General features: G+C 61.2%; 53 protein-coding genes, 4 tRNA genes and 2 pseudogenes (1 of these 59 only partly in view). 19 read left to right on the top strand and 40 right to left on the bottom strand.

Annotation, left to right across the window (positions count from 1 at the left end; translation table 11 throughout):
• From QWI20_RS18800 to QWI20_RS18740, 13 genes are all read right to left on the bottom strand, one after another.
• Positions 1 to 506, bottom strand: partial view of a TatD family hydrolase gene (locus QWI20_RS18800; protein WP_369306707.1) — the 5' portion only. It extends 280 nt beyond the left edge of the window; 506 of the gene's 786 nt are visible here — the first part of the coding sequence; the start codon lies at positions 504 to 506; its stop codon lies beyond the left edge, outside the window.
• 14 nt (positions 507 to 520) lie between these two features.
• Positions 521 to 877 carry a PilZ domain-containing protein gene (locus QWI20_RS18795; protein ID WP_037011754.1) on the bottom strand — a complete coding sequence of 119 codons (357 nt, stop codon included), beginning with the start codon at positions 875 to 877 and terminating at the stop codon, positions 521 to 523.
• Between the two features lie 43 nt (positions 878 to 920).
• Entirely contained in the window at positions 921 to 1,907 is a 987-nt protein-coding gene (locus tag QWI20_RS18790; protein WP_369306706.1) for a DNA polymerase III subunit delta', read from the bottom strand.
• Positions 1,900 to 2,544, bottom strand: coding sequence for a dTMP kinase (gene tmk / locus QWI20_RS18785; RefSeq protein WP_192172727.1), 645 nt, complete (start codon positions 2,542 to 2,544; stop codon positions 1,900 to 1,902). Before tmk ends, QWI20_RS18790 begins: the two co-directional genes overlap by 8 nt.
• A gap of 43 nt (positions 2,545 to 2,587) precedes the next feature.
• The gene (gene mltG, locus QWI20_RS18780) at positions 2,588 to 3,826 is read right to left on the bottom strand and encodes an endolytic transglycosylase MltG (protein ID WP_369306705.1); all 1,239 of its coding nucleotides are present in this window, start codon (positions 3,824 to 3,826) and stop codon (positions 2,588 to 2,590) included.
• Between the two features lie 3 nt (positions 3,827 to 3,829).
• Positions 3,830 to 4,645: an aminodeoxychorismate lyase gene (gene pabC / locus QWI20_RS18775; RefSeq protein WP_369306777.1), complete on the bottom strand. Its 816-nt coding sequence runs from the start codon at positions 4,643 to 4,645 to the stop codon at positions 3,830 to 3,832.
• Positions 4,645 to 5,889, bottom strand: a complete 1,245-nt coding sequence (fabF, locus tag QWI20_RS18770) for a beta-ketoacyl-ACP synthase II (RefSeq protein ID WP_369306704.1) — start codon at positions 5,887 to 5,889, stop codon at positions 4,645 to 4,647. The genes pabC and fabF overlap by 1 nt, the downstream gene beginning before the upstream one ends.
• A 107-nt stretch (positions 5,890 to 5,996) precedes the next feature.
• Positions 5,997 to 6,233, bottom strand: coding sequence for an acyl carrier protein (gene acpP, locus QWI20_RS18765; protein ID WP_016973676.1), 237 nt, complete (start codon positions 6,231 to 6,233; stop codon positions 5,997 to 5,999).
• Between the two features lie 186 nt (positions 6,234 to 6,419).
• Positions 6,420 to 7,157 (bottom strand): 3-oxoacyl-ACP reductase FabG, encoded by a 738-nt coding sequence (gene fabG / locus QWI20_RS18760; RefSeq protein WP_369306703.1) that lies wholly within the window; start codon positions 7,155 to 7,157, stop codon positions 6,420 to 6,422.
• Positions 7,158 to 7,172: 15 nt separating this feature from the next.
• On the bottom strand, positions 7,173 to 8,111 hold the full coding sequence (fabD, locus tag QWI20_RS18755) for an ACP S-malonyltransferase (protein ID WP_369306702.1): 939 nt from the start codon (positions 8,109 to 8,111) through the stop codon (positions 7,173 to 7,175).
• 138 nt (positions 8,112 to 8,249) lie between these two features.
• Positions 8,250 to 9,257 carry a phosphate acyltransferase PlsX gene (gene plsX / locus QWI20_RS18750; RefSeq protein WP_369306701.1) on the bottom strand — a complete coding sequence of 336 codons (1,008 nt, stop codon included), beginning with the start codon at positions 9,255 to 9,257 and terminating at the stop codon, positions 8,250 to 8,252.
• 4 nt (positions 9,258 to 9,261) lie between these two features.
• Entirely contained in the window at positions 9,262 to 9,444 is a 183-nt protein-coding gene (gene rpmF, locus QWI20_RS18745) for a 50S ribosomal protein L32 (RefSeq protein ID WP_003179396.1), read from the bottom strand.
• A 13-nt stretch (positions 9,445 to 9,457) separates the two neighbouring features.
• Positions 9,458 to 9,985, bottom strand: coding sequence for a YceD family protein (locus QWI20_RS18740; protein WP_192172733.1), 528 nt, complete (start codon positions 9,983 to 9,985; stop codon positions 9,458 to 9,460).
• 106 nt (positions 9,986 to 10,091) lie between these two features.
• On the opposite strand from QWI20_RS18740, the gene QWI20_RS18735 reads away from it, so the two are divergent.
• Positions 10,092 to 10,670 (top strand): nucleoside triphosphate pyrophosphatase, encoded by a 579-nt coding sequence (locus tag QWI20_RS18735; RefSeq protein WP_369306700.1) that lies wholly within the window; start codon positions 10,092 to 10,094, stop codon positions 10,668 to 10,670.
• An 80-nt stretch (positions 10,671 to 10,750) separates the two neighbouring features.
• On the opposite strand, the gene sppA is transcribed toward QWI20_RS18735, so the two are convergent.
• From sppA to rluC, 3 genes are read right to left on the bottom strand one after another with little or no spacing between them, the layout of a single operon-like run.
• The gene (gene sppA / locus QWI20_RS18730; protein WP_369306699.1) at positions 10,751 to 11,743 is read right to left on the bottom strand and encodes a signal peptide peptidase SppA; all 993 of its coding nucleotides are present in this window, start codon (positions 11,741 to 11,743) and stop codon (positions 10,751 to 10,753) included.
• A 7-nt stretch (positions 11,744 to 11,750) separates the two neighbouring features.
• On the bottom strand, positions 11,751 to 12,431 hold the full coding sequence (locus QWI20_RS18725; protein WP_369306698.1) for an HAD-IA family hydrolase: 681 nt from the start codon (positions 12,429 to 12,431) through the stop codon (positions 11,751 to 11,753).
• On the bottom strand, positions 12,421 to 13,380 hold the full coding sequence (gene rluC, locus QWI20_RS18720; protein WP_192172737.1) for a 23S rRNA pseudouridine(955/2504/2580) synthase RluC: 960 nt from the start codon (positions 13,378 to 13,380) through the stop codon (positions 12,421 to 12,423). The genes QWI20_RS18725 and rluC overlap by 11 nt, the downstream gene beginning before the upstream one ends.
• Before the next feature lie 722 nt (positions 13,381 to 14,102).
• Here rluC and rne point away from each other — a divergent pair.
• Positions 14,103 to 17,450, top strand: a complete 3,348-nt coding sequence (rne, locus tag QWI20_RS18715) for a ribonuclease E (RefSeq protein WP_369306697.1) — start codon at positions 14,103 to 14,105, stop codon at positions 17,448 to 17,450.
• 66 nt (positions 17,451 to 17,516) lie between these two features.
• On the opposite strand, the gene QWI20_RS18710 is transcribed toward rne, so the two are convergent.
• The 8 genes and pseudogenes from QWI20_RS18710 to QWI20_RS18675 all read right to left on the bottom strand — a co-directional run bounded on the left by QWI20_RS18710 (position 17,517) and on the right by QWI20_RS18675 (position 24,604).
• Positions 17,517 to 18,113: a nucleotidyltransferase family protein gene (locus tag QWI20_RS18710; protein WP_369306696.1), complete on the bottom strand. Its 597-nt coding sequence runs from the start codon at positions 18,111 to 18,113 to the stop codon at positions 17,517 to 17,519.
• Positions 18,114 to 18,175: 62 nt separating this feature from the next.
• Positions 18,176 to 19,195 carry a UDP-N-acetylmuramate dehydrogenase gene (murB, locus tag QWI20_RS18705; RefSeq protein WP_369306695.1) on the bottom strand — a complete coding sequence of 340 codons (1,020 nt, stop codon included), beginning with the start codon at positions 19,193 to 19,195 and terminating at the stop codon, positions 18,176 to 18,178.
• A gap of 46 nt (positions 19,196 to 19,241) precedes the next feature.
• Entirely contained in the window at positions 19,242 to 20,006 is a 765-nt protein-coding gene (kdsB, locus tag QWI20_RS18700; protein ID WP_369306694.1) for a 3-deoxy-manno-octulosonate cytidylyltransferase, read from the bottom strand.
• Positions 20,003 to 20,188, bottom strand: coding sequence for a Trm112 family protein (locus QWI20_RS18695; RefSeq protein ID WP_071551147.1), 186 nt, complete (start codon positions 20,186 to 20,188; stop codon positions 20,003 to 20,005). The genes kdsB and QWI20_RS18695 overlap by 4 nt, the downstream gene beginning before the upstream one ends.
• Positions 20,189 to 20,205: 17 nt before the next feature.
• Entirely contained in the window at positions 20,206 to 21,201 is a 996-nt protein-coding gene (gene lpxK / locus QWI20_RS18690) for a tetraacyldisaccharide 4'-kinase (RefSeq protein WP_369306693.1), read from the bottom strand.
• Positions 21,201 to 21,632: a biopolymer transporter ExbD gene (locus QWI20_RS18685; protein WP_065993112.1), complete on the bottom strand. Its 432-nt coding sequence runs from the start codon at positions 21,630 to 21,632 to the stop codon at positions 21,201 to 21,203. Before QWI20_RS18685 ends, lpxK begins: the two co-directional genes overlap by 1 nt.
• The gene (locus QWI20_RS18680) at positions 21,629 to 22,303 is read right to left on the bottom strand and encodes a MotA/TolQ/ExbB proton channel family protein (protein ID WP_192172743.1); all 675 of its coding nucleotides are present in this window, start codon (positions 22,301 to 22,303) and stop codon (positions 21,629 to 21,631) included. Before QWI20_RS18680 ends, QWI20_RS18685 begins: the two co-directional genes overlap by 4 nt.
• Before the next feature lie 84 nt (positions 22,304 to 22,387).
• Positions 22,388 to 24,604: pseudogene (locus QWI20_RS18675) on the bottom strand (DNA internalization-related competence protein ComEC/Rec2).
• 153 nt (positions 24,605 to 24,757) lie between these two features.
• Here QWI20_RS18675 and QWI20_RS18670 point away from each other — a divergent pair.
• Positions 24,758 to 25,273, top strand: a complete 516-nt coding sequence (locus QWI20_RS18670; RefSeq protein ID WP_369306692.1) for a DUF2062 domain-containing protein — start codon at positions 24,758 to 24,760, stop codon at positions 25,271 to 25,273.
• Between the two features lie 122 nt (positions 25,274 to 25,395).
• On the opposite strand, the gene QWI20_RS18665 is transcribed toward QWI20_RS18670, so the two are convergent.
• The 3 genes from QWI20_RS18665 to QWI20_RS18655 form a co-directional block, all read right to left on the bottom strand.
• On the bottom strand, positions 25,396 to 26,175 hold the full coding sequence (locus QWI20_RS18665; protein ID WP_369306691.1) for an ABC transporter permease: 780 nt from the start codon (positions 26,173 to 26,175) through the stop codon (positions 25,396 to 25,398).
• A complete protein-coding gene (locus QWI20_RS18660) occupies positions 26,172 to 27,104 on the bottom strand; it encodes an ABC transporter ATP-binding protein (protein ID WP_369306690.1) in 933 nt (310 codons plus the stop codon). Before QWI20_RS18660 ends, QWI20_RS18665 begins: the two co-directional genes overlap by 4 nt.
• Before the next feature lie 218 nt (positions 27,105 to 27,322).
• Positions 27,323 to 27,946, bottom strand: coding sequence for a glutathione S-transferase family protein (locus QWI20_RS18655; RefSeq protein WP_369306689.1), 624 nt, complete (start codon positions 27,944 to 27,946; stop codon positions 27,323 to 27,325).
• A 213-nt stretch (positions 27,947 to 28,159) separates the two neighbouring features.
• Between QWI20_RS18655 and QWI20_RS18650 the strand changes: the two genes are divergently transcribed.
• The 4 genes from QWI20_RS18650 to QWI20_RS18635 all read left to right on the top strand — a co-directional run bounded on the left by QWI20_RS18650 (position 28,160) and on the right by QWI20_RS18635 (position 33,398).
• Complete coding sequence (locus QWI20_RS18650) at positions 28,160 to 30,604, top strand: acyl-CoA dehydrogenase (RefSeq protein WP_369306688.1); 2,445 nt, start codon at positions 28,160 to 28,162, stop codon at positions 30,602 to 30,604.
• A gap of 202 nt (positions 30,605 to 30,806) precedes the next feature.
• Positions 30,807 to 31,010 (top strand): hypothetical protein, encoded by a 204-nt coding sequence (locus QWI20_RS18645; RefSeq protein WP_369306687.1) that lies wholly within the window; start codon positions 30,807 to 30,809, stop codon positions 31,008 to 31,010.
• Positions 31,011 to 31,074: 64 nt separating this feature from the next.
• Positions 31,075 to 31,485 (top strand): PA2817 family protein, encoded by a 411-nt coding sequence (locus QWI20_RS18640; protein WP_133776461.1) that lies wholly within the window; start codon positions 31,075 to 31,077, stop codon positions 31,483 to 31,485.
• An 824-nt stretch (positions 31,486 to 32,309) separates the two neighbouring features.
• Positions 32,310 to 33,398, top strand: coding sequence for an LLM class flavin-dependent oxidoreductase (locus QWI20_RS18635; RefSeq protein ID WP_369306686.1), 1,089 nt, complete (start codon positions 32,310 to 32,312; stop codon positions 33,396 to 33,398).
• A gap of 74 nt (positions 33,399 to 33,472) precedes the next feature.
• On the opposite strand, the gene QWI20_RS18630 is transcribed toward QWI20_RS18635, so the two are convergent.
• Both QWI20_RS18630 and QWI20_RS18625 read right to left on the bottom strand, forming a co-directional pair.
• A complete protein-coding gene (locus QWI20_RS18630; protein ID WP_369306685.1) occupies positions 33,473 to 34,291 on the bottom strand; it encodes a class II aldolase/adducin family protein in 819 nt (272 codons plus the stop codon).
• 127 nt (positions 34,292 to 34,418) lie between these two features.
• Positions 34,419 to 35,324, bottom strand: coding sequence for a LysR family transcriptional regulator (locus QWI20_RS18625; RefSeq protein ID WP_369306684.1), 906 nt, complete (start codon positions 35,322 to 35,324; stop codon positions 34,419 to 34,421).
• A gap of 200 nt (positions 35,325 to 35,524) precedes the next feature.
• Here QWI20_RS18625 and QWI20_RS18620 point away from each other — a divergent pair, with 200 nt between their 5' ends.
• The 5 genes and pseudogenes from QWI20_RS18620 (at position 35,525) to QWI20_RS18600 (ending at position 41,560) form a co-directional block, all read left to right on the top strand.
• Positions 35,525 to 36,133, top strand: a complete 609-nt coding sequence (locus QWI20_RS18620) for a cysteine dioxygenase (protein ID WP_369306683.1) — start codon at positions 35,525 to 35,527, stop codon at positions 36,131 to 36,133.
• On the top strand, positions 36,130 to 37,710 hold the full coding sequence (locus QWI20_RS18615; RefSeq protein WP_369306682.1) for a rhodanese-related sulfurtransferase: 1,581 nt from the start codon (positions 36,130 to 36,132) through the stop codon (positions 37,708 to 37,710). The genes QWI20_RS18620 and QWI20_RS18615 overlap by 4 nt, the downstream gene beginning before the upstream one ends.
• 248 nt (positions 37,711 to 37,958) lie before the next feature.
• Positions 37,959 to 38,981, top strand: coding sequence for an ABC transporter substrate-binding protein (locus tag QWI20_RS18610; protein WP_369306681.1), 1,023 nt, complete (start codon positions 37,959 to 37,961; stop codon positions 38,979 to 38,981).
• 24 nt (positions 38,982 to 39,005) lie between these two features.
• Positions 39,006 to 40,376, top strand: a complete 1,371-nt coding sequence (locus tag QWI20_RS18605; protein ID WP_369306680.1) for an LLM class flavin-dependent oxidoreductase — start codon at positions 39,006 to 39,008, stop codon at positions 40,374 to 40,376.
• Positions 40,373 to 41,560 (top strand): annotated as a pseudogene (locus QWI20_RS18600) (acyl-CoA dehydrogenase family protein). The gene QWI20_RS18605 and the pseudogene QWI20_RS18600 overlap by 4 nt, the downstream one beginning before the upstream one ends.
• A gap of 137 nt (positions 41,561 to 41,697) precedes the next feature.
• Here QWI20_RS18600 and QWI20_RS18595 read toward each other — a convergent pair.
• Positions 41,698 to 43,986, bottom strand: a complete 2,289-nt coding sequence (locus QWI20_RS18595; RefSeq protein WP_369306679.1) for a molybdopterin guanine dinucleotide-containing S/N-oxide reductase — start codon at positions 43,984 to 43,986, stop codon at positions 41,698 to 41,700.
• Positions 43,987 to 44,034: 48 nt separating this feature from the next.
• Positions 44,035 to 44,997 carry an ABC transporter substrate-binding protein gene (locus QWI20_RS18590; RefSeq protein WP_369306776.1) on the bottom strand — a complete coding sequence of 321 codons (963 nt, stop codon included), beginning with the start codon at positions 44,995 to 44,997 and terminating at the stop codon, positions 44,035 to 44,037.
• Positions 44,998 to 45,350: 353 nt separating this feature from the next.
• Here QWI20_RS18590 and QWI20_RS18585 point away from each other — a divergent pair, with 353 nt between their 5' ends.
• Both QWI20_RS18585 and QWI20_RS18580 read left to right on the top strand, forming a co-directional pair.
• The gene (locus QWI20_RS18585) at positions 45,351 to 45,641 is read left to right on the top strand and encodes a type II toxin-antitoxin system ParD family antitoxin (RefSeq protein WP_192172763.1); all 291 of its coding nucleotides are present in this window, start codon (positions 45,351 to 45,353) and stop codon (positions 45,639 to 45,641) included.
• A 2-nt stretch (positions 45,642 to 45,643) separates the two neighbouring features.
• Positions 45,644 to 46,000: a type II toxin-antitoxin system RelE/ParE family toxin gene (locus QWI20_RS18580; protein ID WP_369306678.1), complete on the top strand. Its 357-nt coding sequence runs from the start codon at positions 45,644 to 45,646 to the stop codon at positions 45,998 to 46,000.
• A 138-nt stretch (positions 46,001 to 46,138) separates the two neighbouring features.
• Here the strand turns inward: QWI20_RS18580 and QWI20_RS18575 are convergent.
• The 4 genes from QWI20_RS18575 to QWI20_RS18560 all read right to left on the bottom strand — a co-directional run bounded on the left by QWI20_RS18575 (position 46,139) and on the right by QWI20_RS18560 (position 46,550).
• Positions 46,139 to 46,214, bottom strand: a tRNA-Gly gene (locus QWI20_RS18575).
• A gap of 3 nt (positions 46,215 to 46,217) precedes the next feature.
• Positions 46,218 to 46,293, bottom strand: a tRNA-Glu gene (locus tag QWI20_RS18570).
• A gap of 103 nt (positions 46,294 to 46,396) precedes the next feature.
• A tRNA-Gly gene (locus tag QWI20_RS18565) sits at positions 46,397 to 46,472 on the bottom strand.
• Between the two features lie 2 nt (positions 46,473 to 46,474).
• A tRNA-Glu gene (locus tag QWI20_RS18560) sits at positions 46,475 to 46,550 on the bottom strand.
• 263 nt (positions 46,551 to 46,813) lie between these two features.
• Here QWI20_RS18560 and QWI20_RS18555 point away from each other — a divergent pair.
• Positions 46,814 to 47,587 (top strand): hypothetical protein, encoded by a 774-nt coding sequence (locus QWI20_RS18555; protein ID WP_192172765.1) that lies wholly within the window; start codon positions 46,814 to 46,816, stop codon positions 47,585 to 47,587.
• A 48-nt stretch (positions 47,588 to 47,635) separates the two neighbouring features.
• Here QWI20_RS18555 and QWI20_RS18550 read toward each other — a convergent pair whose 3' ends face one another.
• Both QWI20_RS18550 and QWI20_RS18545 read right to left on the bottom strand, forming a co-directional pair.
• Positions 47,636 to 48,118, bottom strand: coding sequence for a GAF domain-containing protein (locus QWI20_RS18550; protein ID WP_369306677.1), 483 nt, complete (start codon positions 48,116 to 48,118; stop codon positions 47,636 to 47,638).
• Positions 48,115 to 49,008 (bottom strand): ATP-binding protein, encoded by an 894-nt coding sequence (locus QWI20_RS18545; protein ID WP_369306676.1) that lies wholly within the window; start codon positions 49,006 to 49,008, stop codon positions 48,115 to 48,117. Before QWI20_RS18545 ends, QWI20_RS18550 begins: the two co-directional genes overlap by 4 nt.
• Positions 49,009 to 49,094: 86 nt before the next feature.
• Between QWI20_RS18545 and QWI20_RS18540 the strand changes: the two genes are divergently transcribed.
• Positions 49,095 to 51,413 (top strand): ATP-binding protein, encoded by a 2,319-nt coding sequence (locus tag QWI20_RS18540; protein WP_369306675.1) that lies wholly within the window; start codon positions 49,095 to 49,097, stop codon positions 51,411 to 51,413.
• A 12-nt stretch (positions 51,414 to 51,425) separates the two neighbouring features.
• Here the strand turns inward: QWI20_RS18540 and QWI20_RS18535 are convergent, their stop codons facing one another.
• Both QWI20_RS18535 and msrB read right to left on the bottom strand, forming a co-directional pair.
• A complete protein-coding gene (locus QWI20_RS18535; RefSeq protein ID WP_369306674.1) occupies positions 51,426 to 51,926 on the bottom strand; it encodes a glutathione peroxidase in 501 nt (166 codons plus the stop codon).
• A gap of 84 nt (positions 51,927 to 52,010) precedes the next feature.
• A complete protein-coding gene (gene msrB, locus QWI20_RS18530) occupies positions 52,011 to 52,409 on the bottom strand; it encodes a peptide-methionine (R)-S-oxide reductase MsrB (RefSeq protein WP_369306673.1) in 399 nt (132 codons plus the stop codon).
• Between the two features lie 192 nt (positions 52,410 to 52,601).
• Here msrB and QWI20_RS18525 point away from each other — a divergent pair, with 192 nt between their 5' ends.
• Together QWI20_RS18525 and htpX are read left to right on the top strand one after the other, a co-directional pair.
• Positions 52,602 to 53,813 carry a pyridoxal phosphate-dependent aminotransferase gene (locus tag QWI20_RS18525; protein ID WP_065993069.1) on the top strand — a complete coding sequence of 404 codons (1,212 nt, stop codon included), beginning with the start codon at positions 52,602 to 52,604 and terminating at the stop codon, positions 53,811 to 53,813.
• A gap of 220 nt (positions 53,814 to 54,033) precedes the next feature.
• Positions 54,034 to 54,921, top strand: coding sequence for a protease HtpX (htpX, locus tag QWI20_RS18520; protein ID WP_369306672.1), 888 nt, complete (start codon positions 54,034 to 54,036; stop codon positions 54,919 to 54,921).
• A gap of 73 nt (positions 54,922 to 54,994) precedes the next feature.
• Here htpX and QWI20_RS18515 read toward each other — a convergent pair whose 3' ends face one another.
• Positions 54,995 to 55,651 (bottom strand): thiopurine S-methyltransferase, encoded by a 657-nt coding sequence (locus QWI20_RS18515; RefSeq protein WP_369306671.1) that lies wholly within the window; start codon positions 55,649 to 55,651, stop codon positions 54,995 to 54,997.
• A 105-nt stretch (positions 55,652 to 55,756) separates the two neighbouring features.
• Here QWI20_RS18515 and QWI20_RS18510 point away from each other — a divergent pair, with 105 nt between their 5' ends.
• Complete coding sequence (locus QWI20_RS18510) at positions 55,757 to 56,524, top strand: class III extradiol ring-cleavage dioxygenase (RefSeq protein WP_369306670.1); 768 nt, start codon at positions 55,757 to 55,759, stop codon at positions 56,522 to 56,524.
• Positions 56,525 to 56,655 lie beyond the last annotated feature (131 nt).

Below are 56,655 nucleotides of genomic sequence, written 5' to 3'. Positions count from 1 at the left end.
TCGAGCGCGGCCTTGGCCATGTCCCAGTCTTCGGTGAAGCAATGCAGCACGCCGGCCTGCGGCAACGCGGCTTCACGCAGCAGCTCCAGCGTGTCGGCACGCGCACCTCGGGTGTGGACGATCACCGGCTTGCCGGTCACGTTGGCCGCCTGCAGATGAAGCCGGAACGAGGCCTGCTGCAACTCGGCCGCCTCAGGCTCGTAGTGATAATCCAGCCCGGTTTCGCCGATGGCCACGACGCGCGGATGGTTGAGTTCGCCGAGCAGCCACTCCAGCGCAGGCGCCTCGCCGGGCTTGAGGTCCAGCGGGTGAATGCCGACCGAGCAATCAACGTCGTCGTAGCGGTCGGCCAGGGCCTTCACGGCACCGGCGTTCTCGGCACTGACGCCAATGCACAGAAAATGACCGACGCCCCGCTCTCTCGCCGCTTGCAGGGCGTTGTCGAGGGAGCCGTCGTGGGCGCTGAGGTCGAGGCGGTCAAGGTGGCAATGGGAATCTACAAGCATGGCGGCGGGGCAACTTACATCGTATGGGTAGGACGGTCGGATTTCAGAGCTCCGGCCAGGTAGTTTTCAATCATGTTGCGCGCGGTGTTGTCGCCATCGTTGAACTGCACCCCAACGCCAGCGGCGCGGTTTCCCTGAGCGCCCTTCGGCGTGATCCAGGTGACCTTGCCCGCGACCGGAATCTTTTCAGGCTCGTCCATCAGGTTGAGCAACATGAACACTTCATCGCCCAGCTTGTAGCTTTTGCTGGTGGGAATGAACAGGCCGCCGTTTTTGATGAACGGCATATACGCGGCGTACAGGACGGACTTGTCCTTGATGGTCAGGGACAGAATGCCGTTACGTGGACCTGGACTCAGTGGCACGCTCATCTCGTTTCCTCAGGCAATGCATGATGTCATGCAGATGGCCAGTCTAACCCTGTCCGGTCAGGCCTGCCCACTGCACCAATAATGCTTCGAGCAACAAAACCCGGTTCAGGTTCGCTTTTGACATGACCTTCTGGCGCTGCAGCAGCACCCAGTCCTGAATCGCCAGCACGTTGCGCTGGGACGACTTCTGCGCCAGATACTGCACGACCTTGCGCATGTCGGTCAGCCCCAGGCCTTCTTCGTCCTGGGTCAGCTGATAGCGCAGGATCAGGCTCGACCAGTCGCAGAACCAGTCGAACAGCAACAATAGCGGAATGTCTTTCCAGCCTTCGGCCAGCTGGGTCGGTGATTGCTGGCCCTTGAGCAGCTTTTTAACGCCCTCCACCACCAGCGCCCGCTGCTCATGAACACCCTGGGCCTGCAGCTTGACCGCCACCAGGGGCGAACCGGCCGCGAGGGTCAGCAACTCAACGCGTTCCTGCTCGGTGCAATCGGGCAGCGCATCGGCCAGCCAGGCGATGCTCATGGCATCACTGGGCAGCGGACACGCCTGTTGCACGCATCGGCTCTTCACCGTAGGCAGCAGCCGACTCGGCTGATGGCTGACCAGTAACAGAACGGTGTTGCCCGACGGCTCTTCCAGACTTTTCAGCAGGGCATTGGCGGCATTGATGTTCATCGACTCGACGGGCTCGATCAGCACCACCTTGCGCCCGCCCATCTGCGCAGTTTGCACCACGAAACTGACCAGATCGCGCACCTGATCGATCTTGATCGCCTTGTCGGCCTCTTCAGGCTCCAGCACGTAATGGTCGGGGTGACTACCGGCCGCCAGCAGCGAGCAGGATTTGCATTGCCCGCACGCTTCAAGGCCTGTCGGGCGTTGGCACAGCAGCAGGTACATCAAACGCTCGGCCAGCGCCCGCTTGCCGATACCGGCCGGACCGTGCAGCAAATACGCGTGAGCATGTTGCTTGCGGCCGGCCAATTGCTGCCACAGGCCGTGTTGCCAGGGATAAGCCTCAGCCATGCCGGCGAGCCGCCAGCAGCGCAGTCAACTCAGGCACCAGCACATCGAGGGATGCCTGGACTTCAGTCAGCGGCAGCGCGGCGTCCACCAGGCGATAGCGCTCGGGGGCCGCAGCCGCGCGCGACAGGTAGGTGCTGCGCACGGCGTCGAAGAACGCTCGGCCCTCTTGCTCGAAACGGTCCAGCTGACCGCGCGCGGAGGCACGGGCGAGGCCGATCTCGATGGGCAGATCGAACACCAGGGTCAAATCCGGACGCAGCGCGCCCTGGACGAAATCTTCCAGTACGGCGATGCGCTCGATGGGCAGGCCACGGCCGCCTCCCTGGTAGGCATAAGTGGCATCGGTAAATCGGTCGCACAGCACCACGGCGCCCCGCGCCAACGCGGGGCGAATCAGCGCGGCGAGGTGCTGCGCGCGGGCGGCAAACATCAGCAGCAGTTCGGTATCCACGAACATCTGCTCGTCACCCGGCGTCAACAGCAGCTCGCGGATACGCTCGGCGAGCGGCGTACCGCCGGGCTCGCGGGTCAGGACGACATCAATGCCCTCACTGCGTAGCCGTTCGGCCAGGTAGTCGCGGTTGGTGCTTTTGCCCGCGCCTTCGGGGCCTTCCAGGGTAATAAACAAACCGGTCACGGGCAGTCCTTGGTCAGATTCATGGCGAGTGTGCTCGCGGTTGTCATTTGCCGGGGTCATTGGCTGGAGTCGACGGATCTGCAGCGTCTGTCTGCGGTTTCGGCGACTGCTCGCTCGCGTCCGGCTCAAACCCCTTCGGCTCGGTCGCCTTCGATTCTGTCGATGGCGGCTCTATGGGTTGCGGCTCTGAAGGCTGCTGCGCGGGCGGCGGCTGCTCGACGGCATTCGCCGGCAGCGCCGGTGCAGCGACAGGCGCCGGGCTGGAGCGATAGTCCGCGCGGCGCTTGAGCTGGAACTCCTTCACTGCTGCGTTGTGCGCATCCAGATCGGCGGAGAATACGTGACTGCCGTCCCCTCTCGCCACGAAGTACAGGCTGTTGCCGGCCACCGGGTGCATCGCCGCATGGATCGCTTCACGCCCAACCATGGAAATCGGCGTTGGCGGCAAGCCGGAGATGACATAGGTGTTGTAAGGCGTAGGTTCTTTCAGCAACGCGCGGGTGATCTTGCCGTTGTATCGCTCGCCGAGGCCGTAAATGACGGTCGGATCGGTCTGAAGCAACATGCCCTGTTGCAAGCGACGCACGAATACACCGGCAATCTGGCCGCGCTCCTGAGGCACGCCGGTTTCCTTTTCCACCAGCGACGCCATGATCAGCGCCTGGTAAGGATCGGTGTAAGGCACATCGGCAGCGCGCTTCTCCCATTCCTCCTGAAGCACTTCATCCAGGCGGTTGTAGGCTTGTTTCAGCAGCTCGACGTCGGTCATGCCGCGCACGTAGCGATAGGTGTCCGGGAAAAACCGGCCTTCGGGGAAGACATCGGGATGCCCCAGCTTCGCCATCAGCTCGGTGTCGCTGAGATCGCTCGCCGTTTGCTCCAGCTTGACTTGTTTGGCGAGCGCCGCGCGCACCTGACGGAAGGTCCAGCCCTCCACCAGGGTGACGCTGTATTGCACTACGTCACCTTTTTGCCAGAGATCGAGCAGCGACTCGGCGTTCATGCCCGGTGCCATGCGGTATTCGCCACTGTGCAGCGACTGGCCCTGCAGATTGAAGCGCCAGTACAAACGCAGCCAGAGCGCGTCCTTGATGACGCCATCGGCTTGCAGCCGATTCAGCACGCCGGTCGGCGAAGAGCCCGACGGCACATCCAGCAGTTTTTCCTGGGTCAAATTGAGGGGCTGCTGCAGCGCGCTGTTCTGCTGCCAATAAGCCACACCCAGCAACAGCCCCGCCAGAACCACACCTGTTTCCAGCAAGACGAGTAATTTTCGGATCACGAATCAGATATCCAGAAGCCCGCGAACAAGGTGTTGGAGTTTACGGGTCAGCGGCCCAACCGGCCAGTTCAGATGCTCGACGCCGCGCACCGGCCAGATGCCGTACACGCTGTTGCAGACAAACACCTCATCGGCCTTTTGCAGGTCGGACATCTGCAGGTCAAGCTCACGGGCCGGCATGCTCTCGCGCTCCGCCAGCGCCAGAATCTCGGCCCGCATCACACCGGCCACGCCACAGCGGCGCAGGTCCGGCGTTAGCAACACACCGCCCTTGACCATAAACAGATTGCTGTAGACCGCTTCGACGATGCGCCCCGACACGTCACGCATCAGCCCTTCGGCGTACTCGGCACTTTGCCATTCGCCACGGGCCAGCACTTGTTCAAGGCGATTGAGGTGCTTGAGCCCGGCCAGCAGCGGCTGCTCGGCGAGGCGGGTCTGACAAGCGAACAGTTTGACGCCCTGCTCTGCATGGGCCTCGGGATACGCCGGCAGCCCACTTGCCTGGAGGATGCGTCGCGGCTGCGCATCCGAAGCGGGTGCATAGCCACGCACACCGTCGCCACGGGTAACGATGAGCTTCATCACACCGTCACCCAACTGGGCAGCGAAGCGACAGCATTCCTCTTCGACCAATGCCAGATCCAGGTTCAGCGCCAGGCGCTGTGCCCCCAGCGCCAGGCGTTGCAGATGACGCGGGAAGAGCAATGGCTGTCCGGCCTTGACGAGGACGGTCTCGAAGAGACCATCGCCGTACGCCAACCCCCGATCCTTGACGGCAAGGGAGTCAGCAGCAAGGCCATCGATCCAGCTCACGATCATTCGGCGTACCGGCGGAAGACCAGCGAACCGTTGGTGCCACCAAAACCGAAGGAGTTGGAGATCACCACGTCGATCAGCATCTTGCGCGGCTCGTGGGGAACGAAGTCCAGGTCACAGCCTTCATCGGGCTCGTCGAGGTTGATCGTCGGTGGCGCGACCTGATCCTTGATCGCCAGCACACTGAAAATCGCTTCGATCGCACCGGCAGCACCCAGCAGGTGGCCCGTCATCGACTTGGTCGAACTGACGGCCAGTTTGTAGGCGTGCTCGCCGAACACCTTCTTGATGGCGCTGACTTCGGCGAGATCGCCCGCAGGCGTCGAGGTGCCGTGGGCGTTGATGTACTGCACCTCGTCCGGACGAATCTTCGCGTCACGCAGGGCATTGGTGATGCAACGCGCGGCACCGGCGCCGTCATCCGGCGGAGAGGTCATGTGAAACGCATCGCCGCTCATGCCGAAGCCGATCAGCTCGGCATAAATCGTCGCGCCCCGCGCCTTGGCGTGCTCGAGCTCTTCGAGGACCATGGCGCCGGCACCGTTGGACAGTACAAACCCGTCACGACCCTTGTCCCACGGACGGCTCGCGCGGGCAGGCTCATCGTTGCGGGTAGACAGCGCGCGCGAGGCGCCAAAGCCGCCCATGCCCAGGCCGCAGGCCGCCATTTCAGCGCCGCCGGCAATCATTACGTCGGCTTCGTCGTAGGCGATGTTGCGCGCGGCCATGCCGATGCAGTGCGTGCTCGTGGTGCACGCAGTGGCGATGGCGTAGTTGGGGCCCTGTGCGCCGAGGTGGATCGACAGGAACCCGGAAATCATGTTGATGATCGACCCCGGCACGAAGAACGGGGATATCTTGCCTGGCCCCTGCTCATGCATCAGCCGGCTGGTGTTCTCGATATTGGTCAGACCCCCGATGCCCGATCCCATCGCCACGCCGACGCGCTCGCGATTGGTGTCGTCGATCTCGATACCGGAGTTGCGCACGGCCTGAAAGCTGGCAGCCAGCCCGTACTGGATAAACAGATCGAGTCTGCGGGCCTCTTTGGCCGACAGGTATTCCTCGACGTTGAATCCCTTCACCGATCCGCCAAAACGGGTGGTGTATTGGGACAGGTCCGTGTGTTCGATAGGCCCAATGCCACTCTGGCCAGCCAGAATGCCTTGCCAGGTGCTCGGGACATCCGTGCCCAAAGGCGTCAGCATACCCATACCGGTGACCACGACGCGTCTACGCGACACAGGACTCTCCTTTCTTCTATTGATGAAACGCTGCCCTATTCAAAGAAAAAACCGCACGCCAGGGGCAGTGCGGTTTCTCCAGGACAGCAAACTACGATTACAAAATCTTACGCCTGGTGGGCAGTAACGTAATCGATAGCCGCTTGAACAGTGGTGATCTTCTCGGCTTCTTCGTCAGGGATTTCGGTCTCGAATTCCTCTTCCAGAGCCATTACCAGCTCAACGGTATCAAGGGAGTCGGCACCCAGGTCTTCAACGAAGGAAGCACTGTTGGTGACTTCCTCTTCCTTGACGCCAAGTTGTTCGGCAACGATTTTCTTGACGCGCTCTTCGATGGTGCTCATACCGTGTTTTAACTCCTAGTGGACAAATTCAGGCAGCTGGCCGATGGGTAAGTGTATAGAAGAGGTTTTGCGCATTTCAAGCTAAACGCAATTCCCGCTACGCCCAACAGCCCTCTGCCCCTTAAAAGATTTCAGCTTTATAACGGATTTTAGACAGCCCGTATGACATTTTTTCGATACGACCGGTCACATGTACATGCCGCCGTTGACGGGGATTGTAGCCCCGGTAACGTAGCCTGCACCTTCTGAGGCAAGAAAAGCGACAACATGCGCGATCTCTTCTGCCTGCCCCAGTCGGCCCAGAGGAATCTGTGCCGTCAGGGAATCACGTTGCGCTTCTGGCAGCTCGCGGGTCATGTCGGTGTCGATGAAACCCGGCGTCACCGAGTTGACCGTCACTGCGCGCGACCCGACTTCACGTGCCAGGGCACGACTGAAGCCTTCCAGACCCGCCTTGGCGGCTGCGTAGTTTACTTGACCTGCGTTGCCCATGGCACCCACCACCGAACCAATGCTGATGATCCGGCCCCAACGCGCCTTGGTCATCCCGCGCAGAACGCCCTTGGACAGCCGAAACAGACTGCTCAGGTTGGTGTTGATGACGTCATGCCACTCGTCATCCTTCATGCGCATCATCAGGTTGTCACGGGTGATACCGGCGTTATTGACCAGGATCAACGGCGCGCCAACGCGTTCGGTGATCTGGGCCAGCGCGGCGTCAACGGATTCGTCGCTGCCCACGTCCAGCGACAGGCCGAAGCCCTCGATGCCGTTTTCCTTGAAATAAGCAGTGATCTTCTCGGCGCCGGCCTCGGACGTCGCCGTGCCCACGACGATGGCGCCGTTACGACCCAGTTCAAGGGCGATCGCCCGGCCAATGCCGCGGCTTGCGCCGGTGACAAGTGCAACTTTACCCTGACTCATGCAGGCGTCTCCTAATCAGGCCAGCGCCGCACGAGCGGCGGCGAAGGCGTCTGGGGTATTGAGGTTGTGGGTGGCCACGCCATCGGCGCAACGCTTGTTCAAGCCGGCGAGCACCTTGCCCGGGCCGCACTCGACCAGTTGCAGGGCGCCCTGAGCCGCCAGGGTCTGAATCGATTCGACCCAGCGCACCGGCTTGTACAGCTGCTGCAGCAAATCGGTTTTCAGCGTTTCGAGATCGGACACGACACTCGCAGTGACGTTCTGAACCAGCGGGATCTGCGGCACCTGCCAGTCGATGGCGGCGATGGACTCGGCGAAGCGTTCGGCTGCCGGACGCATCAGTTCGCAGTGGGAAGGCACACTCACCGGCAACGGCAAGGCGCGCTTGGCGCCTTTGGCCTTGCAGAATTCGATGGCGCGCTCCACGGCGGCCTTGGCACCGGCAATCACGACCTGCCCGGGCGAATTGAAATTCACCGCGCTGACCACGTCGCCCTGAGCTGCTTCGGCACAGGCGGCAATAACCACCGCATCGTCGAGACCCAGAATGGCCGCCATGCCACCCTGCCCCGCAGGCACGGCTTCCTGCATCAACTGACCCCGGCGCTCGACCAGCTTCACCGCGTCCGCAAGGGTCAGGCTGCCGGCCGCGACCAACGCGCTGTACTCACCCAGACTGTGGCCAGCGACATACGCCGGGCGCACGCCGCCTTCCGCCAGCCACAGGCGCCACAAGGCAATCGACGCGGTGAGGATGGCAGGCTGGGTTTTATCGGTCTGGTTGAGGCTCTCTTCCGGGCCCTGCTGGGTCAGCGCCCAGAGGTCATAGCCCAGCGCAGCGGAAGCTTCTTTGAACGTCTCCAGCACCAGCGGATGCTGCGCGCCCAGCTCGGCCAGCATGCCCAGGGACTGCGAACCCTGGCCCGGAAAGACAAATGCGACGGAAGCAGACATTAACAAGCCCCTGATTATTCTCGTCAAAATGAGCGTCCGGCGGGCCGAACGCGAGGTAATTCAATGTGTTGCGATGGACAGTTGGATGACCATGCGGTCACAGGCGTCACATTCTAGCCCAAGACTCGCATTGAAGCCCTAAAGCAGATCCTCAAGACGACCGCGCAAGCGCTGTGGCAGGTTTTCCTGAATCTCGATCAGCGCCCGCTGTATGGCGCTCTGAAATCCCTGAGCATCGGCCGAACCATGACTCTTCACCACGATGCCCTGCAGACCGAGAAAGCTGGCACCGTTATGCCGCGCCGGGGCCAGATCGGCCTTGAGCCTGCCGAGCACAGGCCTTGCCATCAAACCCACCAGTCGCGACAACACGTTGCGGCGAAACAACCGCTCAATCCGCTCGCCAATCATCAACGCCAAGCCTTCGCTGGATTTCAGCAGCACGTTGCCGACAAAGCCATCGCAGACCACGACATCCGCCTCACCCCGATACAGGCCATCCCCTTCGACAAAGCCGATGTAATTCAGCCCCGGTGCGGCCTGCAAAAGACTCGCGGCCAACTTGACTTGCTGATTGCCCTTGATGTCTTCAGTGCCGACGTTCAGCAGTGCGACTCTGGGTCGCACCACGCCCAGCGCCTCGGCGGCCACCGAACCCATCACGGCGAACTGATAAAGATGCTCGGCGGTGCAATCCACGTTCGCGCCCAGATCCAGCAGCTGGCAATACCCGCTCTGTGTTGGAATCGCGGCCACCATGGCCGGCCGGTCGATACCGGACAAGGTTTTCAGCACGAAGCGGGACAGCGCCATCAAGGCGCCGGTATTGCCTGCACTGACACAGGCGTGGGCCTTGCCTTGGGCGAGAAGCCCCAGCGCAACGCGCATCGACGAATCAGGCTTGCCGCGCAAGGCCTGGGACGGACGCTCATCCATGGTGATGATCTCGCTGGCATGCACAACGTGCAGGCGTGAGCGATCGACACCGGCGTGGCGCGCGATGAGTTCTTCAAGAAGGGGGGATTGACCAACGAGGGTCAGGTGCAACGAGGGTGTAGCAAGCAGGCAGGCAATGCTGGCCTGAACAATGTGGCGGGGACCGAAGTCCCCGCCCATTGCATCGATCGCGATGACCGGAGCAGACAAGAAATTACTCGTCAGCGCCCTTGTCGATCACTTTACGGCCACGGTATACGCCTTCTGGCGATACGTGGTGACGCAGGTGAACTTCACCGGTGGTTTTTTCTACAGACAGAGTGCTAGCCTCGAGAGCGTCGTGGGAACGACGCATGTCACGGGCAGAGCGGGATTTTTTGTTCTGCTGAACAGCCATAATTGATTAACTCCTAAACGTTTGGGTCACGCTTTAACTGCGCCAATACACTGAACGGGTTGGACCGCGTTACCTCGTCCTCGCTCGGTTCGGACTCGTTGAGGTCCGCCGGCGGCTGGCATTCTTTCGGATCATGAGTTGGAACAATGGGCAAGGCAAGCAGAAGCTCATCCTCGATCAAAGCCAGCAGATCCATGGGATCTTCGCCGAGTTCCAGCACGTCATAGCCTTTCGGCATCGACTGGGTGTTTGCACCCTCCTTCACCACGGCATAACTGCATTCGCTGTGGATCGGAAAGGTGACCAGCTCAAGACAACGCTGGCAAACCATTTTGACTTCGACGTCAATTGCACTGTGGATAACCACGGCGCGCTGCTCGTCTCGCTCAAAAACGAATTTCGCCTGCACCGTACCGAGATTGTCAGCAAGCGGGTCGCAGAGTCTCTCCAAATCAGCCAGCAGCATCTCTCCCTGAAGAGTAGTGCCACGATCAGCTAACTTGCGCGGGTCAACGTGAGGTGGAATCGGGTCATTCAACATAGGCGCAGCATTCTAGGGACGACCCTGGCGACTGTCAAAGGAAATTCAGGCCTGTTCGCAACCTGACCTGCTGATTACACTCGACTTTCATGTTTCGGAGCCACCCATGCTGCCTCTACTCCTTGCTTCCAGCTCGCCTTACCGCCGTGAATTGCTCGATCGCCTGCGCTTGCCATTCGTCTGTGCGTCGCCTGACATCGACGAAAGCCGCCGGCCGAACGAGCCTGCTATCGACCTCGTGACCCGCCTGGCGCGTGAGAAAGCCATGGCACTGTCGGAACAATTTCCCGACCACCTGATCATCGGCTCGGACCAGGTGGCAGTGCTTGGCGAGCAGATCCTCGGCAAGCCGCACACCTTCGAGCGCGCCCTCGAACAGCTGAAGGCGAGCAGCGGCAACAGCGTCAGCTTCCTCACCGGCCTCGCGCTCTTCAACAGCCGCACAGGTGAGTGTCAGATCGATTGCGTGGCCTTCACCGTGCACATGCGCGAGCTGGACGACGCGCGTATCAGCCGCTACCTCCACGCCGAACAACCCTATGACTGCGCTGGCAGCTTTAAGGCCGAAGGACTGGGCGTCAGCCTGTTCCGCAGCACCGAGGGCGCGGATGCGACCAGCTTGATCGGCCTTCCTTTAATACGCCTGGTGGACATGTTGATGAACGAAGGCATCGAGCTGCCCTGATCTCGACACAATAAACAGATGCGAAAAGCCCGACCAATGCCAATGGCCGGGCTTCTCTTCACACGCGAAGGCTGAAGCGATCAGCGCAGGGACGGCCCCTTGAAGCCTGCCCACATTGCGATCTGCTCAGCCACGCTGGCGCCCATCTTTTTGGAGAAACGATCAAACGCCGACTCTTGCACGGTGTAATCGACCATCTCTTTCTCGCCGATGATATCCCGCGCCACGTAGCTGGCACTGCCAAGCCCATCGACCAGACCCAGATCCACCGCCTGCTCGCCTGTCCAGACCAGCCCCGAGAACAGTTCCGGATGGTCCTTGTCTTTCAGGCGATCACCGCGACCCGCCTTCACGCTGGCGATGAACTGCTTGTGGGTAGTGTCCAGAACGCCCTGCCAGAAGGCAGTCTCGTCAGGCTTTGGCGGCTGGAACGGATCAAGGAACGCCTTGTGCTCGCCCGAAGTGTAAGTACGACGGTCAACACCCAGTTTTTCCATCGTGCCGACGAAACCAAAGCCGGCTGCCGTGACACCGATCGAACCCACCAGACTGGCCTTGTCCGCGTAGATCTGGTCGGCGGCGCTGGCGATGTAATACGCACCGGACGCACCCAGATCAGTGATCACCGCATACACCTTGATGTTCGGCTTCTGCGCGCGCAGACGACGGATTTCGTCGTAGATATAGCCGGACTGCACCGGACTGCCGCCCGGGCTGTTGATGCGCAGAATCACGCCCTTGGTTTTTTCATCTTCAAACGCTTTCCGCAAACTGCCAACGATGTTGTCGGCGCTGGCGGCCTCGGTATCGGCGATCATGCCTTTCACCTCGATCAGCGCCGTGTGGCTGGTGCTGCGCGAGGCGCCCTTGCCGAAATCCATTAGTGGCGAGAACAGCGCCAGTGCGCCGAACAGGTAAAGAAAGGTCAGGGATTTGAAGAAGATTCCCCAGCGCCGTGACCGACGCTGCTCCTGTACGCTGGCGAGCAGGGTCTTTTCCAGCAGTTTCCAGCTTTTTGCATCCCCTGCGTCGTCGCGCTCTGGCGAAGACGGAGATTTCCATTCGTCCGACATAAATCAGTTACCCCAACAACGAAGTTTCAGCAGTCCGCGCACCCAACCAGGTGCGCAATTCGGAAAAGTGCTCGATCGCCAGACGCGGCTGGTATTGAAGCAGAGAGCCTAGCGCTTGCGCGCCGTACCCGACAGCCACCGAATCCATTCCGGCGTTACGCGCCATCAGCAGATCGAACGATGCGTCGCCAACCATCAGCGCCTTTTCAGGCCTGACGCCGCAATGCTGCAGGATTTCATTGAGCATTAGCGGATCGGGCTTGCTGGCCGTTTCATCCGCTGCGCGGGTGGCGTCGAAGAAGTCGGTCCAGCCATGCGCCTTCAACACCCGATCCAGACCACGCCGGGCCTTGCCGGTGGCGACCGCCAGACGATAGCCCTCGGCACGAAATGCCTCCAGCGACTCACGCACCCCGTCGAACAGTTTCGAAGGCTCAACGTCCATGGCCATGTAATGGTCGGCATAGTGCTGCCGGAAATCGATCAGGTCATTGGCCGTGATATCCGGGTACAGCGTGCGAATCGCTTCCGGCAAACCCAGACCAATAATGCCCTTGATCGCTGCATCGTCACGTACCGGACGACCGGCAAGCTGTGCGGCGGCTTGCATCGCGTCGACGATACGACCGATGGAATCGGACAGCGTGCCGTCCCAGTCGAAGATCAGCAGTTCGTAATCAGGGCGCAAGCAGCAGTCGCTCCACGGTCTTGGCCCACATCTCATCGACGGGCGCTTCGAGTTTCAACTCGCCACCATCGGGCAGCGGCACGGTCAGGGCGTAGGCGTGCAGGAACAGACGCTTGCCGCCGAGATCACGAATTTCGCGACTGAAATCTTCATCGCCGTACTTGGGGTCACCGGCGATGCAGTGGCCGGCATGCAAGGCGTGCACGCGAATCTGGTGGGTCCGGCCGGTAATGGGCCGAGCTTCGACCATGGTGGCGAAGTCTCCGAAGCGGCGCAGGACCTTGAACAGGGTCAGCGCCTCCTTGCCCTCCTCATTGACCTCGACCATGCGCTCGCCGGAGCGAAGATTGCTCTTGAGCAACGGTGCACGGACCTGCTTCTGCGCGGTCGGCCAGTTTCCACGGACCAGCGCCATATAACGCTTATCCACGCCGTCGCCGCGCAACTGTTCGTGCAGGTGGCGCAACATGCTGCGCTTCTTGGCGATCATCAGCAGTCCGGAGGTGTCGCGGTCCAGACGGTGGACCAGTTCCAGCTCCTTGGCGTCGGGACGCAGCTGACGAAAGGCTTCGATGACCCCAAAGCTCAAGCCGCTGCCGCCGTGAACCGCGATGCCAGCGGGCTTGTTGAGGACGATCAGGCCTTTGTCTTCATGGACAATGGCGGCCTCAAGACGCTGCAGCAGACCCTGGGCAACCGGCACAGGCTCGTCGCGCTCAGGCACTCGAACGGGCGGGACGCGCACGACATCGCCCGCCTGAAGCTTGTACTCGGGCTTGATCCGGCCCTTGTTCACACGCACTTCGCCCTTGCGCAAAATGCGGTAAATCAAGGTCTTGGGTACGCCCTTGAGGTACGTGATCAGAAAGTTATCGATGCGCTGACCGGCAAATTCCGGCGCAACCTCTACCAGCCGGACGCCGGGGGTTGGGGGGGTAAGATTTGTCATGGCGCAAATCATAACAATTTTTTATGGATTTGAAGCACTTAATGATTGCTGCTATAGTCGCGAACGCCGCCAAAAGCGGCCTGGACAGCGGACAAACGGTATGACAGCCGGCCCTGCCCAACGCAATTCACGAGGGCGCGAGGCCGTCCTACGGGGCTTTCGGTGACAACGGAAGATATGCAAGCGTAACGAGCGCAGGTGACATGAGGCCTGAAACAAGCCCGATCGCAGAGTGAGTCACTCGCCATCGAGGCCCACGTTCAAGGCCAGTTCACAAAGTGCAGTCGCTGGCAGTCGCTCCGGGCGAATGTTTCGGAAACCATGCCTTATTTGAGCCATGACGCGCGGACTTCCCATGGAAGATCGCGATAAATGCAACCCGCTGCGGATTCAGCGCGCGGCAGCACCCGAATTATCAGGGATACGTGTGGGGTGGAGACGCACAACCGTCGGACTGTGTAGCACAAGGCTTTATTCAAGACGCTTCATATCGTCCGCTACCGATGGTTGATTCCTCCTCCTGACAAAGCTTTTGCTGACAGGGTGTCATTTGTCACCACAGCAAGCAGGAACGTCGTCGCGACTCGGCCCCGCTGGCCGAACCTCGTTAGACACTGGAGTGCTCAAGCACTCCTGACGTGCCCTGACACCGACCGTGAGAAGTCGTGTGTGCCGAACGCCGTTTCCGGCAGCCCGGAAACCGACGGTACTACATGAAAAGAATGCTGATTAACGCAACTCAACCCGAAGAGTTGCGTGTTGCGCTGGTAGACGGCCAGCGCCTCTACGACCTGGACATCGAATCCGGGGCCCGCGAACAGAAGAAGGCCAACATCTACAAAGGCCGGATCACGCGTATCGAACCCAGCCTTGAAGCCGCGTTTGTCGACTTCGGCTCCGAGCGCCACGGCTTTCTGCCGCTGAAAGAAATCTCCCGCGAATACTTCAAGAAGTCACCCGAAGGCCGCGTCAACATCAAGGACGTCCTGAGCGAAGGCCAGGAAGTCATCGTTCAGGTCGAGAAAGAAGAGCGTGGCAACAAGGGCGCTGCCCTGACCACGTTCATCAGCCTCGCGGGCCGTTACCTGGTCCTGATGCCGAACAACCCGCGTGCCGGCGGCATCTCGCGTCGTATCGAAGGCGAAGAGCGCAACGAACTGCGTGAAGCGCTGAACGGCCTGATCGCCCCTGCCGACATGGGTCTGATCGTTCGCACTGCCGGCCTTGGCCGCAGCAGCGAAGAAATGCAGTGGGACCTCGATTACCTGCTGCAGCTGTGGACCGCGATCAAAGAGGCTTCCCTCGACCGCTCCGCACCGTTCCTGATCTATCAGGAAAGCAACGTCATTATCCGCGCCATCCGCGACTATCTGCGCCAGGACATCGGCGAAGTGCTGATCGACAGCGTCGAAGCCCAGGAAGAAGCGCTGACGTTCATCCGTCAGGTGATGCCGCAATACGCCAGCAAGATCAAACTCTACGAAGACAGTGTTCCGCTGTTCAATCGTTTCCAGATCGAAAGCCAGATCGAAACCGCCTTCCAGCGCGTCGTCGAACTGCCTTCCGGTGGCTCCATCGTTATCGATCCGACCGAAGCGCTGGTGTCCATCGACATCAACTCGGCGCGCGCCACTAAAGGCAGCGACATCGAAGAGACCGCCCTGCAGACCAACCTTGAAGCGGCTGAGGAAATCGCCCGTCAACTGCGTCTGCGCGACATCGGCGGCCTGATCGTCATCGACTTCATCGACATGACCCCGGCCAAGAACCAGCGCGCCGTGGAAGAAAAGGTCCGTGAAAGCCTCGAAGCTGATCGTGCCCGCGTTCAGGTCGGTCGCATCTCGCGCTTCGGCCTGCTGGAAATGTCTCGTCAGCGTCTGCGTCCATCCTTGGGTGAGAGCAGCGGCATTGTCTGCCCGCGTTGCAACGGCACCGGCATCATCCGTGACGTTGAATCGCTGTCGCTGGCAATCCTGCGCCTGATCGAAGAAGAAGCGCTGAAAGACCGCACGGCCGAAGTGCGCGCTCAAGTGCCGATCCCGGTCGCCGCATTCCTGCTCAACGAAAAACGCAACTCGATCACCAAGATCGAACTGCGCACCCGCGCGCGCATTATCATTCTGCCGAACGACCATCTCGAAACCCCGCACTTCGAAGTGCAGCGTCTGCGTGATGACAGTCCGGAAGCCCACAGCTTGCAGACCAGCTATGAAATCGCTGCCGCTGCTGCTGAAGTGGAAGAAGTTGCACCGCCTGCCGCTGCTACCCGCACCCTGGTTCGCCAGGAAGCGGCAGTCAAAACCGCTCCGGCCCGTGCCAATGCACCGGTTCCGGCTGAAGCCGCTGCGCCGGTTGCCGCTGCCCCTGCACCGGTCGCCCATGAGCCAAGCCTGTTCAAAGGCCTGGTGAAGTCGCTGGTCAGCCTGTTCGCTTCCAAGGAAGAGCCTGCTGCTGCCGCACCAGCCGCCGTGGTCGAAAAACCGGCTGCCGAGCGCCCTGCGCGCAACGACGAGCGCCGGAATGGCCGTCAGCAGAGCCGCAGCCGTAACGGCCGTCGTGACGAAGAACGCAAGCCGCGGGAAGAACGTGCACCGCGTGCCGATCGCGAAGAACGCGCACCCCGTGAAGAACGTGCCCCACGTGAGGAGCGCGCGCCTCGTGAAGAGCGTGCACCGCGCGAGCCGCGTGAAGCCCGTGAAGAAACCACCGCGCCGCGTGAAGAGCGTCAGGCCCGTGCGCCTCGCGAAGAGCGTCAGCCACGTGCTGCCCGTGAAGACCGCAAGCCGCGTGAAGAGCGTGTGCGTGAATTGCGTGAGCCGATCGACGCCGCACCGGCTGTCAACCTGCCCCGCGAAGAGCGCCCTGAGCGCGCCCCGCGTGAAGAGCGTCAGCCGCGTGCGCCGCGTGAAGAGCGTCAACCACGCGCCGAACAGGCTGCAGTGGCTGCCGAAGACGAAATCCTGCTGACCAGCGAAGAGCAACAGGATGACAACCAGGAGCACGCCGAAGGCGATCGCCCTCGTCGTCGTTCACGTGGTCAGCGTCGTCGCAGCAACCGTCGTGAGCGTCAGCGTGATGCCAACGGCAATGAAATCGAAGGCAGCGAAGGCGTTGAGAGTTCGGAAGGCTCCGAAGCCCACGATGGCGAAGGCAATGAGCACAGTCATGAGTCCCATGACGAAGTGCACGCAAACGCCGACCGTGGCGATGTCGTTGCCGGCGCAAGCGTTGCTGCCGTAGCGGAGCGCGTTGTCAGCGCCACCGCCGAAGCCGATGCCCACCGCCAGGCTGAACGTGCGAACACGTCCGTTGAAGTCCGCGCGACTGAAGCAGCACCGGTGGCTCAGGCCCCCGAAGCAGCGCCAGAAGCGCCAGTCGTCGAAACCCCTGCGCCTGAAGCCAGGCGTTCGGTGATGCCGGAAGTGGAAGTGGCAACTTTCGACGCCTCGCTGAGCCCGTTCGAACGCCAGGTGAAAGCCGCCGCTGAAGCCGAATCGACCGACACGCCAGCCAGTGCCGAGACTTCGGTCGCTGTTGAAGCGCCATCGGTTGTGGAAGCCCCGGCCTTTATGCCGACTCCTGCGCTGGTGCATGAGGCGGTTGAAGTTGCCGTGGTTGAGCCGGTTCATGTTGTTGAGCCTGTTAAAGCCGAGCATGTCCAGGCTGCTGAGCCTGTTCAGGCGGCCGAGACTGCCGAAGCGTCTGAGCTCGTTCAGATCTCTGAACCTGCTCAAGCCGCCGAGCCAGTGCACGCCAAGGCCTCGGTAATCGACGCGCCGACCGTGGTTGAACCGGTTGCTCAGCAGCCTGTGGCCGCTGAACCGGTCATCGCGCCAGCCGTAGAAGCGCCCGCTCAGACTGCAGCGCCGGAAATCGTCGCTGCGCCAGTCGCTGTCGAACCTCCTCAAGCGCCGGTTGCAGAACCGGCCAAGGAAGAGACGCCTGCGCTGCCGGTTGCCAGCAATGGCCGTGCACCGAACGATCCCCGTGAAGTGCGCCGCCGTCGTCTGGAAGCCGAGCGTCAGCAGAAAGAGGCCCAAGCCTCGGATGAGCCTAAACCGCTCGTTTAATCGGCGGTAACCAAAAAGCCCCACCTGTGTAAGCAGGTGGGGCTTTTTTGTGCCTCAGGTTTGAAATCAGCGAGGGGGAAAGATCAAAGCAGCAGGCACATCCACGTCCCACAACACTCCCGGGTCGTCGACCTCGATCTCTTTGATCCGCGCGCCCTGGAAAAGCCGTTTGGCGCCCTTCTCCCCGGCAAGCGCCATGAGTGCCGGCCCGAACCCACGACCAAAAGCAACGGGATGCCCATACCGCCCACCATGGACCGGCACGCTAATGGCGTCGTCCTCCACCGAGCGGACCACACATTCGAGTGTGTCAGCATGAATGAAGGGCATGTCGCCCAACGCAATCAACCAGCCGCGATGGGCAGGCTCGGCCGAAACGGCAGCAGCGATGCTGTCGCCCATGCCAGGGGAATCAAGCACCACCACCTCACAGCCGTGGCGCAAGCCCAATTCGGCAACACTGCAGTAATCGGCTCGGGTCAACAGGACGGTTTTATTGGCGAGGGGGCTGACATTGGCAAGCACCTGCTCCAGCACCGATCGCTCCACGCCGTCACGCCCGAGGCATTGCGCCAGGAGCTTGTTACGGTGCTGACCGGCTACAGCTCTGTAACGGCTGCCGAGGCCGGCCGCCAGCACGATGGCACACAGGGTTTCACTCATGTTCAACCCTCATGGGATACACGCTGACTGAAACTCAAACCGGAAGAGGACGGATCCCACGGTCAATACAGGTTAGGTTCCATCTCAAGCGCAACACCGAAGCGCTCGAGGATGTCCGCCTGAATCCGCCGCGCGAGACCGAGCAATTGCCCGCCCGATGCCTGGCCGTAATTGACCAGCACCAGCGACTGCAGCGCATGAACGCCGGCGTCACCATCACGAAAACCCTTCCAGCCCGCTTGCTCGATCAACCAGCCGGCCGCCAGTTTTACTTGGCCATCGGCCTGAGGGTAGCCGACCATGCCAGGGTGCGTGAGTTTGATGACAGCCACACGCTCGGCGGACACCAGCGGGTTTTTAAAGAAGCTCCCGGCATTGCCCAGCGTCGCAGGGTCAGGCAGTTTTTCGCTGCGAATGGCGCAGATCGCCCGACTCACGTGGATCGGCGAAGGCTCTTTGATGCCCTGCTCTTCCAGCCGCTGACGCACCGGACCGTAATCGAGATGCAGGCTCGCCGAGTAACTGAGCTTGAAGCGAACACGTAGGATCAGCCAGCGGTTCGGCTGACGTTTGAACAGGCTGTCCCGGTAGCCGAACGCGCAGTCGGCCAGGGCAAATTCCCGCAGCTCACCGCTGTTTCGATCGATCGCGGTGAGGCCGTGGAAAACATCCTTGAGCTCAACGCCGTAAGCGCCGATGTTTTGCATCGGTGCAGCGCCAACGGTGCCGGGGATCAGGCTGAGGTTTTCCAACCCTGCCAGTCCCTGGGCGAGCGTGTCCTGAACGAAAGGATGCCAGGGCTCCCCCGCCTCCGCTTCGACAATGGCGCCGCCGCAATCCTCGTGGGTGATGCGGATGCCACGGCTGGCCATGCGCAGCACGAGGGCATCAACGTCACGGGTCAGCAGCAGGTTGCTGCCGCCGCCGATGACCATCAGCGGCACGTCGTGGCTGGCCGAATACGCCAAGGCCTCGCGCACGTCGTCGTCGCTGAACGCCTCGGCAAAACGCCGGGCATGCACATCCACGCCGAACGTGTTGTAGGGCTTGAGGGACACGTCGTGCTGCACATTCAGCGTCATGGGTGCATCCGCGAAAACAGTGGAAGAACGACAAGAGCCATGCCCATCAACCCTCCAGCAGACGACGAACGCGTTCCAGGTCTTCAGCGGTGTCGACGCCGGCCGGTGGCGCTTCAAGGGCATCGGCCACGTGAATGCGCACGCCGTGCCAGAGCGCACGCAACTGCTCGAGGTTTTCGGTGTTTTCCAGCCAGCAGGGGCCCCAGCTGACGAAGTCGTGGAGGAACCCGGCGCGGTAGGCATAAATGCCGATGTGACGGCGATACGGCACGCCTTCCGGCAGCTCGTCGCGGGTCTTCGCCAGCGCATCGCGAGCCCAGGGCAGCGGCGCGCGGCTGAAGGTCAGTGCCAGGCCGTTGAGGTCCGAGCAGACCTTGACCACATTGGGATTGAACAGCGATGCGACGTCCTCAATCGGCTCGGCGAGGGTCGACATGCGTGCCTCAGGGTGTGCGGCGAGGTTGTCAGCAACCTGATCGATCACGGCGGGCGGGATCATCGGCTCGTCCCCCTGGACGTTGACCACGATGGCGTCGTCGGCCAGACCCAGTTTGGCGGCGACTTCAGCCAGGCGGTCGGTCCCGGAGTTGTGATCGTCGCGGGTCATCAGCACTTCGGCGCCGAACAACTGGCAGGCGTCGACGATGCGCTGATCGTCAGTGGCAACCACCACGCGCTCTGCGCTGCTTTTGCGCGCCTGTTCCCAGACGTGCTGGATCATCGGCTTGCCGGCGATGGTTTTCAGCGGCTTGCCTGGAAAGCGACTGGAGCCGTAGCGTGCCGGAATGACAACGGTGAACGCTGCGGTCATTTGTCCAGACGCTCGTCGGCGGTGAGGGTGCGCGCTTCGCTTTCCAGCATCACCGGGATGCCGTCGCGGATCGGATAGGCAAGGCCGGCGCCTTTGCTGATCAGCTCGGTTTTATCGGCGCTGAGCTTGAGCGGACCCTTGCAGATCGGGCAGGCAAGAATGTCGAGCAATTTGGTGTCCATAAGAGATCCTGAGCGAGTCATGGCAAAACACGGGTTAACTGCGAATCGAACCAACTGACGAACGCCAGCGAAGGCGCGGCTTCCACGGCCAGGTACCACCAGTCCGGCGCGGCGAAGGAGGCGCATTTGACGGCGTCCTTCTCGGTCATGACCACGGGCAATGCCGGGGTGAACGACAGGGCCTGGGCACTGAACACGGCATGGTCGGCGAACGCATGTGGAACAGGCCGCCAGTGTAGTCCTTCGAGGGTGTTGAAGAAACGTTGTGGATTACCGATGCCGGCCACTGCGTGGAGCTGCTGACCGGGCGGGAAATGATCGACCGGCCGGCGTTCACCGGTGACCAGGTTGACCAGCGCGGAGGGGTTGAGCTGAAACCCAAAGCCGTCTTCGCGATCCGCGCCCGCGCCGTTGTACAGCAGGGCATCAACGCTTTGCAGCCGCTCCACCGGTTCGCGCAACGGGCCCGCCGGCAGGCAGCGCCGATTGCCAAGCCCGCGGACGGCATCGATCAGCACCAGTTCGAGGTCGCGGTTCAGGCGATAGTGCTGCAGGCCGTCGTCGGAAAGAATGAGGTCGAGGGGCTCTTCAGCCAGCAAGGCGCGCACGGCTTGCGAGCGGTCCGGGTCGATCATCAGGGGCACGCCGGTGCGATTGACGATCAGCAGCGGTTCATCGCCCGCGTGCTCGGCGGGCTGCTGCGGCAGGACGCGCCAGGGCAGGCTCGGCGGTTTGGCGCCGTAACCGCGACTGACCACACCGACGCGCAGGCCGCGGGCCCGGCAATGGTCGATCATCCAGAGAATCAGCGGCGTCTTGCCGGTGCCGCCGATGGTGATATTGCCGACGACAACGACCGGAACGGGCGCTGTGTAGATGTCACCCTGCCCTGCGAGGAAACGCGCGCGCTTGCGGTTCACCACGCGCCGGTACAGGCATTCGAGCGGGCGCAATAACACCAGCGCCGGATGGCCGTTGTACCAAGCGTCGAGCAGTCGGTCAGTGAATGCCATCAGTTAGCCGATGCGGCCTCGACGGTGGTCATGCGCAAATGGGCGAAACCGAGCTTGCCGGCGGCGTCCATGGCGGTAATCACCGCCTGATGGGGTGTCTTGCCGTCGGCACTGATCGACAGCGGCAGGCTGGTGTCGCCCTCGGATTCCTTCTGCAGGGCATCAATCAGGGTTTCCAGCTTGCTGTCGCCCAGCAGCGTGTTGTTTACCGAATACACGCCGTCGGCATTGATGGTGATGTCGAGGTGCTTTTTGTCGACGTCATCTGCAGAAGCGCCGGTCACCGCCTGGGGCAGGTCAACGCGCAGCTGGGTTTCCCGGGTGAACGTGGTGGTCACGACGAAGAACAGCAGCAGGATGAACACCACGTCGATCAGCGACACCAGATTGATGTCGATGGTCTCCCTGGGCTTGCGACGGCGGAATTTCACTTCTTCTTGCCCTCGCCACGCGCGGCAGCCTTGATGTCCGGCTTGGCGTCGGTCAGATCGACGTCACGATCGCCCTGCACGACTTCCACCAGCTTGATGGCTTCCTGTTCCATGCCGACGACCAGTTCATCCACGCGGCTTTGCAGGTAGCGGTGAAAGAAGATCGCGGGAATCGCAACGGTCAGGCCCGAGGCGGTGCAGATCAGTGCCTTGCCAATACCGCCGGCGAGCATGCCTGCGTTGCCGGTCATGCCGCTGCTGGTGAAGGAGCTGAAGATGTCGATCATGCCGAGCACGGTGCCCAGCAGACCCAGCAGGGGGGCCATGGCAGCGATGGTGCCGAGTGTTGCCAGATAGCGTTCGAGCTCGTGAATGACCCGGGCTGCGGCTTCCTCGATGCACTCTTTCATGATCTCGCGACCATGACGGGAATTGGCCAGACCGGCGGCGAGGATTTCACCCAGTGGCGAATCGGCGCGCAGCTCCTTGAGTTTTTCGGCGCTCAGCTGGTTGTCCTGAATCCAGCGCCACACCTGGCCGAGCAAATGCGGCGGCGTGATGCGGCTGGCGCGCAGGGTCCAGAGGCGTTCAATGATGATTCCGACGGCGGCGATGGAACTCAAAATGATCGGTAGCATCATCCAGCCACCTGATTTGACCAGCTCCCACACAGCGACCACCCCCTCAAAAAAAGTGGCGCCACTCTAACATAGCGTCGGCGCCTCGCCGAACGTGTCGATGAATAACCAGACCTTTCAGTCACGCCAGAAGCGTCGCGTCCTACGTTCGGCCAGCGCCTTTTCGTAAGCGCCCAATTGCACGGTGATAGCACCCAGCACAGCGCTGTCGTGAATCTCCATGCCCGACCACGCGTAGCGCGACATCACCAGAGGATGGGGATGACCGAACGCATTATTGCGGCCTCGGGAAATCAGCACGCCCCGGGCGCCGACCGCGCGCAGAAACGCCCGGGACGACGAGCTGCGGCTGCCGTGGTGGGGGGATTGCAGCCAGTGGGCGCTGACGTTGAAGCCATCGGCGAGCATGGCGCGCTCTGCCTCCACGTCGATATCACCGGTCAGCAACAGCCGCTCGCCGTTGGCCTCGACGCTGAGCACGCACGAGGCCTGATTGCCCTCTGCGGCTTGCTCCCAACTCCAGGTGGAAAAAACGACTTCATCCCACGTCCATGTTTCCCCGTTACTGCAGGACTCGGCCGACAACTCGGCAGGCATGCGCCCTACGTCACCCGTCAGCACCCGCGCAACAGGCACGCCTTTGAGAACGGCGGCGGCGCCACCGGCATGATCAGAATCGGCATGACTGAGCAGCAGCGTGTCCAGTTGCCTGACCCCGGCGCGCCGAATGGCCGGCAACACCACGCGCTCGCCGATATCGAAATCGCCGAAGCGCGGCCCCGCGTCATACAGCAGCGCGTGATCACGGGTACGCAGCAGAATGGCAAGGCCCTGCCCCACGTCCAGCTGCAGCACTTCGACTTGCCCGACAGGCACGGTTTTCTGCGGAGGGAAGATGCACAGCAACAGTAACGGCCAGCCCAGCGGACGCATCGGCAGGCCTTTGGGCAGTAACAGCAGCAACGCGCCGAGCAGGCTGAGCGGCCAGACCCACACCGGCACGTGGGGCCCGGTCCAGGCGGGAGCGAGATCCGCCATGAACGAGAGCCATCGAAACAACCCGTCCATCGAACCGCCCGCCAGCCACAGCAGGCTTTCGCCAAGGGATGGAATCGCCAGCAGCAGCGTGCCGATCAACGCCAGCGGCAGAATCAACAGGCTTACCCACGGCACGGCGAGCAGATTGACGACGGGGCCGCTCACGCTCACCGGCAGGTTCAGCGCCAGCAACACCGGCAACAGGCCAAGCGCAATCAGCCATTGTGCGCGGGTCCAGCTCTGCAGCCAGCTCCACCGCCCGAGTCGCCCGCTGAAGATCAGCATCAGGATCGCGACGGCCAGAAACGACAGCCAGAAGCCGGGGCGCAGTGTGATCAACGGCTCGGCGATCAGCACCAGATTCAGCGCCAGCAAAAGCGGCCACGTGGTGCCCAGATGACGGAAACGCAGACGCCACAGCAGCACCAGACCCAACATGATGACGGCCCGCTGCACCGGCACTTCAAATCCCGCCAGCACGCCATAGGCCAGCGCGCCCGAGAAGGCCGCGATGCACGCCGAAGGCAGCCAGGGCAGAAACGGCGGCCACGCGCCCCAGCGGGCCAGACCGGCGACGAGCCCGTAGAGCAAACCGGCAAGCAAGCCGATGTGCGTCCCGGATATGACCAACAGGTGAACGGTGCCGGTGTCCTGCAGGACCTGCCAGTCGGCGGCGCTCAGTCCTGAATCGTCACCCAGCACCAAGGCGGCCAGACCACCCTGTCGGCCTTGGGCATCCACACTCAGCAGGCGCTGGCGGATGCCGTCGCGCCAATTGCCTCGGGCCGGCTCAAGCAACTGACCGTCCACCACGGTGCCGGTGGCGCCAATGCGCTGGGCCAGCAGCCATGCCTGGTAATCGAAGGCTCCGGGGTTGACCAGCCCACCCGGCCGCTTGAGTTTGACCGCCAGACGCCAGCGCTCGCCGCTGCTGACCGGCGGGCCGCCGTACCAGCCAACACGAATCTGTTCGGGAAGTCGCGCGCGTCGTGAAACGGGATCATCCAGCTGAAACCGCACCACGCCGTCGAGGGTCTGTGGCAGCCCGACGACGCGGCCTTCCAGCAAGAGTGTCTGTCCGTCGAGACGCTCGGCCAGTCGGTCATCCAGCGCCGACGACGCCGAGACGCAGGCCCAGGTCAGCCCGAACAGTTAAAACGCCAGCGGGTAAGTGCGAAACGGCAGCAGCATCAGCGCCACCACGGGCAACGCCAGTAGCAACCAGACCGGCGGTAATGCTGGCAAAAAACGTAGCGTCAGCAATCCGAGTGCAAGCGCGAGCATCCCCGTGCGCATGAGGCTTTCCTTGTCTGCGGGCGAAATCGACCTTCATGGCTTAGTCGATGCGCCGGCACGCGCGCTTATTAATTGTCACAAAGTCTGAATTTGCATTTGCGACTATCCGTGCATACTTCCCCGAATTTCCCGCCCACCTCGCCGGATTCCCGTATGCCACGCCACCTGATCAAGCGCTACATGCCCGATCCGAACAGCATCCGGGAACACAAATCCTTACGCTTTCTTGGCTCTCTTCTGCACGACCCCAACCTCTGGCACCTCAATCGACACTCCGTGGCGCGCGCAATGGGGATCGGGCTGTTCGCCGCCTTGATGCCGATGCCGTTGCAGATGCTGCTGGCGGCCGTACTGGCGATCTGGGTGCGGGCCAATATGCCGATCGCGGTCAGTCTGTGCTGGCTGACCAACCCGCTGACGATGCCGCCGGTGTTCTATTGCACCTACAAAATCGGTGCGCTGCTGATGGGCTTGCCGCCACGGCATTTCCCGGACGAGCTGAGCTGGGACTGGATCAGCGGACAGCTCTCCACCTTGTGGCAGCCGTTTTTGCTGGGATCGGTGGTGGCGGGGATCGTGCTGGGCGTGGCGGGGTACTTCGGGACGATGGCGTATTGGCGCTGGTGGGTCGGACGGCAGTGGCGGCAGCGCAAGGCAAAGCGCCAATAGTACGAACACAGCAGAACAGGTGGGAGTGAGCTTACTCACGAAGGCGTCAGTACATCTGCTACATGTTCAGCGCATGTAATGACGTCTTCGCGAGCAAGCTCGCTCCCACAGTATGGAGCGAGTTACTGACGCATACCGCGTCCGCTCACCAGCAGTCGCGCGCAGCCCAGGTACAGCACGATGGTCGCAACGATCATGAACGCCAGGGCGATGCTGATCTTGATGTCCGACACGCCGAGAATGCCGAAGCGGAAGGCGTTGACCATGTGCAGCACCGGGTTGGCCAGCGACACGGTTTGCCAGAAAGGCGGCAACAGGTTGATCGAATAGAACACCCCGCCCAGGTAGGTCAACGGCGTCAGCACAAAGGTCGGGATGATGGAAATATCATCGAAGTTGCGCGCAAACACAGCGTTGATAAAGCCCAGCAGCGAGAAGATCGTCGCGGTCAGCAGCACCACAATGATGGTGATGCCCAAGTGATGCACCTGCAGGTCGGTGAAGAACATCGACAGCATCGTGACGATCACCCCCACCGCCAGCCCGCGCAGCACGCCGCCGATGGTGTAGCCGATCAGGATGGTGTGGGGCGACACCGGCGAGACCATCAGCTCTTCGACCGAACGCTGGAACTTGGCGCCGAAGAAGCTCGAGACGACGTTGCCGTAGGAGTTGGTGATCACCGACATCATGATCAGGCCCGGCACGATGTACTGCATGTAGGTGAAGCCACCCATGTCGCCGATCTGCCGACCGATCAGGTTGCCGAAGATGACGAAGTACAGAACCATGGTGATCGCTGGCGGCAGCAGGGTCTGCGGCCAGATCCGCATGAAGCGCCGGACCTCACGATAAACGATGGTGTTCAGGGCGATCAGGTTGGGGCGCAGCTCCGAGCTCATATCGCCACCTTCGCCAGATTCTTCTCGACCAGACCCACGAACAACTCCTCAAGGCGATTGGTTTTATTGCGCAGACTGAGCACCTGAATGTTCTGCAGCGACAGCTGGCTGAACAGCGACGTGATGCCGAGGGTCTTGTCGACCTGCACCTCAAGCGTGTGGTTATCGACCCGTTTCACCGGATAGCCGTTGAGCTGAGGCGCGGCCTGCAGTGGATCGCGCAGGTCCAGCAGGAAGGTCTCGACGTGCAGCTTGTTGAGCAGGGTCTTCATGCTGGTGTTTTCGATGATCGTGCCGTGATCGATGATGCCGATGTTGCGGCACAGCTGCTCAGCCTCCTCCAGATAATGCGTGGTGAGGATGATGGTGATGCCCTTCTCGTTCAGCTCGGTGAGGAAGGTCCACATCGAACGGCGCAGCTCGATATCAACGCCCGCCGTAGGCTCGTCGAGGATCAACAGTCGCGGCTCATGAATCAGCGCGCGGGCAATCATCAGGCGGCGTTTCATGCCGCCGGACAACGAACGCGACGGCGAGTCGCGCTTGTCCCACAAACCCAGCTGGGTCAGGTACTGCTCGGCGCGCTCCTTGGCGATCTTCGGCGGAATGCCGTAATAACCCGCTTGGGTCACGACGATGTCGAAGGTCTTTTCGAACTGATTGAAATTGAATTCCTGCGGCACCACGCCGATCGAGCGTTTGAGCTGCGCCGGATGGGTATCGAGGTCGTGGCCGAAGATGTTCACCGTGCCGCTGGTTTTGTTGACCAGGGTCGAGATGATCCCGATGGTGGTGGATTTGCCGGCGCCGTTGGGGCCGAGCAATGCGAAGAAATCACCCTCGGCGACGTCCAGATCAATGCCCTTGAGGGCCTGGAAACCGTTGCCGTAGGTCTTGGTTAGCTGCCGGATGGACAGAGCTGAACTCATGACTGAACACACACCAATAAAAATGAAAAGGGAAGATAAACGGATACGAACGTGCAGTTGCTGCGCTCACAGGGGTGCTGACATTTACCGTGCTGCGCAGCTGGAATATCAGGCGCAACTCAAGGCTACAAACGCAGTGGCCGCAATGTTGCGTGCCGATGCCGCCCAAGTACAGCGACATCGATTGATAGTCAGTATTAACTCGACACGGGCTGAACTCAGGTCAGCGCGGTCATGACGGCCTTTCGATACGCCGGACGCTGTTGCAAACGCTCGTACCAGGCTTTGAGGTGGGGCAGCTCGCGACGTTCAATCGGCATTTCGAACCAGGGGTAAGCGAAGCAGCCGAGGGGAATGTCGCCCACGCCGAATTCGTCGCCCGAGAGGTACGGCTGACGCGTCAGTGCTGCGTCGACAATGACCAGCAGGCGCTCGACTTCGGCTATGGCCGCGTTGATCTGCGTCCAGTCCTGTTTGTCGGCTGGCGTGCGTACTACGCCCCAGAACACCGGGCGGAAAGGGCCGGCCAGCGTCGACGTGGTCCAGTCCATCCACTTCTCCGCCTGAGCGCGCGCCTTGGGGCTGGCGGGGTAGAGCGAAGAATCCGGCGCGTACTGGGCGGCCAGATAGCGAACGATGGTGTTGGATTCCCACAGCACGAATTCGCCGTCTTCGATCATCGGCACCACGCCGTTGGGGTTCTTCGCCAGGTACTCGGGCTGATCGTTGACTCCAAAAGGGCCGCCGGCATTCAGCGACTCGTATTCCAGTCCCAGCTCCTCGGCGATCCACAATGCCTTGCGCACATTGGACGAGTTCTTGCGGCCCCAGATCTTCAACATGTTGTCATTCTCCGTGTGGTCAACGAGCGATGAGTGGCGATTGCGGCGGGCCACAGTCTACTCCGGGATGCGGGTGTTCGAGCCACAACTTCCTGTGCATCGGCCAGCCCCCGAACTCCCTTGATAGCCCGGGGTCACTATCGAAGCGCGGGCCAGAGCGGTCGACTGCGCAGCCGGTTGCGCTTATCGCACCGTCATCATGGAGGGCTGTTTATGTTGTTGCTGTGGATCGTAGTGTTGGTGGTCGGCGTGGCCTGGCTGGCCCATCGGCGAGTTGCGCCCTTCCCCGCCCTGGGCATCGTCGCGGTGTACCTGCTGGCGATGGGCGCGTTCAGTCATGCCCACGGCTGGATGATCATCCCGTGGGTGTTGTGGATTGGCGTCGCGTTGATGCTGGCGCTGCCGGACCTGCGCCGCAAACACTTCAGTGCGCCGATGTTCTCGTGGTTTCAGAAAGTGCTGCCGCCGATGTCCGCCACCGAGCGTGACGCCATCGACGCCGGTACGGTGTGGTGGGATGGCGAGCTGTTCAGTGGCCGTCCGGACTGGAACATCTTGCTCAGCTACCCGAAGAGCAAACTGACGGATGAAGAGCAGGCGTTCCTCGACGGCCCGACCGAAGCGCTGTGTGCCATGGTCAGCGACTGGGAGATCGGTCAGGCCATGGACCTGCCGCCGGAAGCCTGGGCGCATATAAAAGAGCATGGTTTCTTCGCCCTGATCATTCCGAAGGAATACGGCGGTAAAGGCTTCTCGGCCTACGCCCACTCGCAAGTGGCGATGAAGTTGGCGACCCGCAGCGGCGATCTGGCCTCCACCGTGATGGTGCCCAACTCACTGGGCCCAGCAGAGCTGTTACTGCATTACGGCACCGACGAGCAGCGCAATCACTACTTGCCACGCCTGGCCCGTGGCGACGAGATCCCGTGCTTCGCACTGACCGGGCCGCTGGCCGGCTCCGACGCAGGGGCGATGCCTGACACCGGGATCATCTGCAAGGGCCAGTGGGAAGGCAAAGAAGTCATCGGTCTGCGCCTGAATTGGGAAAAGCGCTACATCACCCTCGGCCCGGTCGCCACCCTCCTCGGCCTCGCCTTCAAGGCCTACGACCCTGAGCATTTGCTCGGTGACGAGGCAGACCTGGGCATCACCTTGGCGCTGATTCCGACCGACAATGCCGGCGTAGAGATCGGCCGTCGTCATGTGCCACTGGGCGCAGCGTTCATGAACGGCCCGAACTCCGGCAAGGACGTGTTCATTCCGCTGAAGTACCTGATCGGCGGCCAGGAGATGCTCGGCAAAGGCTGGATGATGCTGATGAATTGTCTGTCGGTCGGGCGTTCGATTTCCCTGCCGGCGGTCGGTACCGGCGCCGCGAAGTTCACCAGCCTCGTTACCGGGCAGTACACCCAGGTGCGCGAGCAGTTCAACGTACCGCTGGCAGCGTTCGAAGGGATTCAGGAATCTCTGGCGCGCATAGGCGGCAATGCGTGGCTGATGGACAGCGCGCGCATCCTGACCGCCAATGCGGTGGACCTGGGCGAAAAACCTTCGGTGCTGTCGGCGATTCTGAAATATCACCTGACCGAGCGTGGCCGGGAGTGCATCACCCACGCGATGGATGTGCACGGCGGCAAGGGCATCATCATGGGCCCGAACAACTACCTCGGTCGCTCGTGGCAAGGCGCGCCGATCTTCATTACGGTCGAAGGCGCGAACATTCTGTCGCGCAACCTGATGATCTTCGGTCAGGGCGCCATCCGCTGCCATCCGTTCGTGCTGAAGGAAATGGCCCTCGCCGGCCGTAAGGATCACGATCGGGCAGTGGTGGAATTCGACGGCCTGCTCATGCAGCACATTGGTTTCGCTGTGCGTAATGCGGCCAGCACGCTGGTGCTGAATCTGGGTCTTGGGCATTTCGAAAGCGTGCCGGGTGATCGCCTGAGTCAGGGCTATTTCCGCGCACTGAACCGTCAGGCTGCAGCGTTTGCGATGCTGGCGGACCTGAGCATGATGCTGCTGGGCGGCGAGCTGAAACGCCGCGAGCGTCTGTCGGCGCGACTGGGTGATGTGTTGAGCCACATGTACTTGGCGTCCGCCGCGCTCAAGCGTTACCACGATCTGGATTATCCCGAAGCGCTGGCGCCGCTGTTTTGCTGGTCCATGGAAGAAGCGCTGGGTGAGTCGGAGCGCGCGCTGGACGAATTGCTCAGTAATTTCCCGAACCGGATCCTTGGCGGGCTGCTGCGGGTGATCGTGTTCCCGTTCGGTCGTCGTCACAAAGGGCCATCGGACAGGCTCGATGCGCAGGTCGCGGAAATCCTTGGCCGTGCCAAGGGCGACCCGGCGCTGGAATCGGTGCTTGCCGGTTGCTATCGCCCGACCGACGCAGAGGATCCGGTCGGCGCGTTGCAGCACGCCAGCGACTTGCTCATCGGCGCCAAGGCTATCCGCAGCAAACTTCATCACGCGGTGAAAAGCGGCCAGGTCAAGCCGGCGGGGGGTGAGCATCTGATCGATGCCGCGCTCAACGCAGGTGTGCTGCAGGTGCCGGAAGCAGAGACCTTGCGGGCGGCAGAGGCGGCGCGGCGCAAAGTGATCGATGTGGATGATTTCGACAAGGAAGAGCTGGTCGCCACTGAAGGCAAAATCCGCTGATTAATTGAGGCGAACCCTGTAGGAGTGAGCTTGCTCGCGATGGATTAGGTACAAGCACTGATGACAGTGTCAGACCCACCGAGGCCTTCGCGGGCAAGCTAGCTTTTGCACCTGCTGCCCGCGACTTACGTCTACATACACCGCGCTGGTGAATTGTCCTACACTCCTGGGTAACAACAAGAAAAACCCAAGGGGACGCATCATGATTAACCAACGCCTGACTCATCGCTGCCTGCTCTCTGAAATTGCCTCGGGGGAGGATCTTTACAGCGGCAAGCCGACACCCACCCTGCAAACCCTGCTGATGATGGGCTTCGTCACCCGTCTGCCCAGTCCTGACCGTACCTTTGCGCACCTCGCCCTCACTGAAGCAGGCCATCGGTATCTGGCGGGGTTGTGGCATTGAGATAGCCGCAGGCGGCGGGGGCCTCTATACTCCCGCGCCTGTTTTTGTCTCTGAGGGCTTCATCATGGCCGACGCCAATCTCGACCACATCATGAATCTGCTGCTGCACTTGCGCGGCATCCTGGTCGCGCTGGGAGAGGCCGAGCAGGTCCCCGAAGAAAGTCATGCGCTGTTTCTGGAGCGTTACGATGAGTTGCTGACGCTGTTGCCGGCTGATCCTATCGAGAGTCAGTATCTTGGCCAGGATTTGTTGTGTCAGGTGATTCAGCGTTATCCGCAGATTGCTCATTTAGTGCCGCGGGATTTGTTGTGGTTTTTCGCGGGCGATTGTCTGCATTTCATGCCGGACGATGAGATTGATTTGTATACGGCACTGGAGGAGCGTCGCTTTGAGGCGATGGAGAACGAGGAGCCGTTTGACTGGAATCAGGAGAAGCAGTTGTTGGCGATGTCGCAGTCTGAGTCCAAGCACTGATCTGAGTTTATCCGGATCAAGATCAACATCAAGAGCGTCCGCCTGGGGGCGGACTGTTTCGCCTTCGGCGAGTTACTTGATAAAGCCCCAAGTAACCAAGGGCTTGTGCTCCTGGTTGGGCCCTTCCTTCGTCAGGGTTCCTTCACTCCGGTCTCGCTCCGTGGGCCCGCGCCGAACGGACATCCATGTCCTGACGGCGCTCTCGCCGCATCCATGCGGCTCGGCCCACTCCGCGAGACCTGCGTTCAGCCCTGCACCCAAGTCGCGTTCTGCGGTGTCTGGACCTTCTGCGTATGAAGATCCAGATCTACGGCAGATCAAGGGCTTCCCGGCTGAAGCCGGTCCTGTGCAGGCTGTGTGAAAACCCCGAACGCCGATGCACTGCTCAAAAAATGTACTAAAAAATGCGTTTCTACGCGAAATCTGGGTCTGCAAACCACGCGAGCATTTGCAAAATTCACGTGAGAGCGCGCAGTTCATTTTTGGTGGAGGGTTTTCACACAGCCTGTACGGGGGGCGCCGCCTGTCCTTATGACTGCGCGCATTTGTAGGACCGGCTTCAGCCGGGAAGCTGTTGACGCAGATCCGTTCCCACGCTCCGCGTGGGAATGCAGCCCAAGACGCTCCGCGTCACCCTTGACCTCGGCAACAAGCCTCCCGCTCGAAAAAGTATTTCCTGATCTTACCGCTCCGCTAAATGCATATTTTTTATAATTAGCTTAGCGCCAAATCGAATTTCACAGACCCTCGACTTGCCCCTATGTTGCTGACTTGCTCCCGCGCTTCCTCTCGCGTCGGTTGGCCCATCAGCACAAGGAATTGTCATGAGCGTCGAGTTCATTGGTTATATCGCGACCCAGCCCGGGTCGGAAATTCATCCGCGCAGCGGGGCGGCCGTTCAGCCTGAGTATGTAGAGAAAGTCGCCCGTGCCCATGAAGAGGCGGGGTTTGATCGTGCGCTGGTTGCCTACCATTCCAACAGCCCGGACAGTGCGTTCGTGGCGTCTTACGCGGCCAGCGTCACGACAACGTTGAAGTTTCTCGTCGCACACCGACCGGGTTTTATCTCACCCACCGTCGCCGCTCGGCAATTCGCCACGCTGGATGTGTTCACTGGCGGGCGTATTGCGGTGCACATCATTACAGGCGGCGATGATCAGGAGCTGCGCGCCGACGGCAGTTTTATTGGCAAGGATGAGCGTTACGCGCGCACGGACGAGTACCTCGGCGTGGTGCGCCAGGAATGGACGGCCGATAACCCGTTCGATCACCACGGCGATTATTACCAGTTCGAGGGCGCTCACTCGCTGGTCAAGTCGCCGCAGCAGCCGCATATTCCGCTGTATTTCGGGGGTGCCTCGCGGGCTGCGCTGGAAGTCGCGGGCAAGCATGCCGATGTCTATGCGCTATGGGGCGAGACCTACGAGCAAGTAAGAGACATCGTCAAACAGGTGCGGGCTGAAGCCGCAAAACACGGCCGGACGGTACGTTTCAGCCTGTCGTTGCGGCCGATTCTGGCGGAGACGGAGGAAAAGGCCTGGGCGCGTGCGGACGATATTCTTGAGCGGGCGAAGGCACTGGCGCAGGCGTCAGGGTTTGAACGGCGAGAGCCACCGAATGAAGGTTCGCGGCGTTTGCTGGAAGCCGCGGCTCAGGGCGCTCGTCTGGACAAACGCTTGTGGACCGGCATTGCCGGGCTGCTTGGCGCGAAAGGCAATTCCACGGCGCTGGTGGGCACCGCAGAGCAAGTGGCCGAAGCGCTGCTGGATTATTGCGACCTGGGAATCACGACGTTCCTGATTCGCGGTTTTGATCCACTGGAGGACGCAATCGATTACGGCAGAAAACTGATCCCGCTGACACGCGAATTGGTAGCGCGGCGTGAGCAGGAGAAGAACGAAAAAGTGGCGTAATCGCCGCCTGCGCGGCAGGCCTCATCAACACCCCATGCCAGGCGCGCCGCGTAACGGCGCGCCTGGATTCGATATCACGCCTGGTAATCCGTCCCGTGCCGATCCAGTTCGCGGATCAGCGCGTTCCAGTGCCGTGTCACGCCCGGGCCGGTGCCGTTTTTCAGGACTTTGGCCTGTTCTTCCACCCTCTTCACCACTTCTTCAGGCGGGAAGATCAATTCGGCATTGCCCGCGGCCTGCGCGGCAATCTGGATGTTGCAGGCGTACTCGAGGTTGTGCAGCTGTTGAAACGCGTGCTCGACACTCACACCCGCCGTGAGCAGGCCGTGGTTGCGCAGGATCATCACGCTCTTGTCGCCCAGGTCCGCCACCAAGCGTTCACGCTCGCCGAGGTCCTGCGCGATGCCTTCGTAACCGTGGTACGCCACGCGCCCATAGAACCCGAGGGAATGCTGGGAGATCAGCAACAGCCCGTTCTTCTGTGCAGAGACGGCAATCCCGTCGCGGGTGTGGGTGTGCAGCACCGCCTGTAATTCAGGGCGCGCAGCATGGATGGCGCTGTGGATAACGTAGCCGGCGTTGTTGATCCCCAGGCCGGTCGGGTCATCGACGAGGGTGCCGTCGATGTCGACCTTGACCAGATTGGACGCGGTGATCTCGTCGAACAGCAAGCCAAAGGCGTTGATCAGGAAGTGCTCGTCGGGCCCTGGCACCCGCGCGGAAAAGTGCGTGTAGATGTGATCGGTCCAGCGTTTCAGGGCGGCGATCCGGTAAGCCGCCGCCAGTTTCACCCGCACCTCCCATTCTTCCGGGCTGACCCGATCACGCACGCTGCCGGCATGGGCGGCGGCGCTGACGGCGGACTGAGCGGGTAAAGCACTGACGTTGCTCATGCATGACTCCCTGATGGTCTGGTTCAGACGTAATCGGGGCAGCCTATGCGCTGAGCAAACCATTTAGAAATCACATTTTCTTCTAAGCTAATTATCAGATTTTTTTATTATCAAACTGTCACAGCCCTTAAGCCGCATCCCGCTCCTGCTTCAGCGCTTGCGCCACCAAATTACCGAAGGACGCTACCGGCGCCTGCAGATTGCCGAGGAAGCGTGGGTAGATCAGCCACAGGTCCATCACCGGCTTGAAATCCTTGAGCGGCATGACCGCCAGTGAATCGCGGTGGACGCTGCGTTCCAGCAGCGGGCGCGGCACCAGACCCAGGCCCATGCCATCGGCAACCAGCCCCAGTTGCAGCTCGGTGCCGAAGGTTTCCAGATTGACCTTCAGGCTTAACCCCTGATCAGCCAGCGTGCGTTGCAGCCCGGCGCGGAAACCGCAGCCATCGGGGTTGAGCACCCAGCCCAGCGCGTAGCAGTCCGCCAGCTTCACCGGCTTTTTCGGCAGCGCGCTTTTGGCGCACACCACCACCAACTCCATCTTGCCGATGGACTCGCCGACGATGCCTTCAGGGAAGATCTTCCCGGCCGGGAACAGCGCCGCGGCCGCGTCCAGTTCACCATTCTCGATTTTGCCGATCAGGTGGCTGCCCCAGCCGGTGATCACTTGGGCGCGCAGGTCGGGAAATTGCCCGCGCAGGTGTTTCAACGCATCCAGCAGCACGACGTCGCCGATGGTTTGCGGCACCCCCAGCCTGAGCAAACCGCTGGGCGGCGTGTCGCTGGCGACGAGTTCGCGCAGAGAGTCCATTTCCCGCAGGATCGCCAGACACTTCTGATACACCTGCGTGCCCATTGGCGTCGGCTTGAGCGGCTTGGTATTACGGTCAAACAATTCAACGCCCAGCGCTTGCTCGAAATTCTGAACCCGGCGCGTGATGGCGGGTTGGGTCAGGTCGAGGGATTCAGCGGCATGGCTGATCGACTGGCAGCGAATGACCGCTACGAAAGCATCGATGTCATCAATTTTCATTCGGATCGCACATGGAATAAGGGAAACAAGATAGGCAAAAATCATAATGGCTATCGAAGGCGCTGGATAGCCTTACAACGGCCTGCAACCTGTGAATCGGTTATCAACGACTTTTTGGTTATAACCTAATCATCAATAAATAGCATATTAGCCAGGCGCATTATGCTTGTATTAAGCATCCCCTTCCGACCGGAGCCGATATGACTCACATCCGACACCCTGAACGACTCAGGGCCTTTATCGGCGCGCTGGCCGAGCTGATCGACAGCAACCCGGGGGAAGGCGACCTGCTCTCCCGGGGTGGCAAGCTGCTGGGGCAGCTGGTCAGTCATGACGACTGGCTGCCGAATGAGTTCGCCGTGCCCGATCCGACGCGCTATCAACAATTTCTGTTGCACGCCGACTCACGGCAGCGGTTTTCGGTCGTCAGCTTCGTGTGGGGGCCGGGCCAGAGCACGCCGATTCATGATCATCGCGTCTGGGGCTTGATCGGCATGCTGCGTGGCGCCGAGTATTCCCAGGGGTTCGCCCGCAGCGCCGATGGCCGACTCGAACAGGAAGGCCCGACGATCCGCCTGGAGCCCGGCCATGTCGAGGCGTTATCGCCGCGCAGCAACGACATTCATCAGGTCAGCAACGCCTTCGACGACCAGGTGTCGATCAGTATTCATGTCTACGGCGCCAACATCGGCGCCGTGAAGCGCGCTGTTTACCAGCCCGATGGCAGCGAAAAGCTGTTCATCTCCGGTTATTCCAACGCCTTTCTCCCGAACATCTGGGATCTGTCCATAGAGAACCAAGCCCAATGAGCCATGAAACCCGTTCCTACGCTGACATCCGCCACGCCCTGCTCGCCCATGAGGAGGTCGCGCTGGTGGATGTGCGCGAAGAAGCCCCGTTCGCCGAAGCTCACCCCCTGTTCGCCGCCAACATCCCGTTGTCGAAGCTGGAGTTGGAGGTGCTCGCGCGCATCCCGCGTCGCGACACCGCTGTCACCGTTTATGACAACGGCGAAGGTCTGGCCGAACGCGCCGTGAAGCGTTTTCAGGACCTGGGTTACAGCGACGTCACGCTGCTTGAAGGCGGGTTGCAGGGCTGGCGCGACGCAGGCGGCGAGGTGTTCATTGACGTCAACGTGCCGAGCAAGGCGTTCGGCGAACTGGTAGAGCACCATCGCCACACGCCATCGCTGGCCGCCGAGGAGGTCAAGCAGTTGCTCGACGCCAAGGCCGACGTGGTGGTGCTGGATGCGCGGCGGTTCGATGAATACCAGACCATGAGCATTCCCACCGGCGTCAGCGTGCCCGGCGCCGAGCTGGTGCTGCGGGCCCGTGAGCTGGCGCCCGATCCCAACACCCGGATCATCGTCAATTGCGCCGGCCGTACGCGCAGCATCATCGGCACCCAGTCGCTGGTCAACGCCGGCCTGCCCAACCCGATCTCCGCCCTGCGCAATGGCACCATCGGCTGGCTGCTGGCCGGGCAGACCCTGGATCATGGGCAATCCCGGCGCTTCCCGCAGGTCACTGAAGCGACCCGGGAAGTTGCTCAGGCGGATGCGCGCAACGTGGCGGACAAAGCGCTAGTGAAACGAGGCAGCCGCGCGGACTTGCCGGTCTGGCAGGCAGAAACGACTCGCACGACGTACCTGTTCGATGTGCGCACGCCGGAAGAATTCGAAGCCGGCCATGTGCCGGGGGCCCGTTCGACGCCGGGCGGCCAGTTGGTGCAGGAGACTGACCATTACGCCAGCGTGCGCGGCGCGCGAATTGTCTTACTCGACGACGACGGCGTGCGCGCGAACATGTCGGCTTCGTGGCTCGCACAGCTCGGCTGGGAGGTGTTCGTGGTGGACGATCTGAGCCCTGAGGATTTCAGCGAAAAAGGCGGCTGGAACGCGCCGAGTCCACCCTCGCCACAGGTCGAGGAGATCAGCGCCGAAACATTGCGCCAGTGGCGCGAGCACGGTGGCGTGGCGGTGCTGGATTTCACCGCCAGTGCCAACTACGTCAAGCAGCATATTCCGGGGGCTTGGTGGACGCTGCGAGCCGACCTTGCCAACGCACTGCAAAGCATCCCGTTTGCCGAGCGTCACGTGCTCACCTGTGGCAGCAGCAGACTCGCGCGCTTGGCCGTGTCGGAGGTCGAAGCGCTGACCGGCAAGCCGGTGTTTGTGCTGAAGGACGGCACCGCCAGCTGGGTGGCGGCGGGGTTCGAGCTTGAGCATGGCGAAAGCCATCTGGCCTCCCCGCGCATCGATCGTTATCGCCGGCCCTATGAAGGCACCGATGCACCGCGTGAGGCGATGCAGGCGTATCTGGATTGGGAGTACGGATTGGTCGAGCAGTTGGGCCGCGACGGGACCCACGGGTTTTATGTGATCTGAGTCGGCGGGAAAATAGCAGGAGCCGAAGTCATTCCACTACAAGCGGCTCCTGCACAAAAGGCATCGCCCCAAAAATAGTTATGCATTAATCTAATAATTATGATCTTCATAATCACACAAATACATAATTAGTATATAACCAAAAGATACTTCTATTCCGTTTCTTATAGGCATAAGGTCAATCCCCTTGCCGACCCCTTCTCCAGGCGGAGGCCGAGAATCCACTTTCACGCCTGGAGACACGCACCATGTCCGCCCCTTCCACTCCCCTGCTCCGCGTTCGACACGTGATCCTCGGTGCACTGCTCGCATTCTCATTCAGCCAAACCACACTGGCCGCCGAGCCACTCCAGCCGCTGCTCGTCGCCAACCAGAAGTCCGCGCTGAAGGTGCTGCTGGAGGTGTCCGGCGAGCTGAAGGACGTACCGTACCAGATCAAGTTTTCCGAATTCCCTTCGGCGTCGCCATTGGGCGAAGCCCTGAACGCACGGGCCGTCGACGTCGGCGCACTGGGCGACGCGCCGTATGTCTTTGCGCTGGGCGCGGGTGCCGCGTTGAAGGTCATCAGCATCACCCACGTCAGCGGCCGCTACACCACTGCATTGATCGTGCGCAACGACTCGCCGATCAAGTCGGTTGCCGACCTCAAGGGCAAGCGCATCGTCACCGGACGCGGATCCATCGGCCATTACCTGGCCATCCGCGCGCTGAACGAAGCAGGCCTGAAGACCAGCGACGTGAATTTCGTCTACCTGTTGCCCAGCGAGTCGCGGCTGATCCTCGACAACGGCGATGCTGACGCCTGGGCCACCTGGGCGCCTTACACCACTGTCGCGACGCAGAACGGCGCGCGCATCCTCCCCAACGGCCCGGACTTGCTGACCAATCATTCCTACCTCGCTGCGACCAGCAAAGCCATCGCCGACAAGCGCGTGCAACTGGACGACTTCGTGGTGCGGCTCGACCGCGCCTACCGCTGGGCCAACGCCCATCCCGCCGAATACGCCGCCGCCCAGGCCAAGGTCACCGGGCTGCCATTGGCCGTGCATCTCGCGGTCAACCAGGACACCAAAATGGAACGCGTGAGCATCGATGACGGCGTCATCAAGGGGTTGCAGAACACGGCAGACATCTACCAGCGCGAAGGCATCCTGAATAAGCACGTCGACGTGTCCCACGGCTTCGACCCGGATTTCAACGCCATCCGCCTGGCCGCCGAGCAATCAGCCGAGCAAGCCGCCCACCAGGCCAATCCCCAAGCTGCGCGCTAAGCGCTCAACTCAGGAGCACACATCATGAGCAAGCCTCGTCAACTCAAATTCGGTGCAATGGTCCACGGCGTGGGCCACGGTTGGGGCGAGTGGCGCCACCCGGACGCGCAGGCCGACGCTAGCACCAACTTCGACTGGTACAAGGATCAGGCCCGGCTGGCTGAAGACGCGAAATTCGACTTCGCGTTCATCGCCGACAGCCTGCACATCCACGAGAACTCCAGCCCGCACTACCTCAACCGTTTCGAGCCACTGACCATTCTCTCGGCGCTGGCGGCGACGACTTCAAAGATCGGCCTCGTGGCGACCGTGACCGTCAGCTACACCGAGCCCTTTCAAGTGGCGCGGCAGATCTCTTCGCTGGACCACATCAGCGGCGGCCGCGCTGGCTGGAACGTCGTCACCTCATGGCTCAGCGGCACCGCCGAGAACTTCAGCAAGAGCGAGCATCCGCCCCACGCCGTGCGCTATCGCATCGCCAGGGAGCACGTGTCGGCGGTCAAAGGGCTGTGGGATTCCTGGGAGGACGACGCTTTCACCCGTAACAAGCAGACCGGCGAGTTTTTCGACCGCAGCAAGCTGCACGCCTTGAATCACTCGGGCGACTTTTTCCAGGTCAAAGGCCCGCTGAACATCGCCCGCTCGCGCCAGGGCCAGCCGGTGTTGTTTCAGGCAGGGACCTCCGAGGACGGGCGCAACTTCGCTGCAGAATATTCCGATGCGATTTTCGTCCACGCCGAGTCCCTGGAAGAGACCCAGGCGTATTACGTCGACCTCAAGCGCCGCGCCGTCGGCTCTGGGCGCAACCCGGATGACCTGTCGATTTTGCCGGGGATTCGGCCGATCGTCGGGCGCGACGCCGAAGAGGTTGAACAGCGTTATCAGCAAGCCGTGCAACTGGTGAGTATCGAAGACGCTATCGTCGCGCTGGGCCGGCCGTTCAACGATCACGACTTCAGCCAATACCCGCTGGATGCGCCGTTTCCGGACGTGGGCGATCTGGGTGCCAACAGCCAGAAAGGCGGTTCGGATCGGATCAAGCAGCAGGCCAGGGAGCAGAACCTGACCCTGCGTCAGGTTGCGCTGGAGTTCTCCCGCCCTCGCCGTGAGTTTGTCGGCACGCCGGAACAGGTCGCCGATCAGATTCAGCAGTGGTTCGAGAATGGCGCCAGTGATGGCTTCATCATCAATTCGCTGTTGCCTGATGGGCTGAAATACTTCACCGAACTGGTGATTCCGGTCCTGCAGCAGCGCGGCCTGCAACGCAGTGATTACACCGGCTCGACCCTGCGCGAACACTTTGGCCTGGAGTTTCCCGTCAATCGTCATACCGCCGCGCGGCTGGCAGCGGCTGCAAAGGTCACGGACGCTGAAAGATCGCAGGTCCCGGCATGAGCGCAGGATTGAATCGGCAGCCTGATACATCGGCGATTGCCGAGACGGAGGCGGCCTTTGTTGCGCGTTTGCAAGGGATAACCGAACGGCTGGCCGAGACCGCTCAGCACTAAGATGAAACGGCTGACTTCCCACACGAGAACTTCCATTTGCTGCACGAGCAAGGTCTGCTCGGGCTGACGGTCGAAGGGGCGCTGGGGGGCGGCGATGCGGACCTTAAGCGGGCACAGCAAGTGATCCGCGCGGTGGCGAAGGGTGAGCCTTCCACTGCGCTGATTCTGGTGATGCAGTACATCCAGCACGCACGCATTCGCGAAATCAAAAACTGGCCCGAGCATTTATACCGACAGGTCGCGCTGGACGCGGTGCATAAAGGTGCGCTGATCAACGCACTGCGCGTCGAGCCGGATCTGGGTTCCCCTTCTCGCGGCGGGCTGCCGGCGACGATTGCGCGCCGGACGGCGGAAGGCTGGCGGATCAGCGGACGGAAAATTTACTCGACGGGGAGCCACGGCCTGACCTGGTTTAACGTTTGGGCGCGCAGCGATGACGCCGATCCGCTGGTCGGTATGTGGCTGGTGCGCAAGGACAGCCCGGGCGTGAGCATCGTCGAGGACTGGGATCATTTGGGCATGCGCGCGACTTCCAGCCACGAGGTGATTTTCGACGACGTACTGGTGCCGCTGGATCATGCCGTCAACACCAGCCCGGCGAGTTCGCCGCAGCCTGAGCTGGATGCGACGGGATTGCTGTGGATGTCGGTGTTGTTGTCGTCGGTGTACGACGGCATTGCACAATCGGCGCGGGACTGGCTGGCGGGTTTTCTGGAGCAGCGCACGCCGTCCAACCTGGGGGCCTCGCTCTCGACGCTGCCGCGCTTTCAGGAAGTGCTCGGGCACATCGACACGCTGTTGTTTGCCAACCGGACACTGCTGGACTCGGCGACTCATGGGCTGACGCCGGCCGGTCATGGGGCGCAGATCAAATACCTGGTGACCAGCAACGCCATTCGCGCGGTTGAACTGGCGATTGAAGCCACCGGCAACCCCGGCCTGTCCCGCAGCAACCCACTGCAACGGCATTACCGCAACGTCGTCTGCGGCCGTGTTCATACGCCGCAGAATGACGTGGTGTTGCAGGGGGTGGGCAAGGCCGTGTTTGCCGGGCGAGCAGTCAGGCAGTAAGTAGCACCACATTCCACAGTAGGACCGGCTTCAGCCGGGAAGGCGCCAGTATGAACGCCCCAAATCTTGCAGCGCGACGCCTGACGTCTTCCCCGGCTAAAGCCGGTCCTACCATGCGCCGTGCATCAGCTTGCCGATCAAGCCAGCATTTCAGGCGGCTCGAACGCGGTGATCGGCGGCACTTCGCCGTGCCACTTTTCAACGTCAACAGTCACCGTCTGCGCCGAGCAGCCCTGAGACAGACTCGACGCCCCAATGTCTTCAGTCAGCACATTCGGATTGCCGTGTTTCTCCAGACTGTTCGCCTGCCCCCTCACCAACGGATCAAACCAGGCTCCCGTGGCGATCTGTACCACGCCCGGGCGAATGTCGTCGGACACAATCACCCCGGCCAGAAAAGCACCTCGATCGTTGAACACCCTGACCACATCCCCCTCGGCAATCCCGCGCGCCAAGGCGTCCTGCCGGTTGATCGTCAACGGCTCCCGACCCTGAATTTTCGAGGCCTGGCTGTAAGCCCCGTGATCGTATTGACTGTGCAGGCGCGTCTTCGGCTGGTTCGATAGCAGATGCAGGGGGAGTGGCTGGGCGGGCTTGTCCAGCCAAACGGGATGGCCGGGGCAGTCGGCATAGCCAAAGCCTGCGATCGTCTCACTGAAAATCTCGATCTTGCCCGACGGTGTCTGCAGCGGACTCGCTTGGGGATCATCCCGAAAGGTCTTGAGCAGCACAGTATCGTCTGCCGGGTAATCCACTTCGAAGACGCCCTTGCGCCAGAACTCCTCAAAATCCGGCAGCTCGATGGCAAAGCTTCCGGCACGTGGTCGCGACTCTTCATACAGCAAGCACAGCCATTGCCCGGCGTCACGGCCCTCAGTAAACACCTGCTCGCAGTCCAGCCGACGGGACAGCTCGGCGAAGATCGCGTAATCGTCCCGCGCCTCCCCCACCGGCTCGATCGCCTTGTGCATGGCGATCATGAAGCGGTCGGACGCCGCGCTACCGATGTCATCACGCTCCAGCGCAGTGGTCGCAGGCAGCACAATGTCCGCGTGTTTGGCCTGAGCGGTCCAGAACTGCTCGTGAACGATGATGGTTTCCGGACGCTGCCAGCCCTGCAGCAGTCGATGGATGTCCTGGTGATGATGAAAGATGTTGCCGCCGGCCCAGTACACCAGTCGGACGTCCGGGTAGTGATAACGCTTGCCGTTGTAATCGAACGCCTCGCCGGGATTGAGCAGCATGTCGGTGACCCGCGCCACCGGGATGAAATCCTTGACCGGGTTCACGCCCTGAGAAAAGCGCGGCCCGGAAAACGCCTTGCGCCCGCTGCCGGTGTTGTTCATGCAGCCATAACCCAGCCCGAAGCCGCCGCCGGGCAGACCGATCTGCCCAAGCATCGCCGCCAACGTCACGGTCATCCAGAACGGTTGCTCGCCAAACTGCGCTCGCTGCAGTGAATAAGCGACGTTGATCATCGTGCGCTTGCCGGCCATCTCCCGCGCCAGGCTGACGATCCGTTGCGCCGGAATATCCGTCAGCGCTGCCGCCCACTCCGGCGTCTTCGCCACGCCATCTACCGCGCCGAGCACATATTCGATGAAGCGCTCATGCCCCACCGTATAACGACGCAGAAAATCTACGTTGTGCAGCCCTTCGTCCACCAGCACCCAGCACAGCGCCATCATCAGCGCAGTGTCGGTGCCGGGCCGCACGGCGAGCCACTCATTGCGCTGCGGTCCGGTTAAATCATCACGCAGCGGGCTGACATTGACGAACTGCACGCCGGCGTCCGACATACTGCGAATGCCGTTGCTGACCAGATGATCGCTGGCACCGCCGGGGCTGCATTGCGCGTTCTTCAACGGCAACCCGCCAAACGCGAAGAACAGCTCGCAGTGCTCCGCCAGATTCTGCCAGGAGGTGTGCGCCGCCAGCAGCCAGTCCATGTTGCCGACGATGTGCGGCATCAACACCCGGCCCGCGCCGAGGCTGTAACTGTCGACGCTGTAGACATAGCCGCCGCAGCTGTTGAGAAAACGGTGCAACTGGCTTTGGGCGTGATGAAAACGCCCTGCACTGCCCCAGCCGTAGCTGCCACCGAAAATGGCCTGATTGCCGTGCTCGGCCTTCACCCGGGTCAGCTCGGTGGCGACCAGATCCAGTGCAACGTCCCACGGCACCTCGACGAAGGCTTCGTTGCCGCGCAGGTGCGGGTTGCGCAGGGCCGGATGATCGTCGAAGCGCTCGAGAAAACTGCGGCGCAGGGCCGGCCGACGGATCCGCGTGGCCGAGTCGATTGTCCCGGGAATAGACGAACCGATCGGCGAAGGGTCCGCGTCCCACTCCACCGGATCCATGGCCTGAAGCCGTCCGTCAACAACCCGCGGACGGTAAGCGCCCCAATACAACGAGGTGAAACTCATGGATCAATGCTCCAGCAAGTGGGCCTGTGCGGTGAGTGCCGTGATCGATCATCGCGCCGCTTGTGCCCACGCGTCAGCCCCGGCTTCAAGGGCAGAGGCAAAGGAGTCGTCGAACACAGTGCCTGCCGGATAGGACTTCGTCAGCCCCGCAGCGTTGAAAAAGTCGATGGTCTGCTGCGCCTGGGTAATGACCTGGGGTGAAATCGGCAGCACCACCGTCGCCGAACGCTCGAACCAGCCCCGCGCCACCTCGGGATCGGCCTTGGACAGGACCGCCCACGCATTAGCGTACGTGTCGGTGTTCTGCTTGTTGGCGACCGACCAGGCCCGCGCTTTTTGCAGGCGCTGAAGGAAGTCGGTGATTTCCGGGCGCTTGTCTTTGATCGAGCGGTCATTGGCCACGACAAAGCTCTGCGCCGGGATAAGGTTTTGCGCGGTGGTGATCACCCGCCCGCCCTGGCGCTCCTGTTGAATCACGTAAGGATCCCACGTGGCGATGGCGTCGACCGACCCGCCGTCCAGCGCATGTGAAGCGTCCAGCGCACTCAGATATCGGTATTCCACCGCATCCCGCGCGATGCCGGCCTTGTCCAGCGCAGTCAGCATCAATTGCTGGCTCCACGAACCCTTCCAGATCGCCACCCGCTTGCCTTTAAGGTCGGCCACCGATTTGATCGGCGAATCCTTGCCCACCACGATCGCCACCCCCGCCAGGTTCTGCCGGGAAACGCCAATCACCTTGATGGGCGCCCCTAACGCGCCGAGAAACAGCACCGGCGCATCACCCAGCAAGCCGACGTCGAGGCTGCCGGCATTGAGTGCTTCCGCCACGGGCGAGCCGGCAGTGAACTGCTTCCACTCCAGTGTGTAAGGTAAATCGTTGAGAACGCCGGCAGCTTCCATGACCGTTCGGGCGCCATAGCTTTGATCGCCCACCACCAGTTCTGCGGCATGCACCGCGCTGAGGGAGCTGGTGAATAAAAGAAGGGACAAGGCAGGGCGCAGCAGCAGGGATTTGATCGACACAGGCAATCTCCGGGGAGGCTCCATCGGAACCGGATCATGAAATGAACGCCGGTCCGCCTGTGCGGTAGCCGATTCTTGGGCCTGCGCCGGGTGAAGCAGCGTCAGGGATCAGAACCATAGCATCGAAGGTTATATTAATTAAATTCAATATAGCTATATGCAAATATGCGGAATGTGCAGGAAGCCGCGAAAGTGCGTGAGCTTGATAAACCTAACGATTTTGCTTAAAGAGGTACGTATTGCATCACTCGCCCATCATCCCGAACTAGGCGACTACGGGCCAATGGCATAGTATGCCAACATTCAATGAGCTCACGTTTCTCAACCTGGAGCGGATTATGGCTACGCGTAACGTTGTACTGACCACGCATCAGGAACAGGTAATTCACGAACTGGTCCAGTCCGGGCGGTACCAAAATGCCAGCGAAGTAATGCGCGAAGGACTGCGGCTGCTGGAACAGCGAATCGCTGAAGATACGGCAAAAGTTGAGGCCCTTCGCCAAGCCACCTCGATCGGCTTGATGGACCTTGAACAGGGTCGCTTCACCGAACTCTACGAAGGCGACCTCAAGCAGTACCTCGAAGATTTGAGCGTTGAGGCAAATGTCGCCACACGCGCGAAGAACTGAGCATGTCGCACTATCGAATATCCAGCGCAGCGCGCGCCGACATCATCGACACTCTCAAGCACTCTCAGGCGCAGTTTGGCGACCAAGCACGACAACGCTATCAAGCGCTGATCCTTGAAGCGCTGCAGCTCATCGCTAACGCGCCCCACCGCATCGGCAGCTATCAGCGGGATGAACTTGCACCGAGTCTTCGCAGCTTTCACCTCACTTACGCTCGCCAGCATGCCAGGCACATCCATGGTCCAGTCAAAAGCCCGAGACATCTCGTGTTGTATCGTGTGGCTAAAGACGAAGCAATTGAGGTCGTCAGGCTGCTTCATGACGCTATGGAAGTGGAGTTGCATGTGCCACGAGCCTGATCCACTGCCCGCCAAAGCTGCGCACTTGCTCACTCGCCGAAAATGAGGACGCTGCCTGCGCCACTTTAAGAGAGCTCATTTTCTTCAAATCCCGGACAAACAAAAACGCCGCTCTGTTGAGCGGCGTTTTTGAGAATTTGGAGCGGGAAACGAGACTCGAACTCGCGACCCCGACCTTGGCAAGGTCGTGCTCTACCAACTGAGCTATTCCCGCAAATGGCGTCCCCTAGGGGACTCGAACCCCTGTTACCGCCGTGAAAGGGCGGTGTCCTAGGCCACTAGACGAAGGGGACACAGCCTGGAAACACCATGGTGTTGTGTTCCAGTTCCAGAAACACATCCGAAGACGCTTTCTGGTTTCACTCAACTTCGCCCGAAAGCAAAGCTGCTTAAAAATGGAGCGGGAAACGAGACTCGAACTCGCGACCCCGACCTTGGCAAGGTCGTGCTCTACCAACTGAGCTATTCCCGCAATGGCGTCCCCTAGGGGACTCGAACCCCTGTTACCGCCGTGAAAGGGCGGTGTCCTAGGCCACTAGACGAAGGGGACACGCTACAACATTCACTCCCTGCTACGCTCTGCTGTGTGCTTTACGCTGCAAGTGGCGCGCATTCTATGGATGGATATAGGGGTCGTCAACCCCTCAGTGAAAATATATTCAAATCAATGACTTCGCCCTCTATTTAGGCAATGGACGGCCGATACACACGTGTCAGCCGCCATGGGAATATCAGGCGGAGTGACAGGACCACCTTCCCGCGATAGTGGATAGCCACTACACTCGCGCAAATTACTTGACTGAGGCTTGTGCGGTGACACCACTCTTTATCACCTTCTTGGTTGTAGCAGGCATCGTGCTCCTCATTGCGGTGGGCTATCTGAATCATGTCGCAGAAGGCAAAAAGGTCGAGCGCGCGCGAAGCATGGTCGAGCTCAATGATCGGCTGCGTCGCTGCAGCGAGCTGTCGGAAACCTTCCCCGGCCAGCTGATGACACCGGCGCTCAAGCTGCTGCTGGTGCGCCTGGAGCTGAACGTGGTCAAGCGCCTGCTCGCTCTGGAAAAAAGGAACAACCCGAACCTTCAGGAGCGCCAGGCTGAACTGGAAGCGCTGGTGGCCCAGGGTGACGCGATCACGGTCAGTAACCCGGCGAGCCCGATTCAGACCGAAGCCAAGGCCAAGGACGTGCGCTTCCTTCTGGAAGCCATGCACGGCCAGGTCACGCGGGCGGCCCACGATGGCTTCCTGCAAACGGCTGAAGCCAAGCACTGGATTCGCGAGATCCGCAATTTGCTGGTGCTGCTGCACATCGAGTTCTTCAACAACCTGGGCCAGCACGCGATGAGTCAGGAGCAGCCTGGCCAGGCCCGTCTGGCCTTCGAGCGTGGCGTTCAATACCTGAAAAATCAGCCTGAGCCCGCGCCGTGGAAAGCCCACTTGCAGGCCATGGAACGGCAACTGGCCAAGGCCAACTCCATGGTGCTGGACACCATTGCACCGACTGAAGACGACAATAATGAGCTGACCGAAGGCTTGAAGGTCGTGGACGCCGACGCCGAGTGGAAAAAGAAAGCCATCTACGACTGATGGCTAATGCCTGACGCACCGCGCAATACGGTGCGTCAGGACTTCATCTCAGCAATCGGTTGATTCCAGGAAAATCGCCGCCAGCCGCTCAATCCCCGCCTGATCTTCCTCGCTGAAGCGCCCGACACTCGGGCTGTCCAGATCCAGAACGCCAATCAGCTTTCCGTCTTTTATCAAAGGCACCACCACCTCGCTGTTGGACGCGCTGTCGCAGGCGATGTGTCCGGGAAACTCATGGACATCGTGCACGCGCTGGGTCTCGCGGCTCTGTGCCGCCGTGCCGCAGACGCCCTTGCCGAACGGTATGCGCACGCAGGCGATCTGCCCCTGGAACGGACCCAGGACGAGCTCTTCGTTGCGGTTGAGGTAGAAACCTGCCCAGTTCAAGTCGTCGAGCTGGCTATAAAGGAAGGCCGAAAACTGCGCCGCGTTAGCGATGAAGTCGCGCTCGTCGGCCAGCAGGGATTCCAGTTGTGCAGCCAGTAGGCGGTAGCCATCAAGACCCTCCGCTGCGGAATTCAAATCGATCATGCGTCTTGCTCCAGCATTTTCAAACCAACCCAGTAACGGGCGAACTGATACGCGCAACGGCCGTTGCGGTTGCCACGGCCGGTTGCCCAGCGCACGGCGTGGATCTCTAGCGCTTCATCGCGTTGCCATTGCAGGCCGGCCTTGGTCGCCAGCTCGCCGATCCAGTGTTCCACCACATCCAGAAAATGCTCCTGGGTGAAGGGATAGAACGACAGCCAGAGGCCGAAGCGGTCGGACAGCGCGATCTTGTCCTCGACGGCTTCGCTGGGGTGAATTTCGCCGTCGTCACCACGCTGCCAGTGAGCGTTGTCGCTCTCCTTCTCCGGCACCAGATGGCGGCGGTTGGACGTGGCGTATAAAAGGACGTTGTCTGGAGCCTGCTCCAGCGAACCGTCGAGCACGCTCTTGAGCACCCGATAGTCGCCTTCGCCGGATTCAAACGACAGGTCATCGCAGAACAGCACGAAGCGCTGGGGCAACGTCTGCAGTTGCTCGACCACACGCGGCAGATCGCCCAGATGATCACGCTCGATCTCGATCAGGCGCAGGCCGGCGTTGGCGTGCTCGGCCAGCAACGCGCGGACCAGCGACGACTTGCCCGTGCCACGGGATCCCCAGAGCAGCGCATGGTTGGCGGGCAGGCCATCGATGAACTGCTGCGTATTGCGGCCCAGTTGCTCACGCTGACGGTCGACACCGATGAGGTCGGACAGGCGCATGTCCAGGGTGACCTCCAGCGGCATCAGGTAACCGCCGCGGCCTTCGTGGACCCAGCGCGCGGCCAGCGTCGTTTCCCAGTCCACAGGCTGCCGCACGGCAGGCAACAGAGGTTCGAGACGCGCCAGTACCGACTCGGCGCGCTCCAGAAATGCGTTCAATCGAGAATCCACGGTTTCTCCTTGATTTAACGGGTTAACGCCCGGCCGCGATCAGCTATGCTTGCCACGCGACGGACACAAGAAGTGACAGTGCCTTTATGGATATACCGATCACCCACCGGCTGTCATTCAAACAGGCCCGTTTGACTGTGCTGATCGGCTTTGTATTGGGCACGCTGCTCAGTCTGTTTCAAATTGCCCTGGATTATGCCAGCGAAGACGCGTCCATCGATCGTGAAATTCGCTCCTTGCTGCAAATCAGTCACAACCCTGCCTCGCGCATTGCCTACAACCTGGACGCAGAACTCGCGCAAGAACTGACCCTCGGCCTGTTGCACTCCCCGGCCGTGGTCGGCGCGCGGCTGACTGATAACAACAACCTTCAGCTCGCTGCCGTATCACGACCGTTGGCGAAGAGCGCTTACCGGATGGTCAGTGATTTCCTGTTCGGCGGGAATCGGCAGTTCGAAGACGTGCTGAACCTGGACCACATCCCCAATGAGTCGATCGGCACCTTGCACCTGGATGTCGACACATTCGCCTTCGGCAGCCATTTTCTGCAGCGCGCCGTGATCACCCTGGTCAACGGCTTCGTGCGCAGCCTGGTGCTGGCCGGCCTGTTGCTGGCGCTGTTTTATTTCACCCTGACCAAACCGCTGACGGGCATGATCCGTGCGCTGTCCGAACGTGATCCGCGCAGCCCCGTTCAACCGCCGGTGCCCTGCCCGCACGGTCACGAAAATGACGAAATCGGCGTGTTGGTGGCGGTCACCAATCGGCAGTTCGAGAGCGTCGCCAGTGAGTTCGCGCGGCGGCGGGAGGCGGAAAACCGGCTCACCGACCACCTCAACGAGCTGGAAGACATCGTCTCCGCGCGCACCAACCAGCTCGAAGCCAGCAACGTGCGTCTCAGCCAGTCCAACGAAGAACTGCAGATCGCGCGCAGCACGGCGCTGGACATGGCCCATGCGCGCTCGGCGTTTCTGGCCCACATGAGCCATGAAATCCGCACGCCGCTCAATGGACTGCTGGGCATGCTGGCCCTGTCCCTCGATGGCCCGCTGAGTGCAGAACAGCGCCAGCAGCTGTCCATTGCCCACGACTCGGGCAAGGTGCTGGTCGAACTGCTCAACGACATCCTCGACCTGTCGAAATTCGACGCCGGCCAGGTTGAGCTTGAGCGCATTCCGTTCGATCTGGCTGCCTTGATCGAAGACACGGCCAGCCTGCTGTCGCAGAACGCCGCGCCGAATGTCGAGCTGACCTGCCTGATCGACCCGCGCTTCCCGGCGTCCGTGCTGGGTGACCCGACGCGGGTGCGGCAGATCGTCAGTAACCTGCTCTCGAACGCGCTCAAGTTCACCCGCGCCGGCCGCGTGGATGTGCGCCTCAGTCAGCATGGCGACCACGTGCGCATCGAGGTGTGCGACACCGGCATCGGCATTGCGCAGGATGCCCAGGCGAAGATTTTTCAGCCGTTCACCCAAGCCGAGGCCGCGATCACCCGGCAGTACGGCGGCACCGGCCTGGGCCTGACCCTGACCCATAACCTGACCGATGCCATGAACGGGCAATTAAGTATCGAGTCCGCCGTTGGCGTCGGCAGCCGCTTCCGCGTGGATCTGCCGCTGCCGACACACACCCCTGCGCTGCAATGGCCGCTGCTGAAAGGCAAGGTGCTGGTGGCCAGTGACGCCGACAGCGGATTGCTGGAAATGCTGAGCCGACTGCTGCCGGAATGGGGCGTCACCTGTCAGCACCTGGCCGACAGCGCGACACCCGATGCCGATGCGCACCTGCTGATCACCGATTGCCCGGAGTGCCTGGTGACTATCCGCGAGGCGTGCACGGTGCCGGTGTTGCTGGTGACTGCGTACGGCAATTTCATGCCCGGCGAGCAGGTTGCGGCCCTGGCGCCGCTGCAGCAGCAAGCGCGGCCACTCTCGCGCAACGTGTTGCATCAGAGCCTGGCGCGCATTCTGGACGCCGACGGCCAGGCAGGCATCAGCCACGAACTGGGACACCCGTCGCCCACCCATCGGGCGCGTATTCTGCTGGTGGAGGACAACCCGGTTAATCAGCTGGTGGCGAAGGGCATGCTCGGCAAGCTCGGTTGCGATGTGGTCGTCAGCAGCAATGGCGCCGAGGCGCTGCAGCAGCTTGAGCAGGATCACTTCGATCTGGTGCTGATGGACTGCAACATGCCAGTGATGAACGGCTATGACGCCACTCGCCGAATCCGGGAGAGCGGGCGCTGGTCGGATCTGCCGATCATCGCGCTGACGGCCAACGCGATGCCGGAAGAACGCGAACACTGCAAGGCCGCGGGCATGAGCGACTACCTGGCCAAGCCGTTTCGTCGCGAGGAATTGATGGCGTTGCTGGATCAGTGGATCCCCGTGGAACAGCCGCATTAAAGGCTGCTTCGGTCAACCGGTGGCGTGTTCTTTCAACAGCGCTTCGATGTCGGCCTTGATGTCTTCCGGCTTGGTCAATGGGGCATAACGCTTGACCAGCTTGCCGTCACGGCCCACCAGGAACTTGGTGAAGTTCCACTTGATCCCTTCCGAACCCAGCAGTCCCGGCGCGCGCTTCTTGAGCTGGACGAAAAGCGGGTGGGCGTGGCTGCCGTTGACGTCGATCTTCTTGAACAGCGGAAAGCTCACCCCGTAGTTCAGTTCGCAAAAGTCGGAAATCGCGCCTTCGTTGCCCGGCTCCTGCTTGCCGAACTGGTTGCACGGAAAGCCCAGCACCACCAGCCCGCGATCCTTGTAGCCCTGCCACAACGCCTCAAGGCCCTTGTACTGCGGGGTGAAACCGCACTTGCTGGCGGTGTTCACCACCAATACCGCCTTGCCGCCGAAATCAGCCAGGGTCTTTTGCTCGCCCTTGATCGTTTGCACCGGAATGTTCAGCAGTTCGTCGCTCATGGCGATGCCTCGAAATAGTAAACCGCCAAGCTAGCGCGCCATTGTCTGGCGCGCTATCCCATTGTTGCCGGTGATAAGCCTGCATCAGGCGCTGCGCGGCACCAGGTCCAGGCATACGGAGTTGATGCAGTAGCGCAGACCGGTGGGCGGCGGACCATCCGGGAACACGTGACCGAGGTGAGCATCGCATTTACTGCAGACCACTTCGGTGCGGATCATGCCGTGACTGACGTCGCGCACTTCGACCACTGCGCTGCCTTCCAGCGGCGCGTAGAAGCTCGGCCAGCCGCAACCCGAATCGAACTTGGTGGTCGAATCGAACAGCGGCTCGTTGCAACAGATGCAGTGGTAAACGCCGTCGGTCTTGGTCTCGTTGTATTTGCCGCTGAATGGACGCTCCGTGCCCTTCAGCCGGCAGACGTTGTACTGCTCCGGATCGAGCATCGCTTTCCATTCTTCAAGGGTTTTATCCAGCTTAGCCACGGGTAGACCTCCGTAAATGAAAAAGCCCGATCTGTGTCTTTTCCACGGATCGGGTGGCACGTATGATTGCGCCTTCGTTGGACGCCAGTCTGTCACCCGCGTTTCTCGCGTACAAACCCATTTTGATGGCGTCATGCTCAGCGGTCCGCGCTTCTTCATACAGCGGGCCGTCTCTTTTCGGGACCAATCACCATGCAGTTCAGCAAATCGAACAAGCTCGCCAACGTCTGCTACGACATTCGCGGGCCGGTGCTCAAGCACGCCAAGCGCCTGGAAGAGGAAGGCCATCGCATCCTCAAGCTGAACATCGGCAACCCGGCGCCGTTTGGTTTCGAGGCGCCGGACGAAATCCTGCAGGATGTGATCCGCAACCTGCCCATGGCCCAGGGCTACAGCGACTCGAAAGGCCTGTTCAGCGCGCGCAAGGCGGTGATGCAGTATTACCAGCAGAAGCAGGTCGAAGGTGTCGGCATCGAAGACATCTATCTGGGCAATGGCGTCTCGGAACTGATCGTGATGTCGATGCAGGCCTTGCTCAATAACGGCGACGAAGTGCTGGTGCCGGCGCCGGACTACCCGCTGTGGACCGCAGCCGTGGCGTTGTCCGGCGGCAACCCGGTGCATTATCTGTGCGACGAGCAGGCCAACTGGTGGCCTGATCTGGAAGACATGAAGGCCAAGATCACGCCGAACACCAAGGCCATGGTGATCATCAACCCGAACAACCCGACCGGCGCCGTCTATTCCCGTGAAGTGTTGCTGGGGATGCTGGAGATTGCCCGTCAGCACAATCTGGTGGTCTTTTCCGACGAAATCTATGACAAGATTCTCTACGACGACGCCGTGCACATCTGCACCGCGTCGCTGGCTCCAGACTTGTTGTGCCTGACCTTTAACGGGCTGTCGAAGTCCTATCGGGTGGCGGGTTTCCGCTCGGGCTGGATCGCGATTTCCGGGCCCAAGCACAACGCAGTCAGCTATATCGAAGGCATCGATATCCTGGCAAACATGCGCCTGTGTGCCAACGTGCCCAGCCAGCACGCGATCCAGACCGCCCTGGGTGGCTATCAGAGCATCAATGACCTGATCCTGCCGCCGGGCCGATTGCTGGAACAGCGCAACCGGACTTGGGAATTGCTCAACGACATTCCGGGCGTCAGCTGCGTGAAACCGATGGGCGCGTTGTACGCCTTCCCGCGCATCGACCCGAAGGTCTGCCCGATCCACAACGACGAGAAGTTCGCGCTGGACCTGCTGCTCTCGGAAAAACTGCTGATCGTTCAGGGTACGGCATTCAACTGGCCGTGGCCGGACCACTTCCGCGTGGTGACACTGCCGCGGGTGGATGACCTGGAACAGGCCATTGGCCGCATCGGCAATTTTCTGAAGACTTACAAGCAGTAACGCACCTAATGGAGCCGGCTCGCGGGTGACCGCCCGCAAGCCGGCTCCGGGCGAGTCAAGCGCAATCGCTCTGCCCTCACCCTCTCGCCGATGACACTTATCGCCGGGGCGACAGCAAACGACACAGTTTGAAATGATCGCCCGGTTGAATACGCACTGACATCACCTTATATACCCCCGCAGTACGTTACATATTCTTCCTGAGGAGAAACTCTTAACCATGATGCGCATTTTGCTGTTTTTGGCCACTAACCTTGCGGTCGTGCTGATTGCCAGCATCACCCTGAGCCTTTTTGGCTTCAACGGGTTCATGGCGGCCAACGGGGTTGATCTGAACCTCAATCAGCTGCTGATCTTCTGCGCTGTGTTCGGTTTCGCCGGTTCGCTGTTCTCGCTGTTCATCTCCAAATGGATGGCGAAGATGAGCACGGGCACCGAGATCATTACCCAACCCCGCACCCGCCATGAGCAATGGCTGCTGCAGACCGTAGAACAATTGTCCCGCGATGCGGGCATCAAAATGCCGGAAGTGGGTATTTTCCCCGCCTACGAGGCCAACGCCTTTGCCACCGGCTGGAACAAGAACGACGCGCTGGTTGCGGTGAGTCAGGGCCTGCTGGAGCGTTTTTCGCCCGATGAAGTGAAGGCGGTGCTGGCTCACGAGATCGGCCACGTGGCCAACGGCGACATGGTCACGCTGGCGCTGGTCCAGGGCGTGGTCAACACCTTCGTCATGTTCTTTGCGCGGATCATCGGCAACTTCGTCGACAAGGTGATCTTCAAGAACGAAGAAGGCCGTGGCGTCGCGTTCTACATCGCGACCATCTTCGCTGAAATCGTGCTGGGCTTCCTCGCCAGCGCCATCGTCATGTGGTTCTCGCGCAAGCGTGAATACCGCGCCGACGACGCCGGTGCCCGCCTGGCCGGTACAGGCGCGATGATCAGCGCACTGCAGCGTCTGCGTTCGGAACAGGGCGTTCCGGTGCAAATGCCTGAGAGCATGACGGCGTTCGGCATCAACGGTGGTTTGAAGCACGGCCTGGCCGGGCTGTTCATGAGCCACCCGCCGCTGGAAGAACGCATCGAGGCACTTCGTCGCCGCGGTTGATTCCGTGATAGCTGTACGAGAAAGGGCGACGTGAAGTCGCCCTTTTCTTTCGTGCTCATTTCCTGGCGCTGCGCTATCGGCGATACAGCCGATACGCATATTCCATCAGGGACGTCGCGCCCGCATGCTTGAACTTCACGCCCTGCTCCAGCACGTCCAGATCCGCGACGCGCTTGACCCGCCAATCGGGGGACAACAGCTGCAGTACCTCATCCTCGTCCACCGAGAACGGCGGACCGGCGATCAGCGACTGATCGTAATCCAGCGTCACCAGCAAGCCGCAAGCGTCTTTTGACAGTAAATGATTGAGCTGTTTGACGTAACGCCAGCGCAAGTCCGGTGGCAGCGCAATCAGGGCGGCACGGTCGTAGAATGCAGTGCAGTCGCCAACGTCTTCGGGCTTGAGGGCAAAGAAGTCGCCGCACCAGATCTCGCAGCCCTCCGCGCGATAGACCTTGAGCGCGCCACGCTCCTCGAGCGTCGGCTGAAAGCCGTTCTCGCTGAAGAATCCCGCTACCGCTATTTCAGACAGTTCCGCGCCCACCACGTGAAAACCCTGGTTGAGCAGCCAGACCATGTCGATGCTTTTGCCGCACAACGGCACCAGCACGCGCTCCCCTGGCATGGCGGTGAGCTCTGGCCACAGACGCAACAGGTGCGAATTCACAGACGCCTGATTGAAACCGATCTGATTGATCGCCCAGCGCTCATGCCAAAAACGCGGCTCCATAGACACTCCTGATATCCCGATCAAAACGGACGAAAACTTATATTAGATTTAGATGGATGTACTGTCCGATCATGCCACTCACCTTATACGCTGAGGACACTGCAAATGCTGCCTAGCCTGTTCATTTCCCACGGCTCGCCCATGCTTGCACTCGAACCGGGCGAGAGTGGGCCGGCGCTCGCGCGTCTGGCCGCCGCCCTGCCTCGCCCCAAGGCCATCGTGATTGTCTCGGCGCACTGGGAAAGCAATGAACTGCTGGTCAACGGCAATCCACAGCCGGAAACCTGGCATGACTTCGGCGGCTTCCCCCCTGAACTCTTCGCCGTGCAATACCCGGCGCCCGGTATGCCGGAGCTGACGCACCGCGTGCTGGAACTGTTGGCGGAGGCTGACCTGCCTGCGCGCATGAACACCCAACGGCCGTTCGACCACGGGGTCTGGGTGCCGTTGTCCTTGATGTACCCGCAGGCCGACATTCCCATCGTGCAGGTTTCACTGCCCACGCGCATGGGCCCTGCCCTGCAGACGAAGGTCGGGCAGGCGTTGAACCGACTGCGCGAGGAGAACGTCTTGCTGATCGGTTCGGGCAGCATCACCCACAACCTGCGAGAGCTGGACTGGCAGGCAGGACCGGAGAGCATCACGCCGTGGGCCTTGGCGTTCCGCGACTGGATGGTGGACAAGCTGGCGGCGGACGATCTGGAAGCGCTGCACGACTACCGCCATCGGGCGCCGCATGCAGCGCGCAATCACCCGACGGATGAGCACCTGCTGCCGCTTTACTTCGCTCGGGCGGCGGGCGGGGAATTCAGTATTGAGCACCAGGGGTTCACGATGGGTGCGCTGGGGATGGACATTTATCGGTTTGGTTAAGGGGATGGATACAGCCCTGTACAGACTGTGTGAAAACCTAGCCAACCTGCCTCAGATCTAAGAAAATGCCCCGCATCGAAAGATGCGGGGCATTTTCTTATGGCGTACATCCAGGGCGAATCTCGAAACCA

This window comes from Pseudomonas sp. W2-17, from assembly GCF_041060445.1.
Classification (GTDB): domain Bacteria; phylum Pseudomonadota; class Gammaproteobacteria; order Pseudomonadales; family Pseudomonadaceae; genus Aquipseudomonas.
This window is presented reverse-complemented; position numbering and strand designations above follow the sequence as displayed.

Coding starts and splice junctions, on each gene's coding strand:
- QWI20_RS18795 (WP_037011754.1), bottom strand. CDS start 877: ATGAGCGTGCCACTGAGTCCAGGTCCACGTAACGGCATTCTGTCCCTG.
- QWI20_RS18790 (WP_369306706.1), bottom strand. CDS start 1,907: ATGGCTGAGGCTTATCCCTGGCAACACGGCCTGTGGCAGCAATTGGCC.
- acpP (WP_016973676.1), bottom strand. CDS start 6,233: ATGAGCACCATCGAAGAGCGCGTCAAGAAAATCGTTGCCGAACAACTT.
- fabG (WP_369306703.1), bottom strand. CDS start 7,157: ATGAGTCAGGGTAAAGTTGCACTTGTCACCGGCGCAAGCCGCGGCATT.
- fabD (WP_369306702.1), bottom strand. CDS start 8,111: ATGTCTGCTTCCGTCGCATTTGTCTTTCCGGGCCAGGGTTCGCAGTCC.
- rpmF (WP_003179396.1), bottom strand. CDS start 9,444: ATGGCTGTTCAGCAGAACAAAAAATCCCGCTCTGCCCGTGACATGCGT.
- QWI20_RS18740 (WP_192172733.1), bottom strand. CDS start 9,985: ATGTTGAATGACCCGATTCCACCTCACGTTGACCCGCGCAAGTTAGCT.
- QWI20_RS18735 (WP_369306700.1), top strand. CDS start 10,092: ATGCTGCCTCTACTCCTTGCTTCCAGCTCGCCTTACCGCCGTGAATTG.
- sppA (WP_369306699.1), bottom strand. CDS start 11,743: ATGTCGGACGAATGGAAATCTCCGTCTTCGCCAGAGCGCGACGACGCA.
- rluC (WP_192172737.1), bottom strand. CDS start 13,380: ATGACAAATCTTACCCCCCCAACCCCCGGCGTCCGGCTGGTAGAGGTT.
- rne (WP_369306697.1), top strand. CDS start 14,103: ATGCTGATTAACGCAACTCAACCCGAAGAGTTGCGTGTTGCGCTGGTA.
- QWI20_RS18710 (WP_369306696.1), bottom strand. CDS start 18,113: ATGAGTGAAACCCTGTGTGCCATCGTGCTGGCGGCCGGCCTCGGCAGC.
- murB (WP_369306695.1), bottom strand. CDS start 19,195: ATGACGCTGAATGTGCAGCACGACGTGTCCCTCAAGCCCTACAACACG.
- kdsB (WP_369306694.1), bottom strand. CDS start 20,006: ATGACCGCAGCGTTCACCGTTGTCATTCCGGCACGCTACGGCTCCAGT.
- QWI20_RS18695 (WP_071551147.1), bottom strand. CDS start 20,188: ATGGACACCAAATTGCTCGACATTCTTGCCTGCCCGATCTGCAAGGGT.
- lpxK (WP_369306693.1), bottom strand. CDS start 21,201: ATGGCATTCACTGACCGACTGCTCGACGCTTGGTACAACGGCCATCCG.
- QWI20_RS18670 (WP_369306692.1), top strand. CDS start 24,758: ATGCCACGCCACCTGATCAAGCGCTACATGCCCGATCCGAACAGCATC.
- QWI20_RS18665 (WP_369306691.1), bottom strand. CDS start 26,175: ATGAGCTCGGAGCTGCGCCCCAACCTGATCGCCCTGAACACCATCGTT.
- QWI20_RS18660 (WP_369306690.1), bottom strand. CDS start 27,104: ATGAGTTCAGCTCTGTCCATCCGGCAGCTAACCAAGACCTACGGCAAC.
- QWI20_RS18655 (WP_369306689.1), bottom strand. CDS start 27,946: ATGTTGAAGATCTGGGGCCGCAAGAACTCGTCCAATGTGCGCAAGGCA.
- QWI20_RS18650 (WP_369306688.1), top strand. CDS start 28,160: ATGTTGTTGCTGTGGATCGTAGTGTTGGTGGTCGGCGTGGCCTGGCTG.
- QWI20_RS18645 (WP_369306687.1), top strand. CDS start 30,807: ATGATTAACCAACGCCTGACTCATCGCTGCCTGCTCTCTGAAATTGCC.
- QWI20_RS18640 (WP_133776461.1), top strand. CDS start 31,075: ATGGCCGACGCCAATCTCGACCACATCATGAATCTGCTGCTGCACTTG.
- QWI20_RS18635 (WP_369306686.1), top strand. CDS start 32,310: ATGAGCGTCGAGTTCATTGGTTATATCGCGACCCAGCCCGGGTCGGAA.
- QWI20_RS18630 (WP_369306685.1), bottom strand. CDS start 34,291: ATGAGCAACGTCAGTGCTTTACCCGCTCAGTCCGCCGTCAGCGCCGCC.
- QWI20_RS18625 (WP_369306684.1), bottom strand. CDS start 35,324: ATGAAAATTGATGACATCGATGCTTTCGTAGCGGTCATTCGCTGCCAG.
- QWI20_RS18620 (WP_369306683.1), top strand. CDS start 35,525: ATGACTCACATCCGACACCCTGAACGACTCAGGGCCTTTATCGGCGCG.
- QWI20_RS18615 (WP_369306682.1), top strand. CDS start 36,130: ATGAGCCATGAAACCCGTTCCTACGCTGACATCCGCCACGCCCTGCTC.
- QWI20_RS18610 (WP_369306681.1), top strand. CDS start 37,959: ATGTCCGCCCCTTCCACTCCCCTGCTCCGCGTTCGACACGTGATCCTC.
- QWI20_RS18605 (WP_369306680.1), top strand. CDS start 39,006: ATGAGCAAGCCTCGTCAACTCAAATTCGGTGCAATGGTCCACGGCGTG.
- QWI20_RS18595 (WP_369306679.1), bottom strand. CDS start 43,986: ATGAGTTTCACCTCGTTGTATTGGGGCGCTTACCGTCCGCGGGTTGTT.
- QWI20_RS18585 (WP_192172763.1), top strand. CDS start 45,351: ATGGCTACGCGTAACGTTGTACTGACCACGCATCAGGAACAGGTAATT.
- QWI20_RS18580 (WP_369306678.1), top strand. CDS start 45,644: ATGTCGCACTATCGAATATCCAGCGCAGCGCGCGCCGACATCATCGAC.
- QWI20_RS18550 (WP_369306677.1), bottom strand. CDS start 48,118: ATGATCGATTTGAATTCCGCAGCGGAGGGTCTTGATGGCTACCGCCTA.
- QWI20_RS18540 (WP_369306675.1), top strand. CDS start 49,095: ATGGATATACCGATCACCCACCGGCTGTCATTCAAACAGGCCCGTTTG.
- QWI20_RS18535 (WP_369306674.1), bottom strand. CDS start 51,926: ATGAGCGACGAACTGCTGAACATTCCGGTGCAAACGATCAAGGGCGAG.
- QWI20_RS18525 (WP_065993069.1), top strand. CDS start 52,602: ATGCAGTTCAGCAAATCGAACAAGCTCGCCAACGTCTGCTACGACATT.
- htpX (WP_369306672.1), top strand. CDS start 54,034: ATGATGCGCATTTTGCTGTTTTTGGCCACTAACCTTGCGGTCGTGCTG.
- QWI20_RS18515 (WP_369306671.1), bottom strand. CDS start 55,651: ATGGAGCCGCGTTTTTGGCATGAGCGCTGGGCGATCAATCAGATCGGT.
- QWI20_RS18510 (WP_369306670.1), top strand. CDS start 55,757: ATGCTGCCTAGCCTGTTCATTTCCCACGGCTCGCCCATGCTTGCACTC.